This is a genomic window from Propionicimonas sp. (genome assembly GCF_034927565.1).
Taxonomy (GTDB): Bacteria; Actinomycetota; Actinomycetes; order Propionibacteriales; family Propionibacteriaceae; genus Propionicimonas.
On record NZ_JAYFPT010000033.1, the window covers coordinates 1 to 57,671 of the forward strand.

At 71.3% G+C, this 57,671-nt stretch carries 47 protein-coding genes, 1 tRNA gene and 1 riboswitch (1 of these 49 running past the window's edge); of the genes, 32 read left to right on the forward strand and 16 right to left on the reverse strand.

Translation table 11 applies throughout. The annotated features are described in order from the left end of the window. Positions 1-22: 22 nt before the first annotated feature. The 3 genes from rsrA to VB080_RS06740 all read right to left on the reverse strand — a co-directional run bounded on the left by rsrA (position 23) and on the right by VB080_RS06740 (position 1,732). Entirely contained in the window at positions 23-289 is a 267-nt protein-coding gene (gene rsrA, locus VB080_RS06730) for a mycothiol system anti-sigma-R factor (protein WP_323417667.1), read from the reverse strand. Continuing rightward, the gene (locus VB080_RS06735) at positions 282-911 is read right to left on the reverse strand and encodes a sigma-70 family RNA polymerase sigma factor (protein WP_323417668.1); all 630 of its coding nucleotides are present in this window, start codon (positions 909-911) and stop codon (positions 282-284) included. Before VB080_RS06735 ends, rsrA begins: the two co-directional genes overlap by 8 nt. A 104-nt stretch (positions 912-1,015) precedes the next feature. Continuing rightward, complete coding sequence (locus VB080_RS06740) at positions 1,016-1,732, reverse strand: SOS response-associated peptidase (protein ID WP_323417669.1); 717 nt, start codon at positions 1,730-1,732, stop codon at positions 1,016-1,018. Positions 1,733-1,815: 83 nt separating this feature from the next. Between VB080_RS06740 and VB080_RS06745 the strand changes: the two genes are divergently transcribed. From VB080_RS06745 to VB080_RS06760, 4 genes are read left to right on the forward strand one after another with little or no spacing between them, the layout of a single operon-like run. Further along, positions 1,816-2,367, forward strand: a complete 552-nt coding sequence (locus VB080_RS06745; RefSeq protein WP_323417670.1) for a DoxX family protein — start codon at positions 1,816-1,818, stop codon at positions 2,365-2,367. Beyond that, the gene (aroA, locus tag VB080_RS06750) at positions 2,364-3,638 is read left to right on the forward strand and encodes a 3-phosphoshikimate 1-carboxyvinyltransferase (RefSeq protein ID WP_416339610.1); all 1,275 of its coding nucleotides are present in this window, start codon (positions 2,364-2,366) and stop codon (positions 3,636-3,638) included. The genes VB080_RS06745 and aroA overlap by 4 nt, the downstream gene beginning before the upstream one ends. Beyond that, positions 3,635-4,639, forward strand: a complete 1,005-nt coding sequence (gene rsgA, locus VB080_RS06755; protein ID WP_323417672.1) for a ribosome small subunit-dependent GTPase A — start codon at positions 3,635-3,637, stop codon at positions 4,637-4,639. The genes aroA and rsgA overlap by 4 nt, the downstream gene beginning before the upstream one ends. Before the next feature lie 10 nt (positions 4,640-4,649). After that, a complete protein-coding gene (locus tag VB080_RS06760) occupies positions 4,650-5,456 on the forward strand; it encodes an inositol monophosphatase family protein (RefSeq protein WP_323417673.1) in 807 nt (268 codons plus the stop codon). 17 nt (positions 5,457-5,473) lie between these two features. Here VB080_RS06760 and VB080_RS06765 read toward each other — a convergent pair whose 3' ends face one another. The 5 genes from VB080_RS06765 to VB080_RS06785 are packed head-to-tail and all read right to left on the reverse strand — an operon-like array spanning position 5,474 to position 10,574. Beyond that, the gene (locus VB080_RS06765; protein WP_323417674.1) at positions 5,474-6,289 is read right to left on the reverse strand and encodes an ABC transporter ATP-binding protein; all 816 of its coding nucleotides are present in this window, start codon (positions 6,287-6,289) and stop codon (positions 5,474-5,476) included. Between the two features lie 2 nt (positions 6,290-6,291). Next, entirely contained in the window at positions 6,292-7,173 is an 882-nt protein-coding gene (locus VB080_RS06770; protein ID WP_323417675.1) for an ABC transporter ATP-binding protein, read from the reverse strand. Beyond that, positions 7,170-7,982 carry an ABC transporter permease gene (locus VB080_RS06775; protein ID WP_323417676.1) on the reverse strand — a complete coding sequence of 271 codons (813 nt, stop codon included), beginning with the start codon at positions 7,980-7,982 and terminating at the stop codon, positions 7,170-7,172. Before VB080_RS06775 ends, VB080_RS06770 begins: the two co-directional genes overlap by 4 nt. Beyond that, complete coding sequence (locus tag VB080_RS06780; RefSeq protein ID WP_323417677.1) at positions 7,979-9,022, reverse strand: ABC transporter permease; 1,044 nt, start codon at positions 9,020-9,022, stop codon at positions 7,979-7,981. The genes VB080_RS06775 and VB080_RS06780 overlap by 4 nt, the downstream gene beginning before the upstream one ends. 7 nt (positions 9,023-9,029) lie before the next feature. Continuing rightward, a complete protein-coding gene (locus tag VB080_RS06785; protein WP_323417678.1) occupies positions 9,030-10,574 on the reverse strand; it encodes an ABC transporter substrate-binding protein in 1,545 nt (514 codons plus the stop codon). Between the two features lie 215 nt (positions 10,575-10,789). On the opposite strand from VB080_RS06785, the gene VB080_RS06790 reads away from it, so the two are divergent. The 8 genes from VB080_RS06790 to VB080_RS06825 all read left to right on the forward strand — a co-directional run bounded on the left by VB080_RS06790 (position 10,790) and on the right by VB080_RS06825 (position 15,843). After that, a tRNA-Met gene (locus VB080_RS06790) sits at positions 10,790-10,863 on the forward strand. 134 nt (positions 10,864-10,997) lie between these two features. Further along, positions 10,998-11,225, forward strand: coding sequence for a FitA-like ribbon-helix-helix domain-containing protein (locus VB080_RS06795; RefSeq protein WP_323417679.1), 228 nt, complete (start codon positions 10,998-11,000; stop codon positions 11,223-11,225). Between the two features lie 6 nt (positions 11,226-11,231). Next, positions 11,232-11,651 (forward strand): type II toxin-antitoxin system VapC family toxin, encoded by a 420-nt coding sequence (locus tag VB080_RS06800; protein ID WP_323417680.1) that lies wholly within the window; start codon positions 11,232-11,234, stop codon positions 11,649-11,651. Between the two features lie 102 nt (positions 11,652-11,753). Continuing rightward, positions 11,754-11,824: riboswitch (Fluoride riboswitch) on the forward strand. Between the two features lie 34 nt (positions 11,825-11,858). After that, entirely contained in the window at positions 11,859-12,392 is a 534-nt protein-coding gene (locus VB080_RS06805; RefSeq protein ID WP_323417681.1) for a universal stress protein, read from the forward strand. After that, positions 12,383-12,844 (forward strand): fluoride efflux transporter FluC, encoded by a 462-nt coding sequence (locus VB080_RS06810; protein ID WP_323417682.1) that lies wholly within the window; start codon positions 12,383-12,385, stop codon positions 12,842-12,844. Before VB080_RS06805 ends, VB080_RS06810 begins: the two co-directional genes overlap by 10 nt. Next, positions 12,841-13,197, forward strand: coding sequence for a CrcB family protein (locus VB080_RS06815; RefSeq protein WP_323417683.1), 357 nt, complete (start codon positions 12,841-12,843; stop codon positions 13,195-13,197). Before VB080_RS06810 ends, VB080_RS06815 begins: the two co-directional genes overlap by 4 nt. 43 nt (positions 13,198-13,240) lie before the next feature. Beyond that, positions 13,241-14,512 (forward strand): pitrilysin family protein, encoded by a 1,272-nt coding sequence (locus VB080_RS06820; protein ID WP_323417684.1) that lies wholly within the window; start codon positions 13,241-13,243, stop codon positions 14,510-14,512. After that, positions 14,509-15,843: a pitrilysin family protein gene (locus VB080_RS06825; protein WP_323417685.1), complete on the forward strand. Its 1,335-nt coding sequence runs from the start codon at positions 14,509-14,511 to the stop codon at positions 15,841-15,843. The genes VB080_RS06820 and VB080_RS06825 overlap by 4 nt, the downstream gene beginning before the upstream one ends. Before the next feature lie 7 nt (positions 15,844-15,850). Here the strand turns inward: VB080_RS06825 and VB080_RS06830 are convergent, their stop codons facing one another. From VB080_RS06830 to VB080_RS06840, 3 genes are read right to left on the reverse strand one after another with little or no spacing between them, the layout of a single operon-like run. Next, complete coding sequence (locus tag VB080_RS06830; protein ID WP_323417686.1) at positions 15,851-18,748, reverse strand: UPF0182 family protein; 2,898 nt, start codon at positions 18,746-18,748, stop codon at positions 15,851-15,853. A 33-nt stretch (positions 18,749-18,781) separates the two neighbouring features. Then, entirely contained in the window at positions 18,782-19,282 is a 501-nt protein-coding gene (locus VB080_RS06835; protein WP_323417687.1) for a PPA1309 family protein, read from the reverse strand. Continuing rightward, on the reverse strand, positions 19,279-20,328 hold the full coding sequence (locus VB080_RS06840; RefSeq protein WP_323417688.1) for a PDZ domain-containing protein: 1,050 nt from the start codon (positions 20,326-20,328) through the stop codon (positions 19,279-19,281). Before VB080_RS06840 ends, VB080_RS06835 begins: the two co-directional genes overlap by 4 nt. A gap of 126 nt (positions 20,329-20,454) precedes the next feature. Between VB080_RS06840 and VB080_RS06845 the strand changes: the two genes are divergently transcribed. Then, complete coding sequence (locus VB080_RS06845; RefSeq protein WP_323417689.1) at positions 20,455-21,807, forward strand: zinc-dependent metalloprotease; 1,353 nt, start codon at positions 20,455-20,457, stop codon at positions 21,805-21,807. An 8-nt stretch (positions 21,808-21,815) separates the two neighbouring features. Here VB080_RS06845 and VB080_RS06850 read toward each other — a convergent pair whose 3' ends face one another. Next, positions 21,816-22,352 carry a M48 family metallopeptidase gene (locus tag VB080_RS06850; RefSeq protein WP_323417690.1) on the reverse strand — a complete coding sequence of 179 codons (537 nt, stop codon included), beginning with the start codon at positions 22,350-22,352 and terminating at the stop codon, positions 21,816-21,818. 251 nt (positions 22,353-22,603) lie between these two features. On the opposite strand from VB080_RS06850, the gene VB080_RS06855 reads away from it, so the two are divergent. From VB080_RS06855 to VB080_RS06865, 3 genes are all read left to right on the forward strand, one after another. Then, positions 22,604-22,768 carry a DUF5679 domain-containing protein gene (locus VB080_RS06855; protein WP_323417691.1) on the forward strand — a complete coding sequence of 55 codons (165 nt, stop codon included), beginning with the start codon at positions 22,604-22,606 and terminating at the stop codon, positions 22,766-22,768. Between the two features lie 154 nt (positions 22,769-22,922). Continuing rightward, complete coding sequence (locus tag VB080_RS06860) at positions 22,923-23,798, forward strand: hypothetical protein (protein ID WP_323417692.1); 876 nt, start codon at positions 22,923-22,925, stop codon at positions 23,796-23,798. Continuing rightward, the gene (locus tag VB080_RS06865; protein WP_323417693.1) at positions 23,795-25,117 is read left to right on the forward strand and encodes an AarF/ABC1/UbiB kinase family protein; all 1,323 of its coding nucleotides are present in this window, start codon (positions 23,795-23,797) and stop codon (positions 25,115-25,117) included. The genes VB080_RS06860 and VB080_RS06865 overlap by 4 nt, the downstream gene beginning before the upstream one ends. A gap of 33 nt (positions 25,118-25,150) precedes the next feature. On the opposite strand, the gene VB080_RS06870 is transcribed toward VB080_RS06865, so the two are convergent. Continuing rightward, complete coding sequence (locus VB080_RS06870; protein WP_323417694.1) at positions 25,151-27,211, reverse strand: ATP-dependent DNA helicase UvrD2; 2,061 nt, start codon at positions 27,209-27,211, stop codon at positions 25,151-25,153. Positions 27,212-27,330: 119 nt separating this feature from the next. Here VB080_RS06870 and VB080_RS06875 point away from each other — a divergent pair, with 119 nt between their 5' ends. The 3 genes from VB080_RS06875 to recD are packed head-to-tail and all read left to right on the forward strand — an operon-like array spanning position 27,331 to position 35,613. Next, the gene (locus VB080_RS06875) at positions 27,331-30,543 is read left to right on the forward strand and encodes an exodeoxyribonuclease V subunit gamma (RefSeq protein WP_323417695.1); all 3,213 of its coding nucleotides are present in this window, start codon (positions 27,331-27,333) and stop codon (positions 30,541-30,543) included. Beyond that, a complete protein-coding gene (locus VB080_RS06880) occupies positions 30,540-33,827 on the forward strand; it encodes a UvrD-helicase domain-containing protein (RefSeq protein WP_323417696.1) in 3,288 nt (1,095 codons plus the stop codon). The genes VB080_RS06875 and VB080_RS06880 overlap by 4 nt, the downstream gene beginning before the upstream one ends. After that, positions 33,814-35,613, forward strand: coding sequence for an exodeoxyribonuclease V subunit alpha (gene recD / locus VB080_RS06885; protein ID WP_323417697.1), 1,800 nt, complete (start codon positions 33,814-33,816; stop codon positions 35,611-35,613). Before VB080_RS06880 ends, recD begins: the two co-directional genes overlap by 14 nt. A 36-nt stretch (positions 35,614-35,649) precedes the next feature. On the opposite strand, the gene nudC is transcribed toward recD, so the two are convergent. Genes nudC through VB080_RS06900 form a run of 3 tightly spaced genes read right to left on the reverse strand, consistent with a single transcriptional unit; the run spans position 35,650 to position 42,760 of the window. Then, the gene (gene nudC / locus VB080_RS06890) at positions 35,650-36,525 is read right to left on the reverse strand and encodes an NAD(+) diphosphatase (RefSeq protein ID WP_323417717.1); all 876 of its coding nucleotides are present in this window, start codon (positions 36,523-36,525) and stop codon (positions 35,650-35,652) included. Then, positions 36,525-39,689, reverse strand: a complete 3,165-nt coding sequence (locus tag VB080_RS06895; protein WP_323417698.1) for an ATP-dependent DNA helicase — start codon at positions 39,687-39,689, stop codon at positions 36,525-36,527. Before VB080_RS06895 ends, nudC begins: the two co-directional genes overlap by 1 nt. Beyond that, a complete protein-coding gene (locus tag VB080_RS06900; RefSeq protein WP_323417699.1) occupies positions 39,686-42,760 on the reverse strand; it encodes an ATP-dependent DNA helicase in 3,075 nt (1,024 codons plus the stop codon). The genes VB080_RS06895 and VB080_RS06900 overlap by 4 nt, the downstream gene beginning before the upstream one ends. Before the next feature lie 179 nt (positions 42,761-42,939). Between VB080_RS06900 and VB080_RS06905 the strand changes: the two genes are divergently transcribed. From VB080_RS06905 to VB080_RS06965, 13 genes are all read left to right on the forward strand, one after another. Next, positions 42,940-43,143 carry a cold-shock protein gene (locus VB080_RS06905; RefSeq protein ID WP_323417700.1) on the forward strand — a complete coding sequence of 68 codons (204 nt, stop codon included), beginning with the start codon at positions 42,940-42,942 and terminating at the stop codon, positions 43,141-43,143. Between the two features lie 188 nt (positions 43,144-43,331). Further along, positions 43,332-44,564, forward strand: coding sequence for a toxic anion resistance protein (locus tag VB080_RS06910; RefSeq protein WP_323417701.1), 1,233 nt, complete (start codon positions 43,332-43,334; stop codon positions 44,562-44,564). Positions 44,565-44,576: 12 nt separating this feature from the next. Further along, positions 44,577-45,131: a hypothetical protein gene (locus tag VB080_RS06915; RefSeq protein WP_323417702.1), complete on the forward strand. Its 555-nt coding sequence runs from the start codon at positions 44,577-44,579 to the stop codon at positions 45,129-45,131. Continuing rightward, positions 45,128-46,693 (forward strand): AAA family ATPase, encoded by a 1,566-nt coding sequence (locus tag VB080_RS06920; protein WP_323417703.1) that lies wholly within the window; start codon positions 45,128-45,130, stop codon positions 46,691-46,693. The genes VB080_RS06915 and VB080_RS06920 overlap by 4 nt, the downstream gene beginning before the upstream one ends. Then, positions 46,690-48,000, forward strand: coding sequence for a hypothetical protein (locus VB080_RS06925; RefSeq protein WP_323417704.1), 1,311 nt, complete (start codon positions 46,690-46,692; stop codon positions 47,998-48,000). Before VB080_RS06920 ends, VB080_RS06925 begins: the two co-directional genes overlap by 4 nt. Further along, positions 47,997-49,136: a hypothetical protein gene (locus VB080_RS06930; protein WP_323417705.1), complete on the forward strand. Its 1,140-nt coding sequence runs from the start codon at positions 47,997-47,999 to the stop codon at positions 49,134-49,136. The genes VB080_RS06925 and VB080_RS06930 overlap by 4 nt, the downstream gene beginning before the upstream one ends. After that, entirely contained in the window at positions 49,133-51,361 is a 2,229-nt protein-coding gene (locus VB080_RS06935; RefSeq protein WP_323417706.1) for a serine/threonine-protein kinase, read from the forward strand. Before VB080_RS06930 ends, VB080_RS06935 begins: the two co-directional genes overlap by 4 nt. Next, positions 51,358-52,506, forward strand: a complete 1,149-nt coding sequence (locus VB080_RS06940) for a PP2C family serine/threonine-protein phosphatase (RefSeq protein WP_323417707.1) — start codon at positions 51,358-51,360, stop codon at positions 52,504-52,506. Before VB080_RS06935 ends, VB080_RS06940 begins: the two co-directional genes overlap by 4 nt. Continuing rightward, entirely contained in the window at positions 52,499-53,779 is a 1,281-nt protein-coding gene (locus VB080_RS06945) for a VWA domain-containing protein (RefSeq protein WP_323417708.1), read from the forward strand. The genes VB080_RS06940 and VB080_RS06945 overlap by 8 nt, the downstream gene beginning before the upstream one ends. A gap of 1 nt (position 53,780) precedes the next feature. Then, positions 53,781-54,626, forward strand: a complete 846-nt coding sequence (locus tag VB080_RS06950) for an FHA domain-containing protein (protein WP_323417709.1) — start codon at positions 53,781-53,783, stop codon at positions 54,624-54,626. 40 nt (positions 54,627-54,666) lie between these two features. Beyond that, positions 54,667-56,118, forward strand: a complete 1,452-nt coding sequence (locus VB080_RS06955; RefSeq protein ID WP_323417710.1) for a DUF2252 domain-containing protein — start codon at positions 54,667-54,669, stop codon at positions 56,116-56,118. Positions 56,119-56,276: 158 nt separating this feature from the next. Beyond that, positions 56,277-56,501: a DUF3107 domain-containing protein gene (locus VB080_RS06960; protein ID WP_323417711.1), complete on the forward strand. Its 225-nt coding sequence runs from the start codon at positions 56,277-56,279 to the stop codon at positions 56,499-56,501. A gap of 117 nt (positions 56,502-56,618) precedes the next feature. Beyond that, on the forward strand, positions 56,619-57,671 hold the 5' portion of the coding sequence (locus VB080_RS06965; RefSeq protein ID WP_323417712.1) for a DEAD/DEAH box helicase. Its footprint extends 399 nt past the window's final position; 1,053 of the gene's 1,452 nt are visible here — the first part of the coding sequence; the start codon lies at positions 56,619-56,621; the stop codon falls past the right edge of the window.

The window sequence follows — 57,671 nt, forward strand, 5'->3', positions numbered from 1 at the left end:
GTCACATCGGGCGCGGCCCGGGTCAGCCCTCGGTGACGATGACGGTACGGGTGAAGGTGGCCTTGACCCGCATCCGCAAGCTCTCCGAGGCCCGCTCGGCGGCGCAGGAGCGCCGGATCAGCTCACGCATCGCCTGCTCGACGTCGTAACGATCCAGGCAGGGCTCGCAGGCCATCAGGTGGGCGCGGATATCCTCGGCCTCGGCCTCACTGAGCTCGTGGTCGTGGAACTCGTAGACCTGTTCCAGCACGTGCGAACACTCGTCGCGATTCAGTTCCGACTCACTCATCACGATCCCCCCGGGCAATGCCGTGCTCGTGCGCATAGTCGGCGAGCATCCTGCGAAGTTGGGTACGTCCCCGGTTCAGCCGCGACATCACAGTGCCGATCGGTGTGCCCATGATCTCGGCGATCTCCTTGTAGGAGAAGCCCTCGACGTCAGCCAGGTACACCGCCAACCGGAAATCAGGCGCGAGGGCGTTCATCGCGTCCTTCACCGTCGAGTCGGGCATCCGGTCGAGGGCGTCCATCTCGGCCGAGCGCAGGCCGGTCGAGGTGTGGGCCTCGGCGCGAGCCAGCTGCCAGTCCTCGATCGAGTCGCCACTGGACTGCTGCGGCTGGCGCTGCTTCTTGCGGTAGGTGTTGATGAAGGTGTTGGTCAGGATCCGGTAGAGCCAAGCCTTCAGATTCGTCCCGGGGGTGAACTGGTGGAAGGACGCGTAGGCCTTGGCAAAGGTCTCCTGCACCAGATCCTCGGCGTCGGCCGGGTTGCGCGTCATGCGCAGCGCGGCGCCGTAGAGCTGATCGAGGTATTCCAGCGCATCGGTCTCGAACCGAATCGCGCGTTCGGCGTCGGTCTCGGGTGCGGCCTGCTGGGTCGCGGTGTCATCGGGGAGTGTCGGCAGGGTCATCACCATCGAGCCTACGCGATCGGGCAGACAGCCGCCCATTCGCGGAGTACCCGGAGCCTGGAGAGTGTCGATCACAGCCAGTGGAACCAGCTGACCCCCGGCTGCTATTCCCGGTCGGCATCAGGCACCGGCAGCACGAGGTCGGGTGTGTTGTTCGCGACGTTGTTGACCGCCCGGGAGACCAGGTGGGCTTCGAGCCCCGCACCCGGTACGGCGAGCAGGCCGCGCGGGTCTGCTCCGAAGCGGGGATCCAGCCAGTCACCCCAGGCGTCCGGCGGCACCACCATCGGCATCCGGTCGTGGATCCGTCCGAGCGCGTCGGCGGCCTGGGTGGTGATCACCGTGCAGGAGGCGAGCCACTCCCCCGCCGGCGACTTCCAGAACTCGTAGAGGCCGGCCATGGCGAGCAGTCCACCGTCGGACGGATGGATGAAGAAGGGCTGCTTGACCGGCTTGCCGCGGCTGTCGAGCTCGGTCGAGGTGTACCACTCGTAGTAGCCGTCCGCCGGCAGCAGGCAGCGCCTGGCCGCGAAGGCGCGGCGGAAGGCGGGCTTCTCCGCGACGGTTTCGAAGCGGGCGTTGATCATCCGGGCGCCGTTGCCCGGGTCCTTCGACCAGGACGGCACCAGTCCCCAGCGCAGGGCCACCAGCTTGCGCACCAGTTCGCCGGTGCCGGCCGCTGGTCGCTCCACCACAGCCGGGACGGCATCGGTCGGCGCCACATTCCACGACGGCTCCGGCAGCGGGCCGACCGACTCCTCGACCTCGAAGAGTTCCGCCAGCAGGTCGTTGCTCGCCGAAGAGGCGTACCGGCCACACACGAACCCACCCTAACGGCGGTGCGCAGCGTTCCGAATCTCCGATTCTGCTTGGCAGGCAGCCGACCGCGCGCTAGGAATGGGGTATGACGATTCTGCGCGCCTTCGCCCGGACGATGCTGGCCAGCTACTTCGTGGCGCACGGGGTCAAGGCCTGGCGCAATCCGGAGACCCTCACCGAGGCTGCCGAGCCGGTCACCGAGAAGGTACTGCCGGTGGCCAAGTCAGTCCTGCCCCGACAACTCGCCGCCTACCTGCCGACCGACAACGCCGGCGTGGTGAAGGTCTGGGGAGCCGCCCAGGTGCTCGGCGGACTCGCTCTGGCGACCGGACTGGGCCGCCGGCTCGGCGCAGGAGTGCTGGCCGGCTCCATGCTGCCGCAGGTGCTGGCGGCCAATCCGCTGAAGGCACCCGCCGGCGAGCGGGAGGAGGTGTTCGGCACGCTGTCGAAGAATGTCGCCCTGCTGGGTGGCGTTGCGCTGGCGGCGATGGACACCGAGGGCAAGCCCAACCTGGCCTGGCGCGCCCAGGCTCACCGGGAGGCGACCGCCCGCGCCACCGCACAGACCGAACGGGCAGCGAAGACGGCGAAGAAGCGGGCCAGACAGCGCAAGGCGCGGGAGAGCGTGCGCCCTTGACCGCCTGGGAGGCACCACTCGCTGCAGCGCCAGTGTCGGGGCGACTCACCGTCCCCGGCTCGAAGTCCACCACCGCCAGGGCCTATCTGCTCGCCGGGCTGGCCGACTCCCCCAGTCTCCTCCACGGCGCCCTTGAAGCCCGCGACACCCGGCTGATGCGGACCGGACTCACCCGGCTGGGCGTCGCCTTCGAGGACACCGAGGACGGTGCCGTCCGGGTGACACCTCCGCCACAGTTCCACGGCGGGGGCACGATCGACGTCGGCTTGGCCGGCACCGCGATGCGGTTTCTGCCGCCGATCGCCGCGCTCGTTGCGCCGGCCACCCGGTTCGTCGGCGACCCCGAGGCGGCGGCCCGTCCGGTCGCCCCGCTGCTGCAGGCGCTGGCCGACCTCGGGGCGGACGTCTCTGGTCCCCACCGGTTGCCGTTCAGCGTCGGCGGCCCGATCCGTGGCGGACGGGTGACGCTGGACTCCTCGGCCTCCAGTCAGTTCGTCTCCGGACTGCTGCTGGCCGGCGTCCGCTACCGTGACGGGGTGGTGGTCGAGCACACCGGTGGCCCGCTCCCCTCGCTGCCGCACATCCAGATGACTGTCAGCATGCTGACCCGTCGCGGTGCCAGGGTCGAGCAGCCGGCCCCCCTGGTTTGGCAGGTGTACCCGGGCGCGATCACCGGCGTCGTCGAGCACATCGAACCCGACCTGACCAACGCCGCCAGCCTGCTGGCCGCCGCCGTGATCACCGGCGGTGAACTCACCACCGTCTGGCCGCAGGACTCGCTGCAGGCCGGTGATGCGCTGGCTGCCGCGCTGGCCGCCTTCGGCACAGACCTGCGCTACCAGGACACCGCGGACGGCCGGACGCTCACCGTCACCGGGCCGGAACGGCTCAGCGGGGTCGATCTCGACCTCCACGAGGTCAGCGAACTCACCCCCGTGGTGGCTGCGCTCGCCGCCGCGGCCAGTACCCGCTCGGTGATCCGCGGGGTGGGCCACATCCGCGGGCATGAGACCGACCGGCTGGCCGCGCTCGAGATCGAGCTCGCCGCGCTGGGGGCGAACGTCCGCCAGTCCACCGATGGGCTGGAGTTCTCCCCGGGCGCCCTGCACGGCGGGGTGTTCCACACCTGGGGCGACCACCGGCTCGCCCACGCCGGTGCGCTGCTCGGCCTGATCACGCCGGGGGTGGTGCTCGACGACGTCAGCTGCACCACCAAGACCCTGCCCGACTTCGTCGCCCTGTGGTCCGAACTGGCGGGCAGTGCCGCGTGACCAGCCGGTACAGCCAGGCGATCACCGAGGATCCGCACGCCGGTTTCGACCGTCCCGGGCGCCGGTCCCGGCCGCGCACCAAGGAACGTCCCAGCTATGCCAACGCGGTGGCGGCGCAGGTGGTGACCGTCGATCGCGGACGGTACCGCTGCCGGCTCGCCGACGGCACCGCGGTGAGCGCCACCAAAGCCCGCGCCCTGGGCCGTACCGGGGTGATCGTCGGTGACCGGGTGCGGCTGGTCGGCAACACGTCCGGGGACGAGGGGACGCTGGCCCGGATCGTCGAGGTGGCCGAGCGGGAGACGGTGCTGCGGCGCACCGCCGACGACGACGACCCGTACGAGCGTCCGATCGTGGCCAACGCCGACCAACTGGCGGTGGTGGCCGCACTGGCCGACCCGCCGCCGCGGCCGGGGATGATCGACCGCATCCTGGTGGCTGCCTACGACGCCGGGCTGGACCCGCTGCTGGTGTTCACCAAGGCCGACCTCGCCGAGCCGGACGACCTGGTCGACACCTATGCTCCGCTCGGGCTGCGGATCCTGGTGATGGAGCCGGGTGCCGATCTCGACCCGCTACGCGCCGAACTGGCGGGACGGACGTCCGTCCTGGTCGGGCACTCCGGGGTGGGCAAGTCCACCCTGGTGAACGCGCTGATCCCGGGCATCGACCGGGCCATCGGCGAGGTCAACGAGGTCACCGGCCGCGGCCGGCACACCTCCACCAGCGCGATCCTGCTCGAGCTGCCCGAGCCGGGCGGCTGGGTGATCGACACCCCCGGGGTGCGCTCCTTCGGGCTCAGCCACGTCACCGTCGACTCGATCATCGCCGCCTTCAGCGATCTCGCCGAGATCGTGGCCGACTGCCCGCGGGGCTGCACCCACCAGACCGGTTCGATCGACTGCGCCCTGGACTCCGCTGTCGCCGACGGCCGGCTGCCCGCCGAACGGGTTGACTCATTCCGGCGTATCGAACGGGCGTGGACCACCCCCAGCCACTAGGTTTACGTCCATGGCTGACCAATCCCTGGTGGACGACCTGCGCCTGGCACATGTGCTCGCCGACGCCGCCGACGCCATCACCACCGCCCGCTTCAAGGCCGAGGACCTGGTGGTGGCTGCCAAGCCCGACCGTACCCCGGTCACCGACGCCGACACCGCGGTGGAGGACACGATCCGCTCGATGCTGGCGCGCACCCGTCCGCGCGACGCGGTGCACGGCGAGGAGCGACAGGACTCCGGCTGGGGACCGCGGCGCTGGGTGATCGACCCGATCGACGGGACGGCGAACTTCCTGCGCGGGGTGCCGGTCTGGGCGACCCTAATCGCGCTGATGCACGGCGACGAGGTGGTGGCCGGCGTGGTGTCGGCGCCTGCGCTCAGCCGGCGCTGGTGGGCCAGCAAGGGTGCCGGTGCCTTCACCGGCAGGACGCTGCTGCAGGCCAGCCCCTGCCGGGTCTCGGCGGTCGAGCGGGTCGCCGACGCCTCGCTGTCGTACTCGTCGATCGGCGGCTGGGTCGACTCCGGCCGCGGCCAGCAGTTCGTCGACCTGCTGCGGGACTGCTGGCGCACCCGGGCCTACGGCGACTTCTGGAGCTACATGCTGCTCGCCGAGGGCGCCGTGGACCTGGCCGCCGAGCCCGACCTGGCGCTCTACGACATGGCGGCACCGTCCATCGTGGTCACCGAGGCCGGGGGGTCGTTCACCAACCTCGACGGCAAGCCCGGCCCCCACGGGCCCGGCGCCGTGGCCACCAACGGCCAGCTGCACGAGGAGATCGTCGCCCGGCTCTCGCTGGAGAACGAGGCCGACCTCTGAGGCACGCCCGGTAGCCCCTACCAGGCCCGGATCCGCGGGATCGCGGCCAGCAGCGCCTTGGTGTAGTCGGTCTGCGGGTTGGCGTAGACCTGCTCGGCGCTGCCGTGCTCGACGATCCGGCCGTGCTGCATGACCAGCAGGGTGTCGCACAGGTGGCGTACCACCATCAGATCGTGGCTGACCACGATCAGGGTCAGACCGTGGCCGGCAACCAGGTCGTTGAGCAGGTTCATCACCTGCGCCCGCACCGACACATCCAGCGCCGAGACCGGCTCATCGGCGATCAGCACGTCCGGCTTGGGCGCCAGCGCGCGGGCGATCGCGATCCGCTGCCGCTGACCACCGGAGAACTCGTGCGGGAACCGCTCGGCGGCCTCCAGCGGCAGATCGACGTCCGCCATCACCTCGGCCAACCTGGCCCGGTGATCCACCCCGGCAGGCAACTGCCGGCGCACCAACGACGAGCGCAACGGCTCGGTGATGATCTGCGACACCCGCATCCGAGGGTTCAGCGAAGAGCGCGGATCCTGAAAGACCATCTGGACGCTGGCCCGCAGGAAGCCGAGATCGCGCTCCCGCAGCCGGCTGATCTCACGGTCCTCGAACCACACCTGCCCAGACGTCGGCCGGTCCAGCCCAGCCAGAATCCGGATCAGCGTGGACTTGCCAGACCCTGACTCCCCCACGATCCCCAACCGCTGCCCGCGCCGCAGCGTCAGCGAGGCGTCCGCCAGAGCGCGCACCTGGCGCGAACCCGAACGGTAGACCCGATTGAGCCCCTCCGCGCGATACACCAACTCCTCCGACGGCGACGAGAATCGTGGCTCGGTCATGGTCACCGCCTGCCTTCCGGCACGCGCCCAACGCCCGGCAACCCACCAGCCCGGCCAGCCGCGACGTAGAAGTCATCGATGGTCGGCAGCCGATCCCCCGGCCGCACCAGATCAAGCCGCGCCGTCGCAACCAGGCCTTGGGTGTAAGGGTGCTGAGGCGCGGTGAAGATGGACGCCACCGGCCCCCGTTCCACCACCTCGCCGTCCAGCATCACCAGCACCTGCTGGCAGACCTGCGAGACCACCGCCAGGTCGTGGCTGATGAACAGACAGGCAGCATGCTCAGTGGTCAGCACCTGGTCGAGCAGCTCCAGCACCCGCGCCTGCACGGTGACGTCCAGGGCGGTGGTGGGCTCGTCGCAGATCACCAGGTCGGGGCCGTTGATCAGCGCCATCGCCATGATCACCCGCTGCCGCTGGCCACCGGACAGCTGGTGCGGGAAGGCGTCCGCGATCCGCTCCGGATCGTCCAGCCCGACGGCGGCCAGCATCGGCAGGACCTTCTCCCGGGCCGGGTCGCCGGCGTCGTCACGATGCAGGACGTAGGCCTCGGCCACCTGGCGTCCGACCCGCATGGTGGGGTCGAGGGCGGTCATCGGCTCCTGGAAGACCATGCTCATCGCATTGCCGCGCAGCCGGGCCAGCTCGCGTTCCGGCCGTCCGAGCAATTCGGCGCCACGCCAGGTGATCGACCCGGCAACATGGGCGTTCTCCGGGAGCAGTCCCATCACTGCCAGAGCAGTCACCGTCTTGCCGGAGCCCGACTCCCCGATGATCCCCAGTCGCTCCCCCTCCTCAAGGGTGAAGTCGACGTCGCGGACGGCAGGCAGCCGGCGGCGGCCGAAGTCGACCGAGAGGTCGGTGACGGTGAGCAGGCTTGTCATGACACCTCCCGCAGCCGTGGATCGAGGTAATCGCGCAGCCCGTCGCCGAGCAGGTTGAAGCCCAGTACCGCCAGTGCGATCGCCAGTCCGGGCCACAGTGCCTGCAACGGGGCGTTGAACAGGAACTGCTGGGCATCGCGCAGCATGATCCCCCAGCTCGGGGTGGGACGGGCGGTGCCCAGCCCGAGGTAGCTCAGCGCGGCTTCGGAGAGGATCGCCATCGCGAACCCGACCGAGGCCTGCACCCCGATCAGCGGGGCGATGTTCGGCAGCACGTGCCGGGTGCTCACACCGAACCAGTTGGTGCCTGACGCCCGGGCGGCGAGCACGAAGTCGGAGGCCATCACCTGCAGGGTCGCCGCCCGGGTCACGCGCGCGAAGGCCGGGATGGTGGCAATGCCGATGGCGACCATCGCCGTGCCGGTGGAAGCCCCGAAGGCGGCGGCGAGCAGGATCGCCAGCAACAGTGCAGGGAAGGCGTAGACCACGTCCGAGACCCGCATCACCACTTCCGACACCCAGCCCCCGGCCTGTCCGGCGAGGATGCCCAGTGGGACGCCGATCACCGCGGCCAGGCCGACCGAGATGATCCCCACCAGCAGGCAGATCCGGGCGCCCATCAGCAACTGGCTGACGGTGTCGATGCCGAAACCGTCGGTGCCCAGCAGGTGCGGCCAGCCCGGGCCGAGCAGCTTGTCGGCAGGCACCACCCGGATCGGGTCGAACGGCGTCCACACCAGCGACACCAGCGCGGCGACGATCACCAGCGCCACCAGGATGATCCCGACTCCCAGCTGGAAGCGTTTCACTCCGCCTCACCCCCGCCACGTTGACGCGGGTCGATCAGCAGGTAGGAGAAGTCGACGACGGCATTGATCACCAGCACCGCCACCACCAGGAACATCACCGTCCCCTGTACCACCAGCAGATCGCGCTGGCCGACCGCGTTCAGCAGCAGGGTGCCGAGCCCGGGCAGGGTGAACACCTGTTCCACCACGATCGCCCCTACCAGGACGCTCGACAGCTGCAGGCCGATCACCGTGACCAGCGAGACCGCAGCATTGCGGACGCCGTGCCGGAACAGGGCGGCATTCGGCAGCCAGCCGATCGCCCGCGCTGTGCGGTAGTAGTCCTCGTTGAGTACCTCGACGAAGGCCGAGCGGACGTAGCGGACCAGCACCGCCCCCTGCACCAGGCTGAGGGTCACCACGGGCAGGACGAGGTGGGACGCCCAGCCGGCCGGATCCTGGCTCAGCGGGATGTAGCCGTTGGCCGGCAGCCAGCGCAGCCAGACCGCGAAGACGAAGACCAGCAGGATGCCGCCCCAGAACACCGGGATCGCCATCCCGATCTGGGCGAGCGCGTTCACCGCGAAGCCCTGCCAGTGCCGCCGCTTCAGTGCGGCCAGCATGCCGGCCGGCAGGGCGATCAGCACCGAACCGAGGATCCCGAACAGCACCAGCCAACAGGTGACGGCGATCCGTGGCGCGATCAGGCTGATCACCGGCAGGTTGGACTGGATCGGCGACATTCCGAAGTCGCCGACCAGGACGCCGCCGATCCAGTCCAGGTAGCGGACCACCAGCGGACGGTCCAGCCCGAGCTGGGCGCGGAGCTGCGCGACCGCTTCGGGGGTGGCGTCCGTCCCGAGCAGAACCTGGGCGAGATCGCCCGGCAGCGCGGCAGTGACCACGAAGATCAGCACGGATGCGCCGAACAGGGTGGCTGCGAAGATCGCCAGCTTCTTGCCCGCCTCGCGGGCAAGTCCTTTCCCCGCCCGCGGCGCCGGCCGGGCAGACTCAGGCGTCCGCCCGGGGTCGCCCGGCGCGCGGACAGTCCGCTGGGCCATCGCCGGATCAGCGCCCGGCGAGGGTGGTCAGGTCGAAGCTCAGCGAGGTCTCATTCGGCGCGACGCCGGTGATCGTCGACTTGGTGATCACCAGGTTCGGCAGCGAGAACAGCCAGATCGCGGCAGCGTCGGTGGCCAGCAGCCGGGCAGCCTGTTTCATCAGCGGCACCGCTCCTGCCTCACCGGCGGCGTCCGCCTGTTCGTAGAGCTGCTGGAACTGCGGGTTGTCGTAGTGCCAGTAGTACTTCGGATTGGCGAACTTGCCGAGGTCGCGGGCCTCGACGTGGGCGACGATGGTCATGTCGTAGTCACCGTTGGTGAACACCTCGGACAGCCAGCGGCTGAAGTCCAGTTCCTCGATGGTGGTCTCGACCCCCACCTCCCGCAACTGGGAGGCGACGAACTGGGCGCTCTTGGTCGCATAGGGAATCACTGGAACCCGCAGCCGCAGCTTCAGCTTGCCCGCCGGGTAGCCGGCCTGCTCCAGCAGCGCCTTCGCCTGGTCCGGGTTGTACGGGTAGGTACCGGAGAGGTCCTCGTACCAGGGGTCGGTGGGCGCGACCATGGAGCCGATCAGCGTACCCTGGCCGTTCCAGATGGTGTCGATCAGTGCCTTGCGGTCGATCGCCATGGTGAGGGCTTTGCGGACCTCCAGTTTGGCCAGATCGGGGTTGTCATGGTTCAGGCCGAGCACTACCTCACCGTTGCTGGTGCCGCTGATGGTGGTGAACCGGCTGGTGTCGGAGAACTGGGACAGCGCGTCGGGGGCCTGCAGGTTGGAGATCACGTCCAGGTCGCCCGACAGCATGGAGGCGTTCATCGCGTTCGGGTCGGTGAAGTAGCGGAAGGTCACCTCGTCGAACCGGGCCGGCGTCCCCCAGTACGACGGATTCTTCTCCAGCACGACGCTGGTGCCCTTGTTCTGCTGCTTGAGCTGATAGGGGCCCGAACCGGCCGTGGTGGTGGCCAGAGCGGCGGTGCTGGTCGGGTCGACCATCATGCCCAGGGTGGACGCCATCTCGTACAGCCACATCACGGACGGCCGGCTGAGCGTGATCACCGCCTTGCCGGCGTCCGGCGCCTCGGCGGAGACCACCAGGTCGATCTGCGCGCGCAACGTCTCGGTGATCGTGGGATCGTTCTTCAGCCGGTTGACGTTGGCCACGACCGCTTCGCCGTCCACCGCAGCGCCGGAGGCGAACTTCGCCGCCGGGTTGAGATGGAAGGTGTAGGTCAACTGGTCGGGGCTGATCTCCCAGGCCTGCGCCAGGAGCGGTCGCAGGGCACCCTCGGAATCGACCTTCAGCAAGGTCTCGTAGACGTTGTAGAGCAGCGCCTGCGGGATGGCGGCGGCGCTGTTGTGGAACGGATCCATCGACGGCGGCTCGACGGTGGCGCCGACCACCAGGGTGTGCTTCTGACCGCTGGCGGAGTTGGTCGGAGAGGAGGTACAGCCCGCAGCCACCACTGCCATCGCCATGCTGACCAGCACGGCGACGATGCGGAACACCCCAGAACCGCGTGGTGTGGACGTGACTGCCACTGAGTCCATCAGCTCTCTCCAAGAGTCGGCCCCGCGGCGCGAGGAAGCGCGGGAATTCTAGCCCAGTCGGCCGCCGCCCACCTGGAACCGCCACGACGGCGCGCAAGGTGACAGCGGGTGGGCTGGAGTGGACGGAATGCGGATCGGCGGCCCGAGCCCCGGTCGCCGGTCGCCAACCGCGGATTTGGGCTTCGCGATCCGGCCACCTATAGTGGACCACGCGACGCGGGGTGGAGCAGCTCGGTAGCTCGCTGGGCTCATAACCCAGAGGTCAGAGGTTCAAATCCTCTCCCCGCTACGAAAAAGTGGCCCTGGCTAAGAACTTGGTCAGGGCCACTTGCCATGTCCGGGGTTCCTGCCCGCCCCTGCATCGAATAGCGGGACCACTCGCCATCAGTGATATCATCTACCTGATATCGGAGGTGATCCACCATGGAGCAGATCCTGATCCGTAACCTTCCCCCCGGGACCAAGGCGGCGCTCAAATTGCGCGCCGAGCAGCATCGGAGGTCGGCCGAGGCCGAGGCACGCGAGATCCTTGCTGATGCTCTCGAACGCGAGTCGGTCACACTCAGCGATCTTCTCGGTATGGACGAAGGCGCCGACATCGAGTTCGAGCCTGACAGGCTGAACCTGACCGCCCGCGCATCCCACCTGTGAGCCGGCGTGCAGTACGTCCTCGACACCAATGTCGTCTCCGCTCTCAGAATCCGGGGACGCAACCCCGCGGTTGAGGCCTGGGCTTCATCAGTGGCTGTGAGCGACCAGTTCATCACCGCCACGACGGTGGCCGAGATCGAGCGCGGCGTGGCCGCCAGGGAGCGCTCCGATCCCGCCCAGGCAGTTGTCCTGCGCCGTTGGTTCGAGGAGCGAGTCTTGCCGGCCTTCGCCGGTCGCGTGCTGCCGTTCGACCTTCCCGCAGCCCGGCGGCTCGCGACCTATCGCGTTCCCGAGCACGCTCCGCTCGATGATGCCCTCATCGCGGCCGTCGCCCAGGCTGCCGGGATGACCGTCGTCACCCGCAACGTCCGCCATTTCCGTCCCCTTGGCATTGCCGTTCTCAACCCGTGGGAGCCACGTTCGTAACAGCAGTGGCGGGAAATAGTCGCGGACGGGGCAAAGTCCCCGGGCCGCCTGGGGACCGGCAGGACGCGACGTCGCCGCCGGTGACGGTGTTGGGACGCTAAGGTGTCACCAGGCGATGGATCCCGCCTGGGCTGAGCCCGAACCGCCGTCCGGCTGATGGTTCCTGCCCCACGTCAGGGCAGGCCGCAGGCTGCCCAGGAGGTACGGATGCGCGAGGTTCCCCAACCCGCTCCCGACCGGATCGTGCCGGTGGCAGGCCATCCGCTGGTGGTCGGCATCGTCCCCGGCCAGCCCGACCTGGTTGCGCTCACCGCCGCTGCCTGGGCGACGGATCTCCGGGTGCCGCTCTACTTCGCCTACGCCGACCAGGAGCGGGTGGTCGACGAGGAATATCCTGACGGCACCGTCCGCCACTCCAGCCTCCAGCCGGACGTGGTCGACGACTCCTGGCTGCGACGCCAGCAGGCGATCCTGTCCTTCCTGAACGGGCTGATCGGCGACCGCGTGCCCTGGGAGTTCCGCTATCTGGCCGGACGGGCCGACCGCGCCCTCACCCACCTCGCCCGGGCGGTCGGGGCCTCGGCGATCGTGGTGGGTGCCCGGCATCCGTCCAGCACGGAGCGGGTGCACGAGTTCTTAGCCGAGTCGGTGGGGTTGCACCTCAGCCGGCACCAGCACCGCCCCGTCCTGGTGGTGCCACTCAGCGTCGTCGACTGGAAGGCCCCTGCCCCGTGGAAGTGACTGCCCGCCCCGGCCTGCGCCCAGCACTGCTCGGCCTGGTCTTCGCCGGCGGGACGGTGGGCACCGCCGTGCGCTGGGGACTGGAGACCGGCTTCGGCGCGCCCGCCGGCAGTTGGCCGTGGACCACCCTGTGGATCAACCTGTCCGGTTCTCTGCTGCTCGGCGGACTGCTGGAGGCCCTGGCAGCCACCGGCCCGGACAGCGGCTGGCGCCGCCGGGTGCGGCTCGGCGTCGGCACCGGGCTGCTCGGCGGGTACACCACCTATTCGACGTTCTCGATCGAGACCGTGCGGCTGGTCCGGGAGGGCACGCTCTGGCTGGGCCTGGCCTACGCCGTGGTCAGCGTGGTCGCCGGGATCGGCCTCGCACTGGCCGGCAACCGGTTGGTGCGGCTGCTGCTGCGGCGACGGCCTCAGGCAACTGCCGGACGGCCGGAAGGCAGGACGGCATGATCCCGCTCCTGATCGCCGTCGCCGGCGGCCTCGGTGCCACCTGCCGCTTCGTGCTCGACTCGCTGATCTCCCGGCTGCGGGCTCCCCTGCCGCTCGGCACCCTGGTGATCAACGTCACCGGGTCCTTCCTGCTCGGCCTGGTGACCGGGTGGCTGCTGGCCACCGGCAACCAGTGGGCGGCCGTCGCCGGTACCGGTTTCCTGGGCGGCTACACCACCTTCTCCACCGCCAGCGTCGAAGCTGCCCGGCTGCTGCGTGCCGGGCGTGGCTGGAGCCTGCTGCTGCACGCCGGGGGCATGGTGGTGGTCAGCGTGGCGGCAGCCGCACTCGGCCTGTGGCTGGTCCTGTCCTGAGCCCGGCTGTCGCCCACCGCCCGGATGTGGTGAGATAGCCGCCGTGCCCCTGCAGTACCCGGTTCACACCACCACCCTCGACAACGGCCTGCGGGTCGTGGTCAGCCCCGACCCCGCCGTCCCGATCGTTGCGGTCAACCTCTGGTACGACGTCGGCTCCCGGGACGAGCAGCCGGGACAGACCGGGTGGGCTCACCTCTTCGAGCACCTGATGTTCCAGGGTTCGGCGAATGTCGCTTCCGGCGAGCACCTGAACACGCTGCAGAACGTCGGCGGCTCGGTGAACGCCACCACCTCCTTCGACCGGACCAACTATTTCGAGACCGTGCCCACCGGGGCGCTCGACCTGGCGCTGTGGTTGGAGGCCGACCGGCTGGCCAGTCTGGCCGACAACCTCAGCCAGGCTAACGTCGACACCCAGCGGGAGGTGGTCAAGGAGGAGAAGCGGCAGCGCTACGACAATGTTCCCTACGGCCACGCCGTGCGACATCTGGTCGAGCTGGTCTTCCCCTCCGAGCATCCCTACGGACATGTCACGATCGGCCGGATGGCCGATCTGGACGCCGCCACCCCCGAGACTGCCCAAGCCTTCTTCGGCCGCCACTACCGGCCGGAGAACGCCGTGCTGAGCCTGGTCGGCGACCTCACCGTCCGGGAAGGGTTCAGGCGCGCCGAGAAGGCCTTCGGCTGGATCGCCGGTGGCGAGCGCCGCCCCCGCACGAACACGGCACCGCTGCCTGGCCTGCGGGGCCGGCCGCGTCAGGAGATCCTCGCCGACGTCCCGGCCGACGCCGTCTACCTGGCCTGGCGGCTGCCCGCCCGGGACAGCCGGCGGTTCGATGCCACCGACCTGGCGCTCGCCGTGCTCGGCGACGGGCAGTCCTCCCGGCTGCAGCGCGTCCTGGTCCGCGAACGCGAACTCGCGGCGTCGGCCTCCGCCGGTGCGCTCGGCCTGATCGCCGGCACCAGCCTCGGCCTGGCCAGCGCCCGCGCCCTGCCCGGTGTCTCGCCCGACGACCTGGAAGGCGCGTTGACCCTGGAGGTCGAACGGCTCGCCAGCGCCGGGCCGACGCCGTCGGAGGTGGCTCGCGCGGTCGTGCAGTTCGAGCGGCTCTGGCTGAGCGAGCTCGCCCAGGTGGACGCCCGGGCCGACCAGTTCGGCGGCTACGCCACCCTCCACGGCGATCCCGAGCGGGTGAACCGCAGGCTCGCCGAGGTCCAGGCCATCAGCGTCGAGGAGGTGGGTGCGGCAGCAGCCGAGTTGCTCACCCCGGACCGCTCGGCGGTCCTGCGTTACGTCAAGGAGACCGCATGAAAGGCCACAGCAGACGACCGGCGGTGCACCCGCCCCATCGCTGGGCCTTTCCCCAGCCGGCGCGCACCTGGCTGGACAACGGGCTCGCGCTCCAGGCCTTCCACCGCCCGGGCCAGCACGTCGCCTCGGTCGGGCTCGTGCTCGACACCCCGCTCAACCTCGAACCACCCGCCCTCGAGGGAGTGGCCACCCTCGTCCACCGCTGCCTCGACGAGGGCACCGCCAGCCACCCGGGCACCGACTTCGCCGAGGCACTGGAGAACCTCGGCGCCGAACTGAGCGGCGCCGTCACCCACGCCGCCTCCGAGTTGTTCCTGGAAGTCGCGGTCCCGCACCTCGGGCCGGCGTTGGCGTTGCTGGCCGAGGCGGTCGTCGAACCGACCCTGTCCGCCACCGATGTCGCCCGGCACCAGGCCCTGCGGCTGGCCCAGATCGACCAGCAGTTGGCGAACTCGGCCCATCGTGCCGCCATCGAGTTCCGCCGGGCGACCATCCGGGGACGGTTCCGCGCCTCCCGGATGTCCGGGGGCCAGGCCCAGAGCGTCGCCGCCATCACCGCTGCCGATGTCACCGAATTCCACCAGCAGTACTACCGCCCTGACGGCGCCACCCTGGTGCTCTGCGGAGACTTCGACGCCGAACCCTTCGATCTGGCGGCCACCGCCTTCGCCGGCTGGCAGGGAACTCCTGCCCGCGAGGTGATCGGCGAGATCCCCACCGCCCGCCGGCCGCACTGCCGACTGATCGACCGCCCCGGTGCGGTGCAGGCCGACATCCGGCTCGGCGGCTTCGGGATCGACCGCAGCGACCCGCGCTGGGCGGCCGTCCAGGTGGCCTGCCACGCCATGGGCGGCGCCTTCCTGAGCCGGCTGAACCGAGTGCTGCGAGAGGAGAAGGGCTACACCTACGGCATCCACCTGGTCGACCACCCGCTGCGCGACGGCGGCCTGATCGCCGCCCAGGCATCCTTCCGCACCGACGTGGCAGTGGACGCCATCACCATCGCCACCCGGCTGCTGGACGTGGTCACCACGCCCTTCACCGCCGCGGAGGTGAACGATGCGGTGGGCTATCTGCAGGGCACCTCGCCGATGCGCTACGCCACCGCTCGCGGGGTCACCGAGGCGGTCACCGGTCTGGTCGCCCACGGGTTGTCGGCGGACTTCGTGAACTCGTTCAGCGAGGCGCTCGAGCTGGTCACCCCCGACGAGGCCAGCGCAGCACTCACCGATCTGCTCCCTCCCGACCGGCTCACCCTGGTGGTGGTCGGCGACGCCACAGCCCTCGCAGCGCCGCTGCGGGACGCCGGCTGGGACGTCGAGTTGCGCTGAGCCCAACTCAGCGCTTGAGCTGAGCCTGTGCTTCCTCCAGCGACTTCCGGGCCAGTTCGATCTGCTTCTGGTACTCGGCCAGGTCGCCCGCCCGCAGCGCGTTGTCTGCGGCCACGAAGGCGGTCTCGGCCTGCTGCAGCAGGACGGTAGCCGCCTGCTTGGCATCCGAGGGCAGATTGGGGTCGGTGGTCGGCGCCGTGGTCGCCGGCGGCGTCGTGGGCGTGGACGGCTCCGTGGGCTGCTCGGTCGGCGGGGTGACCGGATCGACCGGGTTCTCCCCGGTCTCGGCGCCCGCGTCCCCCTTGAAGGTCTCGTCGAGCGCCTCCTGCAGGGTGGCACCGATCCCCACGCTCTGCCCGAACCGGACGATCACATAGGTCAGCACCGGGTAGGAGCCGTTGCTCCCCTGCCGCTGGGTGTACACCGGCAGCACGTACAGCAGGCCCGCGCCCATCGGCAGGGTGAGCAGGTTGCCGTAGCTGGCCGCCGCTGAGCCCTGGTTGAGATAGGGACGTAACACTTCCGCCACCCGGCTGTTCGCCGTCATCGCGTTGAAGGTCTGGCCCGGCCCGTCGATCTGATGGGTGTCCGACATCCGCAGCACCCGCAGCTTGCCGTAGTCCGGGCTGGTCGCCTCGGCGACCACCGCGAGATAGCTCGCCAGGTTCGACCGTCCCCGCGGGACGAAGACCGAGGTCTGGCTGAACACCGGCGCGTCGTCCGTGGGCCACTTGATCGACAGGTAGTACGGCGGCTCGTTGGCCTCACCGGTGTTGGTGACCGGGTCGTTCGGCACCTGCCACAGGTCGGACTGCTGGTACCAGCTGGCCGGATCAGTCATGTGGTAGCGGCGCAGGATCTCGCGCTGCACCTTGAACAGATCCTCCGGGTAGCGCAGGTGCGCCAGCAGGTCGGGGCTGATCGCATCCTTGGGCTGCACCGTGCCCGGGAACGCCTTGGCGTAGGTCTGCAGGATCGGATCGCTCTCGTCCCAGGCGTACAGCGCGACGGTGCCGTTGCTGGCATCCACCACCGCCTTGACCGAGTTGCGCAGGTAATTGACCATCTGGTCCAGCCCGGTGGCACCGGTGGTGCGGGTCTGCGAGTCCGACGTGGACTGGCGCAACCCGACCAACTCGCTGTTGGGGTAGCTGCGGCTGGTGGTGTAGGCGTCGACGATCCAGACCAGCCGGCCGTCCACCACGGCGGGGTAGCTGTTGTTGTCCAGCGTGAGCCAGGGCGCCACCTGCTCCACCCGCTCCCGCGGGGTGCGGTTGTACAGCAACTTGGACTGCGAGTTCACCCGGTCGGACAGCAGGAAGTTCAGGTCCATGAAATGGGCCGCGTAGAGCAGCCGGTTGACGATGCTGCCGATCGGGACGCCGCCCGTCCCGGCGTACACGTTGTACTGCTCGCCGCCGCCCTTGCCGCCACCGGGGGTGTCCAGCTCGATCGGCGCTTGTCCCGGTTCCCGGCCGACGATGGCGAACTGGTCGCTCTTCTCGCCGAAGTAGATCCGGCCCTCGTACTCTCCCAACGCCCCGCTCGGCGGCAGGTCGCGCTCGACCCACTCCGGCTGGCCGTCGGACTGCCGGCGGTTGCCATAGGCGGCGACCATTCCGTAGCCATGGGTGTAGACCGTGTGGATGTTGTTCCACGCCTTGTCCGGCACGTTGTTGAGGTTCATCTCCCGGGCGGCGACGACCATGTCGCGCTCGACCCCGTCCACCACGTACCGGTCGACGTCCAGCACGTCCGGGAACGAGTAGTAGCCGCGTACCTGTTGCAGCTGCTCGAACGCGGCACCCACCCGGGCCGGGTCGATCAGGCGGATGCCGGGCAAGGCCTCGGCATCCTCCTTCAACTGCCCGGGACGCACATCGGTGACCGCATCGTAGGCGGTGGTCTCCACCTCGGAGATCCCGAACGCCTTGCGGGTCGCGTCGATGTGGTGCTGCATGTACGTGCCCTCTTTGTCGGGCTCGTTCGGCGAGACCTGGAAGGACTGCACGATCGCCGGGTAGATCAGCTGCAGGATCAGCCCCGACACCAGCATCAGCACCAGACCGGTGACCGGCAGCACCCAGCGGTTCACGAAGGCGTTCAGGAAGAACAGCGCCGCGCAGATGAAGGCGATCACCGCCATCACCAGCTTGGCGCCCAGCCGGGCATGGTCGTCGGTGTAGTGCAGGCCGGTGAAGATGGTGCCGTCGGCGACCAGATAGGCGTACCGGTCGACCAGGCTCTGCAGCCCGTAGACCACCAGCAGCAGGCCCGCCAGGATCGACAGGTGCCGCCGGGCCGCACTCGGACGGCTGCCGGACGCAGCACCCCGGCCGAGCTGGATCCCGCCGACGGTGAAGTGCACGGCGGCCGCCCCGATCAGCGCGAAGAACAGCGCGCTCATCGCGAACCCGAGCAGATCACGCCAGATCGGCAACTCGAAGACGTAGAACCCGATGTCCAGCCCGAAGTAGGGATCCACCTCACCGAAGGGGGTGCGGTTCAGCCAGGCCAGGACATCGAGGGTGGCAGCCTGGGCGGTCATGCCGCCGATCACCCCGAAGAAGGCCGCCGGCAGCAGCAGCGACAGCGTGAGGTTGGACGCGAGCAGGTCGGCGTACCGCTCCAGCACCTGGCTGCTGCCACTGCGCGACCCGAGCGGGCGCATCCGGAAGGCCAGCCACATGTTCAGTCCGACCAGCCCGGCCATCACCAGGAAGAACACGACGAACAGCCACACCCTGGTGAACAGCTGGGTGGTGAACACGGTCTGGTAGGAGACCGAGTCGAACCACAGTTTCTCCGTCCAGATCTCGGAGAACACCAGGAAGCCCACGATCAGCAACCCGGCGATCACGATCGTCGGGATCAGCGGGCCCCGTCGGGCGTAGGTTGTCGACACAAATGCTCCTCGTCGGACTGGGTCGGGCGGCAGTCACTCCAATGTACGTGACAATGCCTCGGTCAGGGCGGGCACCAGATCGGTTCCACCCAGCAGCTCCCCCTCGTGGCCGCGCACCCGGGCGACACCATGGCGGGCACCGTCCCTGGTGACCCCGACCACCACCCGCAGATCGATGCGCTTGGGGTGGTCGGCCACCACCGCGGCAGCGGCCACCGGGTCCTCGGGCAGCTCGGGCTCGACCTCGGGCGGTACGAACACCCGTTCCAGACAGAGTGCGCAGCCGGCAACCGTGTCCGGCCAGGCGATCCGGGCCAGGGTCTCGTCGAGGTCGGCGCCGGCGGTGAACTCCTCCTGCTCAATCGAGGTGAAGCCGTCCCCGGGGGCGTTGGTGAGGTGCTCGGCAAGGCCCGGCTCGGCGGCGATCAGCTCGGCGGTGCGCACCAGCGCGAACAGCCGGGCCGGCTGGTCCCAGCCAGAACGGCCGACGAACCGTTCGACCTCGACCAGCGCTGCGGTCAGCGACTCGCTCATGGGCACTCCGGCACGTCGGCCGCCCGGGCCGGGTCGTCGAGGTCGGCCAGGCCGGCCAGGGCATCGCCAAGGGTCTCGACCGGCACCAGCCGGATGCCGTCGTGCGCCTCGGTGACGTCCACGCAGTTGTCCCGGGGAAGCAGGAAGACCGTGGCGCCGTCCCGGCTGGCGGCGGCGATCTTCTCCTGGACCGCGCCGATCGCGCCGATGTGGCCACTGGCGTCGATGGTGCCGGTGGCGGCCACCACCCGGCCGTCCAGCAGGTCGTCGGCGGTCAGCTTCTGGTAGATCGCCAGCGAGAACGGCAGCCCGGCGCTGGAGCCGCCGATGTCGGTGTTGATGCCGAACGTGATCTGGGGCGCATAGGTGTAGCCGGTGCCCAGACCGATACCGACCACCGGGACGCTCGGATCCTCCGCCTGGGAGCGGGTGGTGACGGTCTCGGTGGTGTCGACCCGTTCCCGGATCAGGTCGAATTTCACCGCATCGCCAACCTTGTGCTTGTCGATCGCTGCCCGGACGTCGGCCTTGGTGAGCACCTTCGTGGAATCGACGGCGGTGATCAGATCTCCCGGCATCAGCTTGCCGGCCGACGGTCCGGCGGCAGACACCGTCTCCACCATCGGCAGTTCCCGGACGGCGACCCCGGCGGCGCGCAGCGCGGCCACGACCGCGGCGCCCTGGGAGTCGTCCATCAATTGGGTCTCGTTCTCCTCGATCGCCTCGGTGCCGATCCCCGGACGGTAGACCGCCTCGCGGGGCAGCACCTCCCGGGCCGGCAGCCAGTAGGAGAACAGCGCCTCGGGCAGGGTGAGAGAGCTGTCCGGGCTGGTCACGGCCACCGTCACCATCCGCAACTCACCGGTCGCGGGGTAGGTGTCCGCGCCAGTGATCTCGATCGCGGGCGCCTCGTTCACCTCGCCGAGCAGGTCATAGGTGGCCCCCGGCGTCCAGGAGACGAACGGCACCGGCGCCATGGCGATCACGGCTGCCAGGGCGACGAACAGCAACGCGGCCACCGCGGCAGTCCACGTCTGCTTGGTCAACTGACCCCCTCGCCCACCGTCTGACTCGCCCACCGTCTGGCTCTACGACCCCCGACCCTACCCCGAGGGAACGGAATTCCTTGGCCCGATGATGGACAATGGCGCAAGATCGACGAAGGAGCAGCGATGAGCGACCAGTCCAGACCGGGCGACGAACCCGATCGCGCGGAAGAGGCACTGCTGCGATTCCTCGCCCAGTTCGGCATCACCCCCGGGCCTGACGGCCGGCTCGACATTGACGACCTGATGTCCCGGATGCAGGGGATGATGGGGGCCTTCACCAACCAGTTGGCCGGGTACGGCGCCGCCGAGGCCGAGTCCGGGATGAACTGGAACTTCACCAAGGACATCGCCCGCAAGGTCACCGCCGCGGCCGGCCCCGACCCGACCCCGTCGCCCTCCCAGCTCAGCGCGATCCGGAGCGCCGCCGGCCTGGCCGACCTGTGGCTGGACGAGCAGATCGGCTTCGCCCCGATCAGCGCACCCGCCGTGGCGTGGAGCCGCGCGGAGTGGGTGGAGAACACCTTCGGCACCTGGCAACAGCTGGTCCGTCCGGTGGTCACCCAGCTGAGCGTGGCCATCGCCGGGCTGGTCGAACGGCCCGAGGCCGACGATCCGACTGCCGGCCTGATGCAGCCGATGCTGCGGGCCGCGGCGTCGGGGATGTTCGCCGCGCAGGTCGGCCAGGCACTCGGGCAGTTGGCCACGGCGGTGGTCAGTTCCGGTGATGTCGGCCTGCCGCTGACCAGCCGTCCGCTCCCCGCCCTGCTGCCGACCAATATCGCAGCCTTCTGCGACGGGCTGGACGTCTCCGCCTCCGACGTGCTGCTGTTCCTGGCATTGCGGGAGACGGCCCGGCAGCGCCTGTTCGGCGCCGTCGGCTGGCTGGGCCCGCAGCTGCTGGCCCTGGTCGAGCACTACGCCCGGTTGATTTCGATCGACCCGGACGCACTCGAGCAGGGGATCGAGTCGCAACTCGGCAGCGCCATGACGCCCGACGAGATCGAGCAGGCCGGGCAGGCGATCTCCGGCTCGATCTTCGTGCCGGCCGCAAGCGACGAACAGCGCGAGGTGCTGCTACGGCTGGAGACCCTGCTCGCCCTCGTCGAGGGCTGGGTGGACGAGGTGGTCGACCAGGCCACCCGCGACCGGATGCCGGCGGCCGTCCAGCTCACCGAGATGCTGCGCCGCCGCCGGGCCGCCGGCGGGCCCGCCGAGGCCGCCCTGAAGACCCTGTTCGGGCTGGACCTGCGGCCCCGCCGCACCCGCGACGCCGCCAACCTGTGGGCGGCCACCCGGGCCGCGCGCGGTCCGGCCGCCCGCGACGCGGCCTGGGCGCATCCCGATCTGGTGCCCACTCCGGCCGAACTGGACGATCCGCTGAGCTTCGCCGAGCACGGCCACGGCACCGGCACCCCCGACGATCTGGACGCGGAGCTGGCCAGGTTGCTGGACGAGGAGAGCGGCCGGGAGGACTGAACCGGCGGTCAGTCCAGGTCGGTCTGGCTGCCGCTCGCCGCGAACTCGAAGCCCTCCAGGAAGCCCCGGGCGCGTTCGGCCTGCGGGTAGGCCGACAGCAGCTCCCGGAACCTCGGGGAGTGCGTGGGTTCCACCAGGTGCACCAGTTCGTGCAACAGGACGTAGTCGCCCACGAACCGGGGCACCCCACGCAGCCGGTCCGAGATCCGGATCCGTCCGGCGCTCGGCGTGCACGAGCCCCAGCGCCGGGTCTGGTTCGACACCCACGCCACCTGGAAACAAGGCAGCGCACCCTCGATCCGTCCGGTGAGGTAGCTGTCGGCCAACTCGACGGCGCGGGCGTGCAGGTCGGCGTCGCCGGCCGGAACCAGCCGCTGTTCCTCTTTCGCCAGAAAGCGTGTGACAAGGGGAGGGACCAGTTCGTCGAGTTGCCGGCGGGTCAGCCGTTCGGGCACCACGGCGACCAGCCTGCCTTGTTCGCGGAAGACCGTCAGCGTGCTGCGGCGACGCCTGCTGCGCCGGATCTCAACCCCGGAGGACTGCATGCCGTGAACCTTACGTCACCCGCCTTCGAGTGTCGGGTTGACCGGCACCGCCCACCGGCGCTAGCTTCACCTCAGTGAGGCCCTCCCGGGCCGGTCCGCTCGCAGGGGAAGGCAAGCGGTATCGGACGGTGAGGGCCTCGCGACCGAGAGGGTCATACCCTCTGGTTATTGCCGTGTGTCATACTGACGCGGCAAGACTCCCGGGCCGGTTCGGCCAGGGATGACCGACCACCTACCACCGAGGAGTAACAGTGGCCAAGGACAGCTACACCGGGTCGTTCTACTGTGTGAAGTGCAAGGACCACCGGGAGGCGACCGGCGACGTCAGCGTCAACGAGAAGGGCACCCGGATCGCCAAGGCCAAGTGCCCGGTCTGCGGCACCAACCTGACCCGTTTCCTTCCGAAGCAGGCCTGAGGCCTCTCCCACTGCGCGAAGAGCGCCGGCGCCCGTGTGGCCCGGCGCTCTTGCCGTCCCTGCCGCCAGCGGTGTTGCCGGCTGCCTGCCGGGTGTTGCCAGCTCGGGCAGCAGTGCTTGCGTCCCCGGCCCGGCGACCGGTGAGGTGGGACGCGTGCCCACCACGCCCGACCGCAGCTACCGGCTCCGCCGGCCGCTGACCACCGCCTGGCGGGAACCGGAGGTGCTCCAACTCGGCTGCGACACCGACGGGGTGATCCTCGACGGGGTGCCGGCCGGGATCGCCGAGGTGGTCGCAGCGCTCCACCAGCCACGCACCCTGGCGGAATTGACCCGCCTGGTTTCCGGGCTGCCCGAACCCTGGCTGGCCTGGTTCCTCGACTGGCTGGATAACACCGGCCGGCTGGAACTCGGGGAGCGTTCTGCGACCCAGGTGGGCGTGGTCGGCTCCGGGCCGCTGGCCGATGCCATCGCCGCCCTGCTGCGTCGGTGTGCGGAACTCGACGTGCTGCGGCTGGCCAACCTTCACCCCCGTCCGCTCGCCCGACGGGCCGCCGGCGCACCGCTCACGCCGGTGCTGGACTGGAACCTGGTGGCTGCCGGGTGGCCGCGCCTGCTCGTCGTCGCCACCGACACCGTCGAACCCGACCGGGCGCTCACCGATGCCCTCGCGCGGGCCGGCCACTGCCACCTGGTGGTGCGGCTGGCCGCCGACCGGGCGGTGGTCGGCCCGCTGGTCGAGCCGGGCACCACCCCCTGCCTGCGCTGCCTCGACCTGGTACGCGGCGCCGGTGACCCGGCCTGGCCGCGGGTGCTGTCCCAGCTCTGCCGGGCGCGGCACCAGCCCGACCCGGTGCTGCTGACGTGGGCGACGGCCACCACTGCCGGACAGGTGCGCGCCCGGCTCGCCGGCGCCATCCCCGACCTGGCCGGGCGCACCCTGGAGTTCGGCGGCCCGGATCATGCCCTGACCACCCGGGAATGGCAGCTGAACCCCGATTGTGGGTGTGCTGGCATGCTGGCTGCGTGACTGACCCCGAACCGCGCGTCCTGCCGGAGGGAGCCCTGGGCCGTACCGTCCGGATGCTGCGGCTCCCGCTGGGCGCCGCGACCCGCGCGACGGTGAGCACCGGCCGCAAGCTGCTGGGGGCCGACGCCGCCCAGGTCGACCAGTACATGAGCCGTGCCGCGGCCGACCAACTGTTCGCCGTGCTGGGCGAACTCAAGGGTGGCGCGATGAAGGTCGGCCAGATCCTGTCGACGATGGAGGCGATGCTTCCCGAGGAGGTGGCCGCCCCCTTCCGGGACCGGCTGCAGGCACTGCAGGACTCGGCCCCGCCGATGCCGACCTCACGGGTGCACGCGGTGTTGCGCGCCGAGCTCGGACCCGGCTGGCGGTCGTCCTTCTCCGAGTTCGAGGCCAGGCCGGCGGCGGCTGCCTCCATCGGCCAGGTGCACCGGGCGCGCTGGGCCACCTCCGGCCGTCCGGTGGCAGTGAAGGTGCAGTATCCGGGGGCGGATGCCGCGCTGCGCAGTGACCTGAGGCAACTCGAGCGGCTGGCCGCTGCCGCCTCGCCGCTGACCGGCGGGATCGACGTCAGGTCGATGGTTCGCGAGATGACCTCGCGCATCGGCCAGGAGGTCGACTACGTCCAGGAGGGCGCCGCCCAGAACCAGATGGCCGAGGCGCTCGCCGGGCATCCACGGTTCACGGTTCCGCGGGTGCACCTGGCCACCGCGCGGGTACTGGTCTCGGACTGGGTGGACGGGACGAAGCTGGCGGCCATGGCCGCCCGTCCGCCGGCCGAGCGGAACCGGGCTGCGCTGGACTATGTGAGCTTCCTGTTCGCCGGGCCCGGCCTGGCCGGCATCCTGCACGCCGACCCGCACCCGGGCAACTTCCTGGTGACGCCGGACGGCAGGCTCGCCGCCATCGACTTCGGGCTCACCGCCGACTTCCCCGGTGGCCTGCCGACACCGATGGGCGAGCTGATCCGCCGGGCCGTGGACGGCGATGCCGAGGCGATGCTCGCCGGCCTGGTCGAGGAGGGCTTCGCCCAGCCCGGAACACTCGATGCCCAGGCCCTGCTCGACTACCTCAACCCGTTCGTCGAGCCGGCCCGGGTCGAGGAGTTCAGCTTCAGCCGGGAGTGGACCCGCGAGCAGTTCCGCCGGGTGCAGTCCAGCCTGTCCCCGGACGACATCGCGCTCAAGCTGAACATCCCGCCGTCCTATGTGATGGTCTACCGGGTGTGGCTGGGCGGCATCGCCGTCCTGGCCCAGCTGGACGTGACCGAGAACTTCGCCGCCGTACTGCGGCAGTACCTGCCCGGCTTCGCCCGGAGCTGACCGGCTGCGACGCTGCGGTTGCCGGTGGCGACCTCAACCGGCGGACGGCTCCTCCCCGGTCAGGATCGCCAGCACCGCGGACCCGTACTGCTGCGCCTTGGCATTCCCCACCCCCGGGATCGTCAGCAACTCCGACAGCGAGCCGGGCGACCGCTCCGCGATCGCGGTCAGGGTGGCGTCGGTGAAGACCACGAAGGCCGGAACGCTGCGCTCCCGGGCCACCTCCCGCCGCCACTGCAGCAGCCGGTCGAAGGTCACCTCGTCGTAGCTCGGTGCGCAACTGGTGTGCCGTTCCAGCTTGCGCTCGGCACCGGTGTGCAGGGCGCCGCCGCACACCCGGCAGTGCGCGGCCAGAGCGCTGCGCGGCTTCTCCCGCGGAACCCAGCTCTGCAGCACGGGACGGGGCACGTCCCCGACCCCGTCCAGAAAGCGGGAGGGCTGCCTGCTCCCGCCGCCGCGCCGGCTGCCCGACCAGGTCACCAGCAGGTGCCGCCTCGCCCGGGTCACCCCGACGTAGAACAGCCTGCCCTCCTCGGCTACCTGTTCCGGGGTGGCCGCCAGGGAGAGCGGCAACGTGCCCTCCTGGACGCCGACGATCGCCACCGCCTCCCACTCCAGCCCCTTGGCAGCGTGCAGGGTGGACAGCGCCACCCCGTCCCCGACCGGGGCGTGCTCGGCAAAGGCCCGGGCGCCAAGCTCCTCGACCAGGCTGCCGAGCTCGGCTCCCGGCGTGCCCGCGACCAGATCCTCGGCGAGGGCGAGCAGCGCTGCCAGCGACTCCCAGCGCTCCCGGACGCGACCCTGGCCGGCCGGGGCGGTAGTGGTCCAGCCGAGACGCGCCAAGGCGGCGCGGGTGGCATCGACCGCCGGCACGGTGGGGTCGCGGCGGGCGGCCTCGGTCAGCTGCCCGAGCACCTGCCGGACCTCCGCCCGCTCGAAGAAGCCGTCCCCGCCACGGACGGTGAAGCCGATGCCGGCCTCGCTCAGCGCAGTCTCGAACACCGGCGACTGCGCGTGCACCCGGTAGAGCACTGCCAGTTCCCGCCAGGGCACCCCCTGGCCGTGGAGTTCCTGCAGCCAGGACACCACCGCCTGTGCCTCGTCGGCCTCAGCGGCGCAGGGCAGCACCCGCGGCGCTGGTCCGGACTCCTGCTGCGACTCCAGCCGGACGCCTCCGGCGATCCGCGCCCGTACCGACACCGCGTTGGCCAGGCCGACGATCTCGGGGGTGGAGCGGTAGTCGCGGACCAGCCGGATCACCGCGGCAGCGGGGAACCGGGCGCCGAAGCTGGTCAGATACTGCGGGCTGGCGCCGGCGAAGGAGTGGATGGTCTGGGCAGGGTCGCCGACCACGCACAGATCCTCGCTGTCGCCGCGCCACAGCTCGAGCAGCCGGTGCTGCACCGGGGAGACGTCCTGGTACTCGTCGATCAGCAGGTGGCGGTAGGTGGAGCGGACCTCGGCGGCGATGCCGGGATGGTCGCCCAGCAGCACGGTGGCGCACAGCAGGATGTCGTCGAAGTCGATCACGCCACGCTCGGACTTCACCTGCTCGTAGCGGCCCAGCACCCGGCCGACCCAGGCCGGGTCGAGTCCGGCGACCTCCCGGCCTGCCTCGAGGGCCACCGCGGCGTACTCCGCGGGCGCGACGTTGGCGACCTTCGCCCAGGAGACCTCGGTCAGCAGGTCGCGCAGGGTGCCGGCCTCGGGCCGCAGCCGCAGCCGGTGCGCGGCCTCGGCGACCAGCGGCAACCGGGCCTCGCTGACCGGGGGCAACTCGGTGCCGAAGGCCTTCGGCCAGAAGTACTGGGCCTGCCGCAACGCCGCGGAGTGGAAGGTCCGTGCCTGGACCTGCGGCACTTCGAGCTGCCGCAGCCGGGAGCGCAACTCCCCCGCCGCCCGGGTGGTGAAGGTCACCGCGAGGACGGCGGCCGGGTCATAGGCACCGGTATGGGCGCCGTAGGCGATCCGGTGGGTGAGGGCCCGGGTCTTGCCGGTGCCGGCTCCGGCGATCACCCCGACCGGGCGGCCGAAGGTGGTGGCCACCTCGGCCTGTTCGGGGTCGAGGCCCGCCAGGAGCTGTTCCGGATCCATCACGGTGCACCACTGTAGAGACCCGGGCCGACATCCCCGGACCGCACCCGGCCGGCGCGATTGGCGCGATCCGGGCCGGGGCCGGCAATGTCGGCGGCGAGCCGTAGGGTGTGAGCACGATGACCCAGACGCCCCTCGCCACCGCCGGCCTGCACGTCCACCACGTGCCCACCGCCGAGCACCTGGTGCCTGCCCTGCGGGCGTGCTGGGCCGCGCCCCGACCCGACGTGCTCGACTTCGACCTGGCAGTGGTTCCCAGCGCCGGCTTCCAGCGCTGGCTGTCCCAGCAGCTCGCCCAGGCCTCGGACACCGCGGGGATCCGGGCCGGGGTCGAGTTCGCCAGCCTCGCCGGACTGCTGCGGCGCCTGGCGGGCGAGGACGATCCCTGGCAGCCCGAGCGCCTGACCTGGCTGCTGCAGCAGATCGTTGCCGAGTCCGGCGATCCGGTGCTGGCCGGGCTGCGCGCGCACCTCGACGCCGCCCGGCAGCCGTGGTCGGCCTGCACCCGCATCGCCCGGTTGTACTCCCGCTACGCCTCCCACCGTCCGGCGATGCTGGCACGGTGGGAGGCCGGTGAGGACGTCGGCCCGCAGGGCGCTCCCCTGGCGCAGGACGCCTGGCAGGCCAGGCTGTGGCGGCTGGCGGCTGCGGAGCTCGGTCACACCCCGCCACAGCGCCGCCGCCAGCTGCTGGACCGGCTGCACGAGGCGCCCTTCCCGGGCCTGCCGGCTCGCGTCGCCGTCCTCGCCCCGCGGCTGGATCCCGGGACAGCCGAGCTCCTGCAGGCCGTGGCCAGCCACCACCGGGTCGATCTGCTCGCCCTCACCCCGAGCCCGTCGCGCTGGCGTCCGTCCGGGCCACCGGTGCTCGCCCGGGCGGAGTTCCGCCGTCCGATCGGGCACCCGCTGAACGACTCCCTCGCCGCGGTGGCCGACGAAACCTGCCTGCTGCTGCCCGAGCCCGATCCCCGCCCGGAGCCGGCGCCGGCGCCGGCGAGCCTGCTGGGCTGGTTGCAGGCCGACCTTCGGGCCGACGTCCCGGGCCCTCGGCGCACGCTGCGTCCGGGCGACGACTCGGTGCAGTTCCATCTCTCCCACGGGCTCGACCGGCAGGTCGAGGTGCTCCGCGAGGTGCTGGCCTCGCTGTTCGCCGGCGATCCCACCCTCGAACCGCGCGAGGTGGCAGTGGTCACCCCGGATGCCGACGCGGTCGCCGCCCTGGTCACCGCCAACTTCGACAGTGGGGCTGCCGCCCATCCGGCGCGGTGGTTCCGGGTGCAGTTGGCGGACCGGTCGGTGGCCCGCGCCAACCCGCTGGTCGGGCTGCTGCTCGACCTGTTGCAGCTGCCCGACAGCCGGCTGGAGGCATCCACCCTGCTCGACCTGGCGGGACAGCCGGCGGTGGCGGCCCGGTTCGGCTTCACCGCCGAGAACCGCGAGCGGCTGGTCGGCCTGGTCGAACGCTCTGGCATCCGCTGGGGACTGTCACCTGCCCAGCGTGCCCAGTTCGGCCTGGACGACTTCCCCCAGAACACCTGGTACGCCGGGATCCAGCGGATGCTGCTCGGCGTGGCGCTGTCGGAGAGCGGTCTGGTCACCGCCGGCACCACGCTGCCGCTGGATGACGTCGACGCCGCCGACATCGACCTGATCGGCGGGCTCACCGAGCTGGTCGGACGGCTGCAGCGCATGCTGGCCGGCTTCGAGGAGGCAGCCACCCCGGTGGTGTGGGCACAGCGCTGCCGGTCGGCCGTCGACGCGTTGGTCCGGCTCGGCCCGGCCGAGCAGTGGCAGCTGGCCGACCTGTGGGCGGGGCTCACCCGGTTCGCCGCCGCCGGCGGCGATCGGACGGCGGCGGCCCGGCCTGCCGTCCAGCGCGCCCTGGCCGAACAATTCGGTGCCACTCCCGCCCGCGGCAGCTTCGGCAACGGTTCGCTGCTGGTCTGTGGGCCCACCTCGCTGCGCCACGTGCCACACCGGGTGGTGGTGCTGCTCGGGTTCGACGCCGAGCGCTTCCCGCGCCGCGGTCGCACCGGCGGCGACGACCTGCTGCGCGACGCCCCGCTGGTCGGCGACCCCGACCGCTCCCTGGCCGACCGGCAACTCCTGCTCGACTACGTCCACGCCGCCCGGGAGAAGCTGGTGGTGGTGGCCCGCGGACGCAGTGAGGCAACCGGCGAGACGGTGCCGCTGGCGGCCCCGCTGCAGGAACTGCTCGACGCTCTGGACGCCACCGCCGCGGGCGCTGCTGCCAGCATCACCCGCCACCACCCGCTGCAGCCCTTCGACCCCGACTACTTCGACCCGGCAGTGCCCGGCCTGGACAGCGTCGACCCGATCGCCTACCGCGGCGCCCGGGCACTGCTGGCGCCCAGGGTACGGCTGCCCGAGGCGGCGACCCTGGCCGACCTCGCCCCCTGGCCGCTGACCTGTGGGGTCGAGCTGGACGACCTGGTCGCCTTCTACAACCACCCGGCCCGCACCCTGCTGCGGCAGCGGGCCGGCCTGACGCTGTCGGAGACCCGCGAGACCACCGACGAGATCCCGATCGAGCTCGACCACCTGGAGCGCTGGCAGATCGGTGACCGGATGCTGCGCCGGATCCTCGCCGGCGACGACCCGCAGGCGGTCAGCCGCGCGGAGTGGCTGCGCGGTTCTGTTCCCCCATTCGACCTCGGGCAGGAAGTGCTGGGCACGGTGCTGGACGACGTCCGCGCGGTGCAGCGCCAGCTTCCGTCCTGGTCTCAGACCGCGCCGGTGGCTCACGACCTGACGCTCACGGTGGCCACCGAGGGACACGGCCCGGTAGCCCTCACCGGCCGGGTGAACAGCCACGACGGCCTGCTGCTGCAGGTGGAGTTCTCCTCCCTCCAGCCCCGGCACCGGCTGGCGACCTGGCTGCGCCTGCTGGCGTTCACCGCCACCGGTCAGGGCGCCGGACGGGCGAGGGTGATCGGGAAGTCGCGGGCCAGCACGCTGGTCGCCCCCTCGCCCCGGCAGGCGGCAGAACTCCTGGGGCGCTACCTCGCGCTCTACGCGATCGGCATGACCCGGCCGCTGCCTGCGCTCCCCCGGCTCTGTGCCCAGTGGGCGGCGCTGCGGGCAGCCGGCCAGGACCCGGCCGATCCCTTCGTCGGCGGCAAGCAGCTCGCCCGCTGCTGGGAATGGGATGCCGACCCGAACTGGAAGGCCTTCTTCAGCTATCCGGCGGTGCTCACCCAGCCCGCCGCCGGGGTCGGCCTGCCGGAGGATGCCGCCGATGAGACGAGTCTGGTCGGTGCCCTCGCGCAGCTGATCTGGCAGCCGCTGCTCGTCGCGGAGGGTGACCGATGACCCGCTACGACCCCGCCGGCCCGCTGCCCACCGGGACGGTCGTGCTGGAGGCCAGCGCCGGCACCGGAAAGACCCATGCGATCGCCGCCATGGCCACCCGTCTGCTGGCCGAAGGGGTGGTGACCGCGCGGACCCTGGCAGTGATCACCTTCACCCGCAGCGCCTCGGGCGAACTCCGCGCCCGGGTCAGGTCCAGGCTGCGGCAGACCGAGCGGCTGCTGCTCGCAGCAGCGGCGGGTGTTCCGCTGCCCCCCGGCGCCGACCCGACCGACCGGCTGCTGGCCGACGGCGGGTCCGCCGAGCTGGAACTGCGGCTGTCGCGGTTGCGGCACGCCCTGGCCGAGCTCGACGCGGCCTCGATCATGACCATCCACGGGTTCTGCCAGGCAGTCCTGGACGAACTCGGCGTCCTCGCCCGGGTCGACCCCGACGCCGAACTGAGCGACGACTTCGGCCTGGCGCTGGACCAACTGGTCGATGACCTCTACCTGCGGCGCTACGCCCGGTCCCGGCCTCCGTTCGACCTGGCCACGGCCCGGCTGGTGTCCCGCCAGGCGGTACAGCGCGGCGACCTGCCGCTGTGGCACCGGGAAGCCTCCGGGGAGGCGCTCGCCCGGGTCGACTTCGCCGGCCAGGTGCGTCGTGAGTTCGCCGCCCGCAAGCAGCAGCGGGGCGCCTTCAGCTACGACGACCAGCTCGCCAGGGTGCGGGACGCCCTCGCCGGCCCGACCGCCGGCGCCGCGCTGGAGCGACTGCGTGCCCGCTGGGAGGCGGTGCTGGTCGACGAATTCCAGGACACCGACGAGCTCCAGTGGCAGATCCTGCAGCAGGCCTTCGCCGGCCATGCCCGGCTGATCCTGATCGGCGACCCGAAACAGGCGATCTACGGCTTCCGTGGCGCTGACATCGCCACCTACACCCGCGCCGTGGCCGGTGCCGGGACCATCCATTCGCTCGACCGCAACCATCGCTGCGATGCTGCTGTGGTCACCGGCCTGAACGCCCTGTTCGCCGGCGTCGAACTGGGCGAGGGCATCGGTGTGCCGGAGGTGACCGCCGTCCACACCGAACGGCGGCTGGTCGGAGACCACGTCCCGGCAGCGGTCCGGCTGCGCTGCCTGACACCGCACGACCCCCTGCCGGCGGCGGAGGCCCGCCGCCGGATCAACGCCGACCTGGTGGCCGAGGTGGTCCGGCTGTTGTCGAGCGGCATCCGCGTGGTCGACCCGGCCGGGGAACGTCCGCTGGCCGCCGCCGACATCGCGGTGCTGGTCAGTTCCAACCGCCGCGGTGCCGCCATCGCCGAGGCACTCTCCCGAGCTGATGTGCCGGCCGCCTTCACCGGTGCCGATTCGGTCTTCGCCAGCCGTGCCGCGCAGGGCTGGCTGACCCTGCTGCGCGCCCTCCAGGACCCGGGCCGGCAGACCATCCGGGCCGCGATCCTGACCGACTTCGTCGGCGGCGACCTCGCCCGGCTGGCGTCGGCCGGCGACGACCAGGTGGCCGAGTGGGGTGCCACCCTGCAGAACTGGTCGCGCATCCTCGATCGTTCCGGGGTGGCTGCCCTGTTCGCTGCCGTCCAGTCCGAGACAACGGCGGAGACCACGATGATGGCCAGGGTGCTGGGCCGCGACGGCGGTGCCCGCGATCTCACCGACTACCGGCACCTGGCCGAGTTGCTGCACGCCCAGCACTCAGCAGGTGTGCGCGGCCAGGCGCTGGTGGCCTGGCTCACCGAGGCGATCGCCACCAGCGACCTGGGAGGTGATCGCACCCGGCGGCTGGAGACCGACCGGCACGCCGTGCAGGTGCTGACCGTCCACAAGGCGAAAGGGCTGCAGTTTCCGGTGGTGCTGGTGCCGCAGGCTGCCGAACTCTGGACCGGCCCCGACGAGGGCAAGCCGCTGGTGTTCTCCACCGCCGGCGAGCGCATGCTCGATCTGGGCGGCAGTGGGGCTCCGGGACGCCCGGCCCGCTACGAGGTGGCCGAACAGGAGAACGCCGCCGACCGGCTGCGGGCGCTCTACGTGGCCGCCACCCGGGCACAGTCGCAGCTCACCTTGTGGTGGGCGCGGACGAAGGTCAACACCGAGACTTCACCCCTGCATCGCCTGCTGTTCCGCGACCGCGACACCGGCGGGGTGCCTGAACCGGGCTACCCGACCGACACCGACCCGGGCAGCCTCCGCTGGCTCGACCAGGCGGGGATCGCCGTGGAGGACTGTGCCACGAGCGGCTCGGTGCGCCTGGCCGACGGCGGCGGGCAGGGTTCGCCGGAGCTGGTAGCGCCAGCGTGGCACCGGGCGATCGACCAACTGTGGACCCGCACCTCCTACTCCGGGCTCACTCAGGCCGTCCACGAGCATCCGCCCACCGGCCTGACGGCAGCCGCGATCCTGGACGACGAACCGACCGGCACCCTGGCCGAAGCTGCCGCCGACGGGCCACCATCACCGATGGCGGCTCTGCCCGGCGGCACCGGCTTCGGCAGCCTGGTGCACGAGGTGCTGGAGCATCTGGATTGGGACACGCCCGAGCCGGACGACCCGGCGGTCTTGGGTGAACGGGTGAGGGCGGCCACCGCCGCGGGGCTGGCGCGGTTCCCCGTCGAGGGCGTGGACGTCACCGCCTTGGCCACCGGCATCCTGCCGAGCCTGCTCACCCCGCTCGGCCGGCTCACCGACGGCCTGGCGCTGCACCAGATCCCGGTCCGCGACCGGCTCAGCGAACTCGACTTCGAGTTCCCGCTCGGCCGGGCCACCACCACGACCAGCCTGGCCGAGGTCGCGGCGCTGGTGCGGCGCCACCTCCCGGCCGGCGACCCACTGGCCGACTACCCGGAGGCGCTCGCCCACCCGGCGCTGACCGGCCAGGTGCTGCGCGGCTTCCTGACCGGCAGTATCGACTCCGTGCTGCGGATCCACACCGGGTCGGGGCCGAGGTTCGTCGTGATCGACTACAAGACCAACCGGATCTCCCCCGACGCCGACCTGCGGCTGGCGCACTTCACCGCGGCGGCAATGACGCAGGAGATGATCCGCACCCACTACCCCTTGCAGGCGATTCTCTACTGCGTGGCGCTGCACCGTTTCCTCACCGAACGGCTCCCCGGCTACCAACCGTCCCGGCACCTGGGCGGGGTCGGCTACCTGTTCGTCCGCGGCATGGCCGGCCCGGGTGTTCCGGAGCCGCAGACCGGGGTGTTCAGCTGGTTCCCGCCCGCGGCCCTGGTCACCGACCTGTCCGACCTGCTCGCCGATCGGGGGCACGATGACCGCCCCTGACCTGGCCACCAGCCTGCGCCCCGGCCTGCTGCTCGACTTCCACGCCACCGGCCTGCTGGGCTGGGGGGACGTCCATGTCGCCCAGAAGGTCGCGTACCTGTACCACGAGACCGACCAGCGGGCGCAGCTCTGGCTCGCGCTGGCGGTCCGTGCGCTGCGCTCCGGGCTGGTCTGTGTCGACCTGCGCCAGATCACCGCGGACAGCTTCGCGTCCGACGAGGAGGCGGTGGTGGTGCCGGCGGAGCTCTGGCCGGAACCGGACGGCTGGCGGCAGGCACTCCTGGCCAGCCCGCTGGTCACCCAGGGTGCCGGTGCGCCGGGCACCCGTCCACTGCGCCTGATCGGTGACCTGCTCTACCTCGAGCGTTACTGGCAGGAGGAATCGGAGGTGGCTGCCGAACTGGTCGCCCGCCGGCAGGCGCCGCTGGCGGCCGTTCCGCTGCAGGCCCTGGCCGGAGCCCGCCGCGAGCTCTTCGGGGAGCTCGTCGACCCCGACCAAGAATTGGCAGCGGTGGTGAGCACGCTGGCACCGGTCTCGGTGATCGCTGGCGGCCCGGGGACCGGCAAGACCACCACGCTGGCGCGCGTGCTCGGCATGGTGGTGCGCAGCCGGGACGAGCTACCCCGGATCGCACTCGCCGCCCCGACCGGCAAGGCCGCCGCCCGGATGGAAGAGGCTCTCGCCGGGGCTCTGCGCGCCCTGCCCGACGATCTGGCAGCCCCGCTGTCGGGGCTGGGTGCCAGGACGATCCACCGGCTGCTGGGCTGGAAGCCGGAGTCCCGCGGCCGCTTCGTCCATGACCGCAGCAATCCACTGCCCTTCGACCTGGTGGTGATCGACGAGGCGTCAATGGTCTCGGTCACCCTGATGGCCAGGCTGCTGGCAGCTCTGCGCCCGCAGGCGCAGCTGGTGCTGATCGGTGATCCGGACCAGTTGGCACCGGTGGACGCCGGCGCGGTGCTCCGCGACATCGTGGAGGCTCCCGGGCCGACCCCGCCGGAGTTGGCCCAGACGCTGGACGCCCTGGGCCTGCCGGCGTCCGGAACGGTGGTGCGGCTGCGCCGCAACTACCGGTCGGTGCCGGCGATCACCGCCCTGGCCGAAGCCGTCCTGGCCCAGGACGTGACGGGCGCGCTGGCCCTGCTGACGTCCTCGGCCGCTGGTGTTCGGCTGGCCTCCACTCCGGCCCAGACCGGATTGCAGGAGACGGTGGTGGCCCACGGGCGAGCGATGATCGAAGCCGCCCGCGCCGGCCACGTGGCACAAGCCCTGCACCAGCTGGAGTTGCACCGGCTGCTGTGTGCGCACCGGCGCGGCCCGTACGGGGTGGCCAGCTGGACCGCCCAGGTCGAACAGTGGCTGCAGGATGCGGTGCCCGGCTTCGATCCGGGCGAACCCTGGTACGCCGGGCGTCCGCTGCTGGTCACCCGCAACGCCCCCGACCTGGGTCTGTACAACGGTGACACCGGCGTCGTGGTTGCCGAACCGGGCGGGTTGCGGGCGCACTTCGCCCGCGGCGACCGGGTGCACTCGATCTCGCCCTTCCTGCTCGACAGCGTGCAGACCGTCCACGCCATGACCGTGCACAAGGCCCAGGGCAGTCAGTTCGACCGGGTCACGCTGGTGCTGCCGCCACCGGAGTCGCCGCTGCTCACCCGCGAACTGCTCTACACCGCCATCACCCGGGCCCGGGACGAGGTCACCCTGATCGGCTCCCCCCAAGCCCTGGCGAAGGCCATCAGCAGCCCCAGCCGCCCGGCAAGCGGTCTGCGAGAACGGCTGTGAGCAGGCCCCGTCCAGCGACCGGCTGAGCTTGCCCGCTCAGCGCAATCGTCCTTCCCGCCAGGCGGTGATCAGCCGGTAGGCCACCGACGTCCGCATCGGCAGCCCAAGGGCACCACTCGACAGCGCCGCCTCGAGTTCGGCGCGGCTGAACCAGCGTGCCTCCGCGATCTCCGCAGGATCCAGGACGATCTCGGTGTCCTCGGTGCGGGCGGTGAAGGCCAGCATCAGCGACCGCGGGAACGGCCACGGCTGGGAGGCGACGTAGCGCAGGTCGAACAGCCGCACCCCCACCTCCTCGAACAGCTCGCGATGGACGGCCTGCTCCAGGGACTCCCCGGCCTCGCTGAAGCCGGCGAAGACCGACCTGCGGTTTCCCTCCCACCCCACATGGCGGCCCAGGAGCAGCCGGTCGTCGGGATCGGTCACTGCCACGATCACCGCGGGATCCACCCGCGGGTACAACTCGCAGCCACAACCCGGACAGCGGCGCGCAAAGCCGCCGCGCTCCGGCTGCGTTGCCGTCCCGCAGCCGCCGCAGAACCTGGCCTGCTCGTGCCAGGCCGCGAGCGCGGCAGCGGTGAACACCACCTGCAGGTCGGTCGGGTCGAGGCCGTCCATCACCTGGCGCAGCCCCACAGACTCGTCCAACTCGGTCGCCACTTCGGCGAACACCGGCACCCCATCGACCAGGCCGAGCAGGAACTGCCGGCCGTCCAGGGCTCCAGCTGGCGCCCGGTAGCCGGGAGCCCCGGCCTTCCAGGCCACCCGCCCGGCAGCCAGCACCGGGATCACGCGGGCACCGGGATGTTCCCACTGGGCCTGCACCCAGCCGGCGTCGCCGCGGTGGTCCTCGGCGCGGTCGAGCAGGCTCGGTGCATCCCAGGCGGAGCCGGGAGTCGGCGGCGAAGACATCACGGGCTCAGGCTATCCCCGCCCGGCAGCCGGGCGGCCAGCGACTCCAACTCGGTACGTCCTCCCAGCCTGGTGGGGCGTAGCACCCGCCCGGAGACCACCTCGTAGAAGACCGCATCGACCTGCTCGACCGGCACCCCCTGCAGTTCGGCCCAGGCCAGCCGGTAGTGCGCCAACTGCAGCGGGTCGGCCCGGCCGGCCTGTCCGGTCTTCCAGTCGACCACCTGGTAGCCGAACCCGTCCGCACCGGGAAACACCGCGTCGATCCGGCCCCGGACCAGCCGACCCGACAGCAGCAAGGTGAACGGCACCTCCACCGCCAGCGGCGCCGCGTCGGCGTACGGTCCGGCCAGGAAAGCCTCCCGCAGAGCGTCATCGACCTCGCCGAACTCCACCTCAAGGTCGTCGACCAGCGGCGCCTGCGCACTGAACCGCTGTTCCAGCCAGCGGTGGAAGCCGATCCCGGCACGCTGCTGTGCCCCGACCAGCCGGGGCATCGGCCGCAGCAGGTCGGCCTCGAAGCCCGCCCGGTCGTGCAGCAGGCGACCGACCCCGGTCACCGAGAGGTAGCTGGGCGCCGGCGCCGGGCGGCGGGCATCCGCCCTGGCCTGGGTGAGCAGGGTCTCGCGCCACCGCTGCCAGCTGGCGAGTTGCTCGGCCAGGTCGAGGTCGGCGGGCGCTGCCGGCTCCTGGCCGGCCCGCAGTTCGGCGAGCGCTTCGGTGACCATTGCCGCCGCTCGGCGTCGCTGCTGCCAGCGCTCGCCGTCGTCCACCACTGGCCAGGGGCTGCCGCCTCCGTCCGGGGCCAGCGGGTTCTGGTCCGGTACCGCCTCGGGTAGCAGGCGGTGGTCGGCGTGCTCGTGCAGCACCGCGAGGTAAGCGGACGGCTGCCGGGGCCGGGTGAGCCCCTCGTCCCACGCGTGGGAGCTGCCGTACAGCCGTCGTCTCGCCCGGGTGACCGCAACATAGGCCAACCGGTCCTCACCCAGCCGGTTGTCCTGTTTCAGCGCCTCGCCGAACCCGGTGACGCCGGCATTGCTGACCTCGGCCAGCTGCGGTACCGCTGCAGCGTCGCCGCGCAGCGGCGCGGGCAGCACGGCCGCGTTGGTCAGCCAGTTGCCGGTCACCCGGTCGCCCGGGAACACCCCGGCGGCCAGTGCCGGCAGGAAGACCACCTCCCACTCCAGGCCCTTCGCCTTGTGCACGGTGAGCAGCTTGACCGAGTCGGCCGCGGAGACCACCGCTTGTTCCAGACCCACGCCGTGGTCGCGCTCGTCCTCCAGCCAGGCCAGCAGCCCTGGCAGCGTCGAGGCATCCTCCAACTCGACGAAGTCGGCCACTGCCCGGACGAAGGTCGCCAACGGGGCCGGATCCTCGCCCTGGGCGAGCAGCTCGACCTCGACCCCGAGGGTGTCGATGATCCGCCGCACCAGATCGACCACCGATTCCGAGGCCGAACGCCGCAGGCCGGCGAACTCCGCGCTGAAGGCCGCGAACCGCTGCCGCGCCGCCGCGCTGTAGCCGGCATCGCCCGGCGACTCCACGGCCTCCAGCAGGCTGGGCTGCGCCGCCGGGTCGGCGCCGGTCAGGACGGCCCGTACGGCGTCGTCCACGGTCGGGTCGTCGGGTGCCTGGGGCCGTCCGGCCAGCTGCCTGGCCCGGCTCCCGAGCAGGGTCAGATCGGCCGGGCCGATCGCCCAGCGCGGCGAGGTGAGCAGCCGGACCAGGGCCGGGTTGTCACACGGGTCGGCAACCAGCCGCAGAGTGGCCACCACCTCGGCCACCGCAGGCAGGTCCAGCAACCCGCCCAGGCCCACGATCTCGACCGGAACCCCGCGGGAGACAAGCTCGGCGTAGACCGCCGCGATCTGCGCGTTCCGCCGGGTGAGCACCGCGATGTCGGACCAGTGCTCGACCTCGCCGGCGTCGTGCTGGCCCACTACCTGGTCGGCCAGCCAGGCCATCTCCTGCGGCCAGGTGGCGAACTCGGCGGTTTCGATCCGTGCCGCCGGGGTGCCGGCCGGGCAGACCAGTTCAAGGTCCAGCCCGGTGGCCGCCAGTTCGGGGATGTCCCGCACTGGCGCGGCCAGAGCGTTGGCAGCGGTCAGGACACGCTGTCCGCTGCGGCGGTTCACCGTCAGGGCGTAGGCCCGCGCGGCAGCGCCGGCCGCGGTCGGGAAATCGGTGGCGAACTGCAGGATGTTGCTGGCCGCCGCCCCCCGCCAGCCGTAGATCGCCTGGCAGGGGTCGCCGACGGCGGTCACCGGATGGCCCCGGCCGTGGCGCGGGTCGGGCCCGGAGAACAGCCCGCGCAGCAGCCGTGCCTGGGCTGCCGAGGTGTCCTGGTACTCGTCCAGCAGTACCACTCCGAACTCCGCCCGCAGGGCCCGCTGGACGCTCGGCAGTTCGGTCGCCAGCCGCGCCGCCTGCGCCAGTTGGTCGGCGAACTCGACGTAGCCCCGTTCGGCCTTCAGCTCCTCGTACCGGGTCACCAGGCTGGCAAGTTCCCGCCGCTCCGCAGTGATCGCCCGCGCCTTGGCCAACGCGGCGTACTCGGCGCCGGTGCGGTTGCGCGGCGCCTGGTCGAGCGCGGTCAGGAACCGCTCGGCGTGCTGGTCGAGGTCGGCCGGCTCGACCAGGTGGGAGCCCAGCTCGGCCGAGAACTCCACCACCAGCGCGGCCACCGAGGCCGGCCGCAGCCGGGTGAGCGACTGCAACGCCGCGGGCGGGTCGGCGACGGCCTGGGCGGCCAGCCTGAACCGCCCGGCTCCGGTCAGGGTGCGCAGCCCGGGCTCGATGCCGAGCAGCAGTCCGTACTCGGCGACCAGCCGGCCCGCGAAGGAGTCGTAGGTGGCGACCAGTTCCTCCCCCGGTTCAGCCTCGTCCTCAGCCAGACCGGCCCTGACCAGGGCGGCCCGCACCCGTCCGGACAGTTCCGCCGCCGCCTTGCGGGTGAAGGTCAGCCCGAGTACCTGCTCGGGCAGGACGGCGCCCGAGCCGACCAGCCACACCACTCTGGCGGCCATCACCGTGGTCTTGCCCGAGCCGGCGCCGGCGATGATCACCCCGGGTTCGAGCGGGGCGGTGATCGCCGCGAGCTGCTGGTCGGAGAATGGGATGCCGAGCAGGCCGGACAGCTGGGCGGGATCCGACAACCTGGTCATTCCACCACCTGCCGACCACGCCCGGACGCCGGGCAGCTGTCGGCGAACCGGCAGCTGCGGCAGTGGCCGCCGGTGGCCGCCGGGTAGCGGCCCGCTGCCACCGTCGCCGCCGCCTGGGCCACCCGGTGGTGGACCCAGGTCGGGTAGCCGGCCTCGTCGGGGCCGGCATCGAGATGAGGACGGGAGCCGAGCGGATCCTGGCCGAGTTCCTTCGGCAGCCAGGGCTGCCGCCGGGCGGGCTCGCGCAGGTACACCACCCGGGCGCCTGCCGCGCCGCTCGCCTCCGGGGCCAGGTGGGCGAAGGCACCCTGTTCGACAGCGAGCTGGTAGATGCCCAGTTGGTCCATCGCGGCCACCTCGGCCGCGGTCGGAACCGTCCGCCCGGTCTTGAAATCGACCACGGCGAGCCGTCCGTCCTCGGTACGCTCCAGCCGGTCGACCTTTCCCGCCACTTCCACCGTGCGGCCGTCCACCTCCAGGCTGACGGTGAATGGCACTTCGACCCCCACCATCCGGGAGGCGCGTCCCTGCTGCCAGGCCAGGTAGCGCTGCAACGCCGCCTCGGCCTCGGCCCGCTCGACCTCCGAGAGCCAGTCGGTCTCGAACCGCAGTTCATTCCAGGCCCGGTCGAGGCTGCCGGCCAGTTCGGACACAGCCAGGTCACCGGCAGCGGCATGTTCGATCAACAGGTGCAGCACCGACCCCAGCGCGGCGCTCGGCCCGGGAACGGCGTCGGCACGGGCCGAGCGGCTCAGGAAGTACCGGCGCGGGCAGGTCAGCAGACCCTCGACCTGGCTCGGACTCAGCCGGATCGGCGTCGCCACCGCTGTCGGGCCGCTGGAGAGCGGCAGTACCCCCCACCAGCGCTGCGGGTCGGCCAGCGGTACCAGCCCCCGGCCGGCCTGGTCGCGGGCATCGGCCAGGATGGCCAGTTCGCGGGCCGCCGCTTCCTGGCGGGCGGGTGACTCCCCGGGTGAGACCAGCACCCGCCGCAGCCCTCCGACCAGGCCGACAAGGGTGACCGGCGCCTCAGCCACCACCGCCGCCGGTGCGACGCCCAGTTCGCTGATGAATCGCGAGGGCTGAGCGGCGTCACCGCCCGGTCCGGCCGCACAACTGACGACCAGGTGTTCGCTGGCCCGGCTGCAGGCGATGAAGAACAGCCTGCGCTCCTCGGCCAGCCGCTCACGCGCCTCCGGCCGCGGGCCGATTCCGGCGCTCAGCAGCCGTGCGGGTTCCAGCACCGCGCTCACTCCGCGGCCGGCCGGCCAGGTGCCTTCCTGCACCCCGGCCACCACAACCAGTCGCCACTGCCTGCCGCGGGAACGGTGAGCGGTCAGCAACGCCACACCCCGGCTGCCCAGCCTGGACTCGCGGGTGCGGTCGGCGGGGATCTGCTGGGCGGCGACCGACCCCAGCAGGGCACGGATGCCGGCCGCGCCGCCGCCCGCCACCTCCGACGCCAGGTCGAAGAAGGCGCTGATCGCGTCCAGGTCGCGATCAGCGCGAGCCTCACCCGCCAGTGCCTCGGCGCGCAGCCGGGACGGCCACCGCGAACCGTTCCACAGCAGCCAGGCGATCTCGTCGGCCCGGCGGCCATCCGCCAGCCCGGCACGGGCGGCGGCCAGCAATCCGGTGAACTCTGCCAGCCGCCGCTGCTGCGGCGTTCCGGCGCCGGTCAGCCACTCCGGGGAGTTCACCGCGGCGGCGAGGGCTTCATCGAAGGTCAGGTGGTGATCCGGATCGGCGGGCCGACTCGCCCGCCACTGCCGCACCAGACCGCGCAGCGCCACCGCGTCCAGGCCCACCAGCGGGGAACCGAGCAGGCCGGTGGCCTGCTGCGGCAGCAACTCACCGCCTAGCACCACCTCCAGCGCGGCCAGCAGCGGGCCCACCGCCGGCTCCTCGGCAAGCGCGATCTCGTCGGCTGCCCGGTCCACCGGGACGCCGGCTGCCGTCAGCTGCCGGGCGATCTCGGACAGCAGGCTGCCACCCGAGCGCACCAGCACCGCCATCTCGCCGTAATCGATGCCCTCCTCCAGCCGAGCCCGCCGCAACCGGACGGCGATCGCCCGCGCCTCGGCAGTCTCGGAATCGCAGAGCTGGACCGCCACCCTGCCCGGCCGCTCGGACGGCAGCGGAGGCGCCCCGCCGGTCGCAACCACCTGTGGCAGCCGGACCGCGATCCGCTGCAGCGCGGCGGCCAGTTCTCCGCCGGCGCGATGGCCCTGTTCGAGTACCACCACCCGCGCCGGGGTGCCGTCAGCGCCGGTGAAGATCGCCGGGAAGTCGGCCGCCACCCGCGGGTGCGCACCCCGAAAGGTGTTCACCGCGGCCTGCGGGTCGGCTGTCGCCAGGAGATCGCCACCGTCTGGCACCAGTGCCCGCAGCAACCCGAGTTGGGCCGGGTCGAGGTCGGTGACGTCATCGACCAGCACCGCGCCGAACCGTGCCCGCACCCGGGTGAGCACGGTCTCGTCCTCCAGCAGCAACCTGACCCGATGGACGAGTTCGGCGTAGTCCAGCACCTGTTCAGCGTCCAGCACGTCGAGGTACTCCTCGAAGAACTGCCCGACCGCCGTCCATTCCGGCAGCTCGGCCGCCGCACCGAAGGCGACCAGGTCGGCCGGGTCGAGCCCCAATTGCCGGGCTCTGGCCAGGACACCGCGCACCTGGCGGGCGAAACCGCGGGTCGGCAGCGCCGGGCGCAATGCCTCGGGCCAGCGCCCACCGGAATCGGCACTCAGCAGTTCCCGCACCCGGAACTCCTGCTCGGGCGCGGTGAGCAGCCGCCAGCCGGCCCGGTCGGAATCCTGGTCGAGCAACGACCTCGCCAGAGCGTGGACGGTAGTCACCGTGAGCTGGGTGGTGCCTCCGGCGGCCAGCGCGATCTGGTTGCGCAGCCGGCTCGCATCCGCCCGGGAGGCCGCCAGCACCAGCGGCGACTCCCCCGTCACCACCCGGTCGACGGCCATCCGGGCGACCAGGCGGGTCTTGCCGGTGCCGGGACCACCCAGCACCAGCAGCGGACCGCTCCACCGCGCCCCGGATTCGACCACCTCGCCTGCCATGCCCCCATGCAATCACGGCGCACCGACAATGCTGGCGCGGGGGACCACGGTGTGCAAAGGTTGAGCGAGCCGCCGTTTCCGCCCGGCCGGGGTAATTTCGACCGGGCGCGCCCGTCCCGGGTCGGTGGCGAGCCCCTGCCGACGACGTCGGGGGGCACGAGTGGAGTAAGGAGAAGTACATGGCGCAGGGAACCGTCAAGTGGTTCAGTGCCGAGAAGGGTTACGGCTTCATCGCCATCCCCGGTGAGGCCCAGGACGTTTTCGTCCACCACACGGCCATCGACGCAAACGGCTTCCGTTCGCTGACCGAGGGCCAGACGGTGGAATTCGACATCACACCGGGCAACAAGGGTCCGCAGGCGGCCAACGTCCGCATCGTCTGAGATCCAGTCCTGTCGGGCCCCATCTGTTCGCAGGTGGGGCCCGTTCCTTCCCGCCCGGGGACCCGACCTACTCAGGGTTACCCCCGAACACACCCGCGGGCCAGTCGAATCCGTCCGGGTCGGCCGGTCCGGGCGGCGCGCCGCCCGCTAGATTGGTGATCTACGCCACGCATCCGGAGAGGCCACTGATGAGCAGTCCCGCACAACCGTCCTCCGGCGCGGCCCAGGCCGCGCCACTGGCTCCGCCGAGCCTGACCCTCACCGCACCCGAGCCCCCTGCGACAGTCACCGCCACCCAGGCACCGGCGATGGCACCGCAGGTTGCCCAGGAGCAGGTTCCGGTCCTGGACGGCAAGGTGGAGGACTTCCTGTCCGCGCTGAACAGCGCAGAGGAGAACTCCCCCACCTTCTCGGCCCAGGCCGACGCCGTTCGCTCGATGGGCGATGCCGACATCCGCAAGGCCGCCGAGACCTCGAACCGGCTGCTGCAGTCCCCGGTCCGCGCCGTCCAGCAGGGCGGGCTCGCCGAGGGCTCGAAGGTGGGTCAGACCCTGCTCGAGCTCCGCCGGACGGTCGAGGCGCTCGATCCCGCCCAGACTCAGGGCAAGAAGGGCTGGTGGAAGAAGCTGCCCTTCGGCGACCAGGTGACCGACTACTTCCGCAAGTACCAGAGCTCGCAGGACCACCTCAACGGCATCCTGCACGCGCTGCGCTCCGGCCAGGACGAGCTGACCAAGGACAATGTCGCGCTCAACATGGAGAAGCAGAACCTCTGGACGGTGATGGGGCGGCTCAACCAGTACGTCTACATCGCCGAGCGGCTGGACGCCAAGCTGTCCGCTCAGATCGCCGAACTGGAGATCACCGACCCGGAGAAGGCCAAGGCGCTGAACCAGGACGTGCTGTTCTACGTCCGGCAGAAGCACCAGGACCTGCTCACCCAGCTCGCCGTCTCGATCCAGAGCTATCTGGCGATCGACATCATCATCAAGAACAACATCGAGTTGATCAAGGGCGTCGACCGGGCGTCCACCACGACGGTGTCGGCCTTGCGGACGGCGGTGATCGTCGCCCAGGCGCTCGGCAACCAGAAGCTGGTGCTCGACCAGATCACCGCGCTGAACACCACCACCTCGGGCATGATCCAGCGCACCTCGGAGATGCTGAAGGAGAACTCGGCGCAGATCCAGGAACAGGCCGCCTCCTCCACGATCGGCATCGAACAGCTGCAGGCAGCCTTCGCCAACATCTACGCCACGATGGATTCGATCGACCAGTTCAAGCTGCGGGCGCTGGACACCATGGCCGCCACGATCGGCACCCTGGAGGCCGAGGTGGTCAAGAGCCGGGAGTACCTGGACCGGGTCGCCGCGCAGGACAGCCGCGCCGAGCAGTTGCCCACCATCAGCATCGACAAGTGATCTAGAGAACAGATGGGCTTCTGGGATTGGCTGCGCGGCCGGGACGAGGAACCGTCCCCGGCCGCGTCGGCTCCGCCGCTGGCGACCGCGCCGACCCCGCAGGACATCGCCGCGTCGCTGGCCTCGGTGGAGACCCTGGTCGCCGACCCGCAGATTCCCGGCGTGGTGCGCTCCCGGGCGCAGCGGGTGACCGACGCGGTACGGCGTACCCTGCCCCGGCTGGACCGGCTGGGCACCGACAGTTACGACTCCTATTCGGTGGTGGCGACCGCCACCGACTACCTGCCCGAGGCGATCGGCGCCTACCTGCGGCTGCCCCGGGACTGGGCCGACTCCCGTCCGATCGAGGCCGGCAAGACCTCGCTGATGCTGCTGATCGACCAGCTCGACCTGCTCGGCACCACCATGGACAAGATCTACGACGCCGCCAACCGCACCGACGCCGAGGCCCTGATCGCCCACGGCAGGTTCCTGCAGGAGAAGTTCGGCCACGGTTCCACGGCGACGCCCGCACCGACGCCGCCACCCGAACCGTCCGCCAACCCGCTTGACCTGGGGCATCCATGAGCAACGACCAACTCCGCAGGGCCGTGGCCACCCTCGAAGCAGCGGCCGCCAAGGCCGGCATCGATCCGGCGCTGGCCGCCGACGACGCCCGCGTCCTGAGCGCAGCGGTTGCGGAGTCGAACCGGGGCGCCTATCTCGACTGGTGCACCGCGTTCGGCCTGCCGCCCGCGGCTGCCCCGTTCTACGACGCGGTGACCCGCGGCCGGCGCTACCGCGGCGCCCCCACCAGCACCGCCTCCCTGGCCCTGGCCACCGGCGGCAGGGCGGCCAAGGCCTACACCCGGGCGCTGGTCGAGGTCTGCACCGCTGCCGCTCTGCTGGGCGAGCCCGGCCCGGCCAGCATGGGTGCCGCCCAGTTGGCTGCCGCCGCCCAGGCAGGGGGCAGCGGACGGACGGCGCCCCCGCCCGCCACCCTGGTCGACGCCGAGCGCCGGGCCTTCGAGGCGAACGCACCGGGCATCCTGGCCGACGTGCTCTCCCGGCTGAACGAATCGAACCAGCGGTTGCAGGAGTCCAACCAGCGCCGGCTGGACCTCAACCCGGCCGATCCGCTCACCCCGGGTGCCATTCCCGGTCTGCCGGGATCCGGCTCTCCGCAGACCACCTCCGCGCCTGCCCCGGTCGCGGCCCAGGAAGCACCGGTGGCGACCTCCCCCGAGTCGCCCGCCGAGCCCGAGAAGTCGGTGGAGGAATGGCTCGCCGAACTCGACGACCTGGTCGGCCTGGGCGGGGTGAAGACCGAGATCCATCGCCAGACCGCGATCCTGCGGGTGGACGCCCTGCGGGCCAAGGCAGGGCTGAAGTCCGCCACCATCACCCGCCACCTGGTCTTCACCGGCAATCCCGGCACCGGCAAGACCACTGTCGCCCGGATGGTGGCAGGCATCTACAAGGCGATTGGCCTGCTCTCCAGGGGCCAACTGGTCGAGGTCGACCGGTCCGAACTGGTCGCCGGCTACCTCGGCCAGACAGCGATCAAGACTGCCGAGGTGGTGGGCCAGGCGATCGGCGGGGTGCTGTTCATCGACGAGGCCTACTCGCTCAACGGCGACCAGTACGGCGAGGAGTCGATCAACACCCTGGTCAAGGAGATGGAGGACCACCGCGACGACCTGGTGGTGATCGTCGCCGGCTACACCGGTCCGATGACCGGGTTCATCGCCAACAACCCCGGTCTGGCGAGCCGCTTCCGCACCACCATCGAGTTCGCCGACTACACCGACGCCGAACTGCTGGCGATCTTCACCCAACTGGCCACCAAGGCCGACTACGACCTCGCCGAGGGCTGCACCGCGGAGTTCACCCGGCAGCTGTCCCGCGAGTCGCGGGACGAGACCTTCGGCAACGGACGCTGGGCTCGCAACCTGTTCGAAGCCGCGATCGGCCGGCACGCCTGGCGGCTGCGCGAGATCACCGAGCCCAGTCTGGCCGAACTGCGCACCCTGGTTCCCGGCGATCTCGCCGGCGACCCGGAGCCGGCGGTCGACTGGGGGTCGCCGGCGGCTGCGCCGGCCCTGGAGGAGTCCACGACCACGACAGCGTCCGGGGAGCCCGCTTCATGAGCAACCCCGTCAGCCCGGCCCCGGCCGCCGGCACCGAGCGGCCGGCGGCTGCTCCCACGCCCGCGACCGGTAACCCTCGGCTGACCACCACAGCCAGCCGCGCTCAGGAACTGATCACCGGGCGCGGCAGCGCCACCACGCCGCGGCGGTTGCGGCTGGCCCGCCTCGGCCTGACCATCGTCGCCGGGGTGCTGCTGGCCGGCGCCATCGTCACCGCCGTGGTGTTGGGGGATCAGCAGCAGCAGGCCGATGTCCACGCCACCCAGTACGTCCGGGCCGAGTCGATCCAGAGCGACCTGCTGCGTGCCCACGGGGCCGCTGCCGCCTCGTCAGTCCAGTCCTCGGACGAGACGGCCAAGGCGCTCTACGAGACCTCGGTCGATGCCCGGACGCAGGCCGCCTGGACCCTGCTGGAGATCACCGAGGCCGGCACCGACAACGCCGATGTGCTGTCGGCGATCAGCGCCTCCCTGGTGCGCTACGGCAACGCCCTGGAGCGAGCCAGTTCCCAGCGCGGCAGCGATGCCGCCCGCGCCAGCCTCGGCGAGGCCTACGAGGTACTGACCACGGATCTGCTCCCCCAGCTCGCGGCCGTGCAGACCGGGCACGGTCAGGCCTCCTCCAGCACCGTGCCCTGGTGGATGTGGCTGCTGCCGGTTCTCGGCTGGCTTGCGGCGGCGGCGATCCTCGTGGTCTCGGTCTCTGTCGCCCGCTCCAGCCACCGGGTGGTGAACCTCGGCCTGGCGGTCTCGCTGATCGCGACCGTCACGGTGGCGGTCTACTCCGGCTCGGTCCTGGTCGGAGCCGGTGTCGACGGGATCGGTGAGCCGGTGGCGCGGGCGGATGCCCTGTCCAGCTACCGGAACACGGCGGTCTCCGGCTACGCCCAGCTCGCGAACGGTGTCGCCACCCGCACCTGGACCGCTGCCGACACCACTGCTCTGGCCGAGGTTCTCGGCCAGGCCACCACCGGGCTCGACCCGGAACAGGACGAAACCCTGATCACGCTGGCGTCCTCGCTCGACACCCGCACCGCGAAGATCGCCAGCTCTGCCACCGCCGGGGACTGGGCAACCGCAGAGAAGGCGCTCACCGCCACGGGCACGGACTCTCTGGAAGGTCTCGCGGCCGCGCTGATCGACGCCGCCGACAGCAAGCTCACCGGCGCTCTCACCGACGTCCACCAGGCAGTCGCCCTGCAGGACAACGAGGTGGCCGGCTTCGGTGTGATCGCTGCCCTGGCCGCCCTGGTGGCCGGGCTGACCGCCATCGCCGGCCTCCACCAGCGTCTCAAGGAGTACCGATGACCACCGTCATGCCGGAACCTCCCGGCCAGCTCGGGGTCGCCGCCCGGCCCGCCGACATGCTCGCCTGGCTGGGCAGGCTGGACGCCTGGCTCGCCCAGCGCCGCGCCGAGCTCGACGCCCTGGACGCCGAGGTCGTCAGTGCCGGACGGCAGGCCGAGCTGACCGGCGAGATCACCCTCGCGCTGGCCCTGTGGCAGGCGGTCAAGACCCGGCAGGATCTCATCCTGCGCACCTGGGACTCCGGCCGGGTCGGCCAGGTGGAGTTGGAGCGGCTCTCCGGCCTGATCTTCGGCCGCCTGGACACCGCCGGCGCCCCGGTCGACCAGCTGCGCTCGATGGCGGTCTCGCTGCCGGAGGCGGGCAAACTCTGCGATGCCCTGGTCGCCCAGCTGCGCACCCGGCTCAACACCGATCCCAACGCCGAGCAACAGCTGATCCGGCTGCGCGACCTGCGCGCCCAACTGGAACGCATCCGCGACCAGATCGCCCTCGAGCCCCCGACACAGCAACCCCCGGCCCACGCCCGGCTCACCGGGCTCGCCGGCCGGGTCGAGGAACTGGACGCCAAGCGCCGCCGCGGCGGCGACATCGGCGGGATGCTCGGCCCACTGGAGATCGACGCCGCCCACTACGAGCGCGATCTCATCGTGGGGGCAGCCCAGCGCCGCGAGGCCAGGGATCTGGTCACTCGTGCCCGCGAACTGAGCACCACCCTGGCAGCCAACGAACAGGCCGTGCAGCAACTCGCCCAGACCACCGCTGCCCAGGTGTGGCCACTGCCGGGCACGCCGATCCCCTCGCTCGCCGCGCTCGGCCCGATGCCGAACACGAAGGACGCCCTGACCTCCTACCTCGCCGCGCTGGACGACTACGCCCGCAGTCTCGATGTCGCCCACCGCGACTTCGCCGCCGCGCTCAACCAGGCCGAGCAGGCCGAGGACCTGCTGGAGGCCCTGGCCGCCAAGGCCCGCAGTCTGGGCCACGCCGACGACGCCACGCTGGCCGCCATCGCCGCTCTCGCCCAGAGCCAGTTCGACGACCCGGCACCCACCGTGATCCCGGTCGTGAACCACCTGCTGGCCGCCTACTCCGAACGGCTTGGCTACCTCAAGACCCCCTCCGGAGCGCGTCCATGAAGTGTCAGCAACCGGGCTGCACCGGCACCATCGTTGACGGCTACTGCGACGTCTGCGGACTCCCGCCCGCACCGGGCACGATGCCGGTCGGTCGCGGGGTGCCGGGGTCACGTCCCTCCACCAGCGCGAGCGGTCCGTGCCGCCGTCCGGGCTGCAACGGCCGGATCGTCGACGGCTACTGTGACGTCTGCGGGCTCCCGCCCCAGGACCCGGGGGACGCGCCCAGCGTCCCCACCGGCAGTTCGCTCACCCGGGCGTCCAGCCAGCTGGGTTCCACCGCGCTCGGATCGGCCCGGGCCAGCTCCTTCGGGACCGCAGCCGTGCGCCGGCGTCGCACCACCCGGACGAAGTCGGGACGGATCGGCGCCGGCCTCACCTACGTCCCCCCGGCCCCGGCCATCGACCCGTCCAAGGCCATCCTGGTCGACCCGGTGGTGCCCGAGGAGCAGCGGGTCTGTCCCCGCTGCGGTGCGAAGGTCGGCCAGTCCAGCACCGTCGGGTCCGGACGCAGCGAGGGTTTCTGCCCCAACTGCGGGGCCGCCTACTCGTTCACCGCCAAGCTCGCCCCCGGCGAAGTGGTGGCCGGCCAGTACCAGGTCGAGGGTGCGCTCGCCCACGGCGGCATGGGCTGGATCTATCTCGCCCGCGACCTCAACGTCTCGGGCCGTTGGGTGGTGCTCAAGGGGCTGCTCAACGCCGGTGACTCCGACGCCCTGGCCGCCACCATCAGCGAGCAGCAGTTCCTGGCCCGGGTCGAGCACCCGCTGATCGTCGAGATCTACAACTTCGTCACCCATGACGACGCCGGCTACATCGTGATGGAGTACGTCGGTGGGCGCTCGCTCAAACAGCTGCTCAAGCAGCGCCGCACCGCCAACCACGACGAGCCCGATCCGCTGCCGGTGGACCAGGCGCTGGCCTTCCTGATCGAGATCCTGCCGGCGTTCAGCTATCTGCACGACCTCGGCCTGCTCTACTGCGACTTCAAGCCCGACAACGTCATCCAGGTCGGGGACTCGCTGAAGCTGATCGATCTGGGCGGGGTCCGGCATATCGGCGACGAGGAGTCGGCGATCTACGGCACGGTCGGCTTCCAGGCCCCCGAGGTGGCCACCGCCGGGCCGTCGATCGCCTCCGACATCTTCACCATCGGGCGCACCCTGATGGTGCTCTGCGCCGACGTTCCCGGCTACCAGACCAGCTATGAGTTCAAGATCCCGCCGATCGACGAGCTCCCGCTGATCGCCCAGCACGACTCGGTCTACCGGCTGCTGCTGAAGGCCTGCGCCCCCGACCCCAATGACCGGTTCACCACCGCCGAGGAACTCCGCGTCCAGCTGCTGGGCGTGCTCCGCGAGGTGGTCTCCACCAAGGCCGCCGGGGTGGCGAACACCGCTGCCGCCTCGACGCTCTTCGGGGTTCCGACGGTCGCCGGCGACCGGTTCAGCTGGCGGCAGCTGCCGCGGCTGCGGGTGGAGCCCAACGACCCCGAGGAGCGTCAGTTCGAGCGCGCCTACGAGGCCCTCGAGGCGGAGAACGTCGCCGGCCTGGACGCCATCGTCCAAGCCATGCTCACCGCCGATCCGTGGGAGTGGCGGGCGGTCTGGCTGGCCGGGCTGGGTGCCCTGGCGCAGAAGGACCACACCACCGCGCAGTCCTCCTTCAACGCGGTCTACGGCCAGGTGCCCGGCGAGCTCGCGCCCAAGCTGGCGCTGGCGGTCGCCTGCGAACTCGGCAACGAACCGGAACTGGCGGAAACCCTCTACCGGGTCTGCGGTTCGACCGACGCGAACTATGTCACCCCGGCCGCCTTCGGCCTGGCCCGGGTACGGTCAGCGCAGGGCGACATCGACGGCGCCATGGCCGCCCTGGAACTGGTCCCCAGCACCTCACGTGGATATCCCGAGTCGCAGCGGCTACGGGCCACCACCCTGGCGTCCCGGGCAGGCGACCCGGACACGATCAGCCAGGCTCTCACCGCCCTCGGCAACGCCCGGCTCGACCCACAGGCCGCGGCCGAGCAGGAGCAGCAGCTCTACCAACGCGCACTCGCCCTGGCCAAGGGCGGCTCGCTGCGCCTGGGCGGACGAGACCTCAGCACCGCGCAGCTGCGGGACCTGCTGGAACAGACCTACCGCAAGCGGGCCAGGCTGGCCGAGGACGCCGACACCCGCGCCAGCTTCATCGACCTGGCCAACTCGATCCGACCGTGGAGCCTGCTGTGAGCGAATCCGACCAGCCCTGGCCACTCTTCGACAGCGGCGGCCCGGCCCCCAGCCCGGCGACCGGTGGACGGTGCCCGGTCTGCACCTACCCGGTGACCGCCTGGGCCAGCTTCTGCGAGGGTTGCGGCGCCCCACTGCTTCCCACCGAACCACCGCCGCTGACCGAGCCGTCGACCGGCGGCTCCACCCAGACCCGCCGCCTCGGAGTCGCCGCGGCAGCACCGGCCTGTCCGCAGTGCGGTGGCAGCATCGGACCGGACGGCTACTGCCTCACCTGCGGCGCCAAGGCGCCCAGCCCCGGCGACCACCTGGAGGCCTCCCCCGCCGGCTGGGTGGCCGGAGCCTGCGACCGCGGCCTGGTCCACCATCGCAACGAGGACGCCATGGCGTTGTGGGCCGACGCCGACCTGCCACGGGCCGTGCTGGTGGTCTGCGACGGCGTCTCCACCTCCGACCAGGCCGATGTCGCCTCGCTGGCCGGCGCCGAGCGTGCCTGCGAGGTACTGGTCGACGCTGTCGAGACCGAAGCCGCCGCCTCCCTCGAAGCTGCCCTGGTGCGGGCCGCCGCCGAGGCGAACACGGCCATCGCGGAGGCGACCTCCGCCGACTCCGAGAACGCCGGTTCGGCCACCTTCGCCGCGGCGGTGGTCGCCGACGGTGCGGTCCACTACGCCAACCTCGGCGACTCCCGGGTGTACTGGCTGGCCGCCGAGGAGCAACTCCTGCTCAGCACCGATGACTCGGTGGCCCAGGCCTTCATCGACCAGGGCATGTCCCGCGGGGAGGCCGAGGCGATGCCGTCCGCGCATGCGATCACCCGCTGGCTGGGACGCGATGCCGAGTCGGTGGTGCCCCGGACCGGGGTGTTCCGTCCGTCCGGTCCGGGCTGGCTGCTGGTCTGCACCGACGGCCTGTGGAACTACGCCTCGGAGCCGTCCGCGCTGGCTGCCCAACTCGCTGCCGCAGCAGCCGAGGACGATTCTCCGCTGCCGCTGGCCCGCCGGCTGGTGGTGTGGGCCAACGCCCAGGGCGGCCACGACAACGTGACGGTCGCGCTCGCCCGGCTGACCGGAGCGGTACCGGACTCGGGTAGCCTCGCCGGTGAACAGCGCGAAGGAACAGAAGGAGAACGACACGATGGCTGAGTTCACGTCCGCCGTCTACCAGAACGAGTACCTGCCCGACGGCGGGACGGACGTCAACGCGATCATCACGATCTCCTGCACCGGCGCCGGCTCGGCCGGCCAGACCGGCAGCGGGGACGCCGGCGAGATCATCATCGTCGACACCTCCGGCTCGATGGGGCAGTCGAACATGAACGCCGCCAAGCAAGCCGCGATGGCGGCCCTCGACCACATCCTCGACGGCACCTACTTCGCCGTGGTCGCCGGCAACCACAAGGCCTATCTGGCCTATCCGATGGTGCAGACCGGGGCCGGCATGGTCCGGATGGACGCCCGCACCCGCGCCGAGGCACGCCGTGCGATCAGCTTCTTCCGCGCCGACGGCGGCACCGCGATGGGCACCTGGCTGAACCTGGCCAAGGCGCTGTTCGCCTCGGTCGGCCCGTTGGCGAACAAGCACGCCATCCTGCTCACTGACGGTGAGAACCACAATGAGACCCAGGCCCAGCTGGATGCCGCGATCGCCGCCTGCGTCGGGCAGTTCCAGGTGGATGCCCGCGGCGTCGGCGTGGACTGGAAGGTGGCCGAGATCCGCAAGATCGCCCAGGGGATGCTCGGCACCGTCGACATCATCCCGAACCCGCAGCAGCTGGGCCAGGTGTTCGCCGACCTGATGCGCACCTCGATGTCGCGAGGGGTTTCCAGTGCCGATCTGCGGGTGTGGATCCCGCAGGGCGCGCAGGTGCAGTTCGTCCGGCAGGTCTCGCCCACCGTGGAGGACCTCACCCACCGCGGCACGCCGGTCAACCAGCTCACCATGAGCTATCCGACCGGGTCGTGGGGGGACGAGGAGCGCGACTACCACGTCGCGATCCGGCTGGCCGCCAAGTCGATCGGCCAGGAGCAACTGGCGGCCAGGGTGCAGCTCGCGGTCGGCAACGAGCTGCTGACCCAGGGTCTGGTGAAGGCCAAGTGGTCGGCTGACACCAACCTCACCGCGCAGATCAACCCCGAGGTGGCCCACTACACCGGCCAGACCGAACTTGCCCAGGTGATCCAGGAGGGGCTGGCCGCCCAGGCGGCCGGGGACGAGGCCGGTGCGACCACCAAGCTCGGCCGTGCCGTCCAGCTCGCCACCGAGACCGGAAATGCCGAGGCAACCGCCAAATTGCGGAAGGTCGTCGACATCGCCGACGCGCGCACGGGTACCGTTCGACTCAAGAAGACGGTGGACAAGGCCGACGTGATGGCCCTGGACACCGCCTCGACCAAGACGACACGAATCAGGGGCTGAGATGCCACGCTGTCCTGCTGGCCATACCAGTGTCGCGACGGACTTCTGCGATACCTGCGGCCTGCCCATTCCGAACGACGCACCGACCACCGAGCCCACCGGCTCGCCGGCGGCACCCGAACCGCTGCAGCCGCCGGCACCGCTGGTCTGCCCGAACTGCGGCACCCCCAACGTCCCCGACGCCCTGTTCTGCGAGGCCTGCGGCAACGACTTCCTCGGCGGCTCCCCCGCCGCCTCGCCGGTCGAGGCCGCCGCGGACGGCATCTGGGACGCCGAGCCCACCGCTTCGCCGAGCGAGCCTGTCGAGGCCGGCATCCCGCCGGCCGATCCCGCCGCGACCGGCATTCCGGCCGCACCGCTCGGATCGACCCCGGTGCCACCGCCGGCCCAGCCCGCGACGCCACCCTCCCAGCCGACACCGGCCAACCCGGTGGTGGACTGGGTGGCCGAGTTGTGGATCGACCCGGACTGGTACGCCAGCCAGGGCTCCACCGACCCGCTGCCCTCCCCCGGCCTGCCCGACATCGTGCCGCTGGTGAAGCAGACCAACCTGATCGGACGGGTTTCGCGCAGCCGTAACATCTATCCCGAGATCGACTGCGAACTCGATACCGGCACCAGCCGGCGCCACGCCCGGCTCAGCACCGACGGCTCGCGCTGGTGGATCGAGGACCTGGAATCCGCCAACGGCACCTTCGTCGGCTCGGCGTCCGGCCCGCTGCCGGCGATGCCGATCCCCCGCGGTCGCACCGAACTCGGCCCGGACGCCCGGATCTACGTCGGCGCCTGGACCCGGATCGTCGTCCGTCGCGCCACCACCGACGAGCGGGAGGCCTACGCCGGATAGCCGCCCGGGGCGCTAGGCTCCTGCGCCGAGAGGAGCTGCCATGTCGCAACCCACCAGCCACACCGTCCTCACCAGCGCCGACAGCGGTGCCTTCGCCTCGGTGCGGCAGCGCGGCACCACCCGCGATCAGCGGTTCGCCCTGGGCCGGGCGTTGCGCGAGAAGGTCCCGATTGCCGCGCTCGGCGTCTGGAACGCCACCCAGGCCCGGCCGGACCCGATCGATCTGATCAACGAGTCCCACCGCGGTCGGGTCGAGGAGCTGATCCCGATCCGGGTCGGACGGATGGTCTCCTCGCCGTACGGCTTCTACCGCGGTAGCGCGGTGGTGATGGCGGCGGACGTCGCCGCGCTGCCGATCACCGGCATCATGCCGGTCATCTGCGGTGACGCCCACCTGGGCAACTTCGGCTTCTATCGCTCGCCCGAGGGCGACCAGGTGATCGACCTCAACGACTTCGACGAAGCCCATCCCGGAGCCTGGGAGTGGGACCTGCGCCGGCTGGTCGCCGCGGTCTGGGTGGCCGGACGCGAGAACGGCTACGCCGAGGACGCGATCGCCGAGGCCGTCCACGCCTGCGTGCTGGCTTACCGTGACGAGGTGGCACAGCTGGCCACAATGCCGCTGCTGGCCCGCTCCTACAACCAGCTCGACGTCGAGCGACTGCACGAGACCGCCACCGAGAAGGAGCTGCGCGACGAGATCAAGCGGGCGGCGAAGACCGCCCGCAAGCGCACCTCGGACCGGGCACTGCCGCGCTTCACCACCGAGACCGGTGGCGAACGACACATCGTCGAGGAGTTGCCGCTCACCCGGTCCGTTCGTGGCACGGAGTACGAGCAGTTGGCCGAGGGGCTCGACGCCTACCTCGGCACCCTCGTGCCGCACTGGCGCCGGGTGGTGGGCGGTTACACCCTGGTCGACATCGCCCACAAGGTGGTCGGGGTCGGCTCGGTGGGGCTGCGCGCCTACGTGGCGCTGCTGGAAGGCAGTTCGCCCGACGACGTGCTGTTCCTGCAGCTCAAGCAGGCCCGCCGCTCGGTGCTGGCCCCCTACGTCCACGGCGACAACGCCTGGCACACCCACCAGGGTCAGCGGGTGGTCGAGTACCAGCAGGCGCTGCAGACCGTCTCTGACCCGCTGCTGGGCTGGACCGAGGTGGACAAACGCCAGTACTACGTCCGGCAATTCCGCAATATGAAGGGCACCATCCCGCTGGACGGGCTGACCGCCACCGCCCTGGCCGACTACGCCGGCATCGTCGGCCACCTGCTGGCCAAGGGGCACGCCCGGACCTCCGGTGCGTCCATGATCGCCGGCTACCTGGGCGGCGGCGGCAAGGCCGCCAGGGCCTTCTCCCGGTTCGCCCGGCTGTACGCCGACCAGACCGAGGCCGACCACGCCGCTCTGGTGAAGGCCGCCCGCACCGGACGGGTGCCGGTCGCCGACGGAGCCCTGGCGGTGATGGGCTCGGCCTTCCGTCCCGGCGGATAGCTGCCCTGACTGCTTTGCGCTGTGGGCGGACAGCCTCGGCTTCTCACCTGGCGCATGGGTATACATGACGGTGACGCGCGGCGCGGGCCAGCGAGCGTCCGAGGGGGAAGCCCGGCAACGACGGTTGTCCGCCGGTCGCAGCAACGAAGGAGAACACCGTGGAGATCAAGGTCGGCATTCAGCACGTACAGCGCGAGATCACCGTCGAGTCCGACGCGTCGGCGGCCGAGGTGGAGGCCGAACTCCGCAAGGCCCTGTCCGACGAGACCATCCTGACCCTCACCGACGCCAAGGGCCGCAAGGTCCTGGTCCCGGTGGGCAAGATCGCCTACGTCGACCTGGGCCAGGAGCACACCCGGCCGGTCGGTTTCGGGGCATCGTAGCCGGACAGGGTAAGCTCTTCGTCGGTACGCACCCAATCGTGCGTCCTCACCGTGACCGAGCGTTCGCGCTGCCGGTGGGTTGCTCGCCCCAGCGCGATCGCTGGACAACGAAAAGGCATGGCCCTGAACACTGATCTGAACGAGCCCGCAGTCAAGGCGGACGAGAACCACACCTTCGCCGACCTCGGCGTCGTCGAGCCGATCACCCAGGCCTTGGAGGCCGTCGGCATCACCCACCCCTTCCCCATCCAGAGCCTCGCCATCCCGATCGCGATCGCCGGCACCGACATGATCGGTCAGGCCCGCACCGGCACCGGCAAGACCCTCGCCTTCGGCATCACCCTGCTGCAGCGCATCCTCGTCGCCGGCGACGAGGGCTACGAGCAGGCGCCGTTCAAGGACCTGCCGCAGGCCCTGGTGATGACCCCGACCCGCGAACTCGCGCTCCAGGTCTCCCGCGACCTCGAGGTCGCCTCCAGCGTCCGCAAGGCCCGCGTCCTGACGGTCTACGGCGGAGTCGGCTACGAGCCGCAGCTCGACGCCCTGGCCGACGGGGTGGACGTGGTCGTCGGCACCCCGGGACGGCTGCTGGACCTGGTGCAGCGCCGCAACCTCAACCTCGCGCACGTGAAGGTGCTGGTGCTGGACGAGGCCGACGAGATGCTCGACCTGGGCTTCCTGCCCGACGTCGAGCGGCTGATCTCGAAGACCCCGCACTCCCGCCAGACCCTGCTGTTCTCCGCGACCATGCCGGCGGCGGTGATGGCCCTGGCCCGGATGCACCTGAACCAGCCGGTGAACGTCCGCGCCGAGACCCGCGACGCCCAACTCACCGTCCCCGACACCACCCAGTTCGTCTACCAGGCCCACGACCTCGACAAGCCTGAGATCGTCGGCCGGGTGCTGCAGGCCGAGGGTCGCGGGCGGACGATGATCTTCACCCGCACCAAGCGGGCCGCGCAGCGGCTGGCCGACGAACTGGTCGATCGCGGCTTCAGCGCCACCTCACTGCACGGCGACCTCACCCAGGTGCTGCGCGAGAAGGCGCTGAAGAAGTTCCGCGAGGGCAAGGTCGACGTGCTGGTCGCCACCGATGTGGCGGCGCGCGGCATCGACATCACCGATGTGACCCACGTGATCAACTACGAGTGCCCCGACGACGACAAGACC

Excerpts from the sequence above, each read along its gene's own strand:
- rsrA (WP_323417667.1), bottom strand. The coding sequence starts at position 289 with ATGAGTGAGTCGGAACTGAATCGCGACGAGTGTTCGCACGTGCTGGAA.
- VB080_RS06735 (WP_323417668.1), bottom strand. The coding sequence starts at position 911 with ATGACCCTGCCGACACTCCCCGATGACACCGCGACCCAGCAGGCCGCA.
- VB080_RS06745 (WP_323417670.1), top strand. The coding sequence starts at position 1,816 with ATGACGATTCTGCGCGCCTTCGCCCGGACGATGCTGGCCAGCTACTTC.
- VB080_RS06760 (WP_323417673.1), top strand. The coding sequence starts at position 4,650 with ATGGCTGACCAATCCCTGGTGGACGACCTGCGCCTGGCACATGTGCTC.
- VB080_RS06765 (WP_323417674.1), bottom strand. The coding sequence starts at position 6,289 with ATGACCGAGCCACGATTCTCGTCGCCGTCGGAGGAGTTGGTGTATCGC.
- VB080_RS06770 (WP_323417675.1), bottom strand. The coding sequence starts at position 7,173 with ATGACAAGCCTGCTCACCGTCACCGACCTCTCGGTCGACTTCGGCCGC.
- VB080_RS06780 (WP_323417677.1), bottom strand. The coding sequence starts at position 9,022 with ATGGCCCAGCGGACTGTCCGCGCGCCGGGCGACCCCGGGCGGACGCCT.
- VB080_RS06785 (WP_323417678.1), bottom strand. The coding sequence starts at position 10,574 with ATGGACTCAGTGGCAGTCACGTCCACACCACGCGGTTCTGGGGTGTTC.
- VB080_RS06795 (WP_323417679.1), top strand. The coding sequence starts at position 10,998 with ATGGAGCAGATCCTGATCCGTAACCTTCCCCCCGGGACCAAGGCGGCG.
- VB080_RS06805 (WP_323417681.1), top strand. The coding sequence starts at position 11,859 with ATGCGCGAGGTTCCCCAACCCGCTCCCGACCGGATCGTGCCGGTGGCA.
- VB080_RS06815 (WP_323417683.1), top strand. The coding sequence starts at position 12,841 with ATGATCCCGCTCCTGATCGCCGTCGCCGGCGGCCTCGGTGCCACCTGC.
- VB080_RS06825 (WP_323417685.1), top strand. The coding sequence starts at position 14,509 with ATGAAAGGCCACAGCAGACGACCGGCGGTGCACCCGCCCCATCGCTGG.
- VB080_RS06835 (WP_323417687.1), bottom strand. The coding sequence starts at position 19,282 with ATGAGCGAGTCGCTGACCGCAGCGCTGGTCGAGGTCGAACGGTTCGTC.
- VB080_RS06845 (WP_323417689.1), top strand. The coding sequence starts at position 20,455 with ATGAGCGACCAGTCCAGACCGGGCGACGAACCCGATCGCGCGGAAGAG.
- VB080_RS06850 (WP_323417690.1), bottom strand. The coding sequence starts at position 22,352 with ATGCAGTCCTCCGGGGTTGAGATCCGGCGCAGCAGGCGTCGCCGCAGC.
- VB080_RS06870 (WP_323417694.1), bottom strand. The coding sequence starts at position 27,211 with ATGGATCCGGAACAGCTCCTGGCGGGCCTCGACCCCGAACAGGCCGAG.
- VB080_RS06875 (WP_323417695.1), top strand. The coding sequence starts at position 27,331 with ATGACCCAGACGCCCCTCGCCACCGCCGGCCTGCACGTCCACCACGTG.
- VB080_RS06880 (WP_323417696.1), top strand. The coding sequence starts at position 30,540 with ATGACCCGCTACGACCCCGCCGGCCCGCTGCCCACCGGGACGGTCGTG.
- recD (WP_323417697.1), top strand. The coding sequence starts at position 33,814 with ATGACCGCCCCTGACCTGGCCACCAGCCTGCGCCCCGGCCTGCTGCTC.
- nudC (WP_323417717.1), bottom strand. The coding sequence starts at position 36,525 with ATGTCTTCGCCGCCGACTCCCGGCTCCGCCTGGGATGCACCGAGCCTG.
- VB080_RS06895 (WP_323417698.1), bottom strand. The coding sequence starts at position 39,689 with ATGACCAGGTTGTCGGATCCCGCCCAGCTGTCCGGCCTGCTCGGCATC.
- VB080_RS06900 (WP_323417699.1), bottom strand. The coding sequence starts at position 42,760 with ATGGCAGGCGAGGTGGTCGAATCCGGGGCGCGGTGGAGCGGTCCGCTG.
- VB080_RS06905 (WP_323417700.1), top strand. The coding sequence starts at position 42,940 with ATGGCGCAGGGAACCGTCAAGTGGTTCAGTGCCGAGAAGGGTTACGGC.
- VB080_RS06910 (WP_323417701.1), top strand. The coding sequence starts at position 43,332 with ATGAGCAGTCCCGCACAACCGTCCTCCGGCGCGGCCCAGGCCGCGCCA.
- VB080_RS06915 (WP_323417702.1), top strand. The coding sequence starts at position 44,577 with ATGGGCTTCTGGGATTGGCTGCGCGGCCGGGACGAGGAACCGTCCCCG.
- VB080_RS06920 (WP_323417703.1), top strand. The coding sequence starts at position 45,128 with ATGAGCAACGACCAACTCCGCAGGGCCGTGGCCACCCTCGAAGCAGCG.
- VB080_RS06925 (WP_323417704.1), top strand. The coding sequence starts at position 46,690 with ATGAGCAACCCCGTCAGCCCGGCCCCGGCCGCCGGCACCGAGCGGCCG.
- VB080_RS06930 (WP_323417705.1), top strand. The coding sequence starts at position 47,997 with ATGACCACCGTCATGCCGGAACCTCCCGGCCAGCTCGGGGTCGCCGCC.
- VB080_RS06935 (WP_323417706.1), top strand. The coding sequence starts at position 49,133 with ATGAAGTGTCAGCAACCGGGCTGCACCGGCACCATCGTTGACGGCTAC.
- VB080_RS06945 (WP_323417708.1), top strand. The coding sequence starts at position 52,499 with ATGGCTGAGTTCACGTCCGCCGTCTACCAGAACGAGTACCTGCCCGAC.
- VB080_RS06950 (WP_323417709.1), top strand. The coding sequence starts at position 53,781 with ATGCCACGCTGTCCTGCTGGCCATACCAGTGTCGCGACGGACTTCTGC.
- VB080_RS06955 (WP_323417710.1), top strand. The coding sequence starts at position 54,667 with ATGTCGCAACCCACCAGCCACACCGTCCTCACCAGCGCCGACAGCGGT.